The organism is Butyricimonas sp. (assembly GCF_019423355.1).
GTDB lineage: Bacteria > Bacteroidota > Bacteroidia > Bacteroidales > Marinifilaceae > Butyricimonas > Butyricimonas faecihominis.
On record NZ_JAHZBP010000006.1, the window covers coordinates 230,686 to 288,356 of the forward strand.

At 40.4% G+C, this 57,671-nt stretch carries 48 protein-coding genes; 14 read left to right on the forward strand and 34 right to left on the reverse strand.

The window, feature by feature from the left end; translation table 11 throughout:
• Nucleotides 1-208 precede the first annotated feature (208 nt).
• From QVC79_RS10300 to rbr, 17 genes are all read right to left on the reverse strand, one after another.
• Entirely contained in the window at nucleotides 209-2,329 is a 2,121-nt protein-coding gene (locus QVC79_RS10300; RefSeq protein ID WP_270592941.1) for a bi-domain-containing oxidoreductase, read from the reverse strand.
• A gap of 1 nt (nucleotide 2,330) precedes the next feature.
• Entirely contained in the window at nucleotides 2,331-3,677 is a 1,347-nt protein-coding gene (locus QVC79_RS10305; protein WP_270592940.1) for a phenylacetate--CoA ligase family protein, read from the reverse strand.
• A gap of 1 nt (nucleotide 3,678) precedes the next feature.
• A complete protein-coding gene (locus tag QVC79_RS10310) occupies nucleotides 3,679-4,716 on the reverse strand; it encodes a CapA family protein (protein WP_287642476.1) in 1,038 nt (345 codons plus the stop codon).
• 1 nt (nucleotide 4,717) lies between these two features.
• Nucleotides 4,718-5,788 carry a glycosyltransferase family protein gene (locus QVC79_RS10315; RefSeq protein ID WP_270592936.1) on the reverse strand — a complete coding sequence of 357 codons (1,071 nt, stop codon included), beginning with the start codon at nucleotides 5,786-5,788 and terminating at the stop codon, nucleotides 4,718-4,720.
• Between the two features lie 4 nt (nucleotides 5,789-5,792).
• Nucleotides 5,793-6,737, reverse strand: coding sequence for a glycosyltransferase family 2 protein (locus QVC79_RS10320; protein ID WP_270592935.1), 945 nt, complete (start codon nucleotides 6,735-6,737; stop codon nucleotides 5,793-5,795).
• The gene (locus QVC79_RS10325) at nucleotides 6,730-7,953 is read right to left on the reverse strand and encodes an O-antigen ligase family protein (protein WP_270592933.1); all 1,224 of its coding nucleotides are present in this window, start codon (nucleotides 7,951-7,953) and stop codon (nucleotides 6,730-6,732) included. The genes QVC79_RS10320 and QVC79_RS10325 overlap by 8 nt, the downstream gene beginning before the upstream one ends.
• Nucleotides 7,940-8,497 (reverse strand): acyltransferase, encoded by a 558-nt coding sequence (locus QVC79_RS10330; protein WP_287642477.1) that lies wholly within the window; start codon nucleotides 8,495-8,497, stop codon nucleotides 7,940-7,942. Before QVC79_RS10330 ends, QVC79_RS10325 begins: the two co-directional genes overlap by 14 nt.
• Before the next feature lie 7 nt (nucleotides 8,498-8,504).
• Nucleotides 8,505-9,527, reverse strand: coding sequence for a polysaccharide pyruvyl transferase family protein (locus tag QVC79_RS10335; RefSeq protein WP_270592930.1), 1,023 nt, complete (start codon nucleotides 9,525-9,527; stop codon nucleotides 8,505-8,507).
• Nucleotides 9,528-9,541: 14 nt separating this feature from the next.
• Nucleotides 9,542-11,284, reverse strand: coding sequence for a thiamine pyrophosphate-binding protein (locus QVC79_RS10340; protein ID WP_270592928.1), 1,743 nt, complete (start codon nucleotides 11,282-11,284; stop codon nucleotides 9,542-9,544).
• Nucleotides 11,262-12,374 carry an NAD-dependent epimerase/dehydratase family protein gene (locus tag QVC79_RS10345; protein ID WP_270592927.1) on the reverse strand — a complete coding sequence of 371 codons (1,113 nt, stop codon included), beginning with the start codon at nucleotides 12,372-12,374 and terminating at the stop codon, nucleotides 11,262-11,264. Before QVC79_RS10345 ends, QVC79_RS10340 begins: the two co-directional genes overlap by 23 nt.
• A 16-nt stretch (nucleotides 12,375-12,390) precedes the next feature.
• Nucleotides 12,391-13,914, reverse strand: coding sequence for a lipopolysaccharide biosynthesis protein (locus QVC79_RS10350; RefSeq protein ID WP_270592925.1), 1,524 nt, complete (start codon nucleotides 13,912-13,914; stop codon nucleotides 12,391-12,393).
• A 20-nt stretch (nucleotides 13,915-13,934) separates the two neighbouring features.
• A complete protein-coding gene (gene wecB, locus QVC79_RS10355; protein ID WP_270592923.1) occupies nucleotides 13,935-15,086 on the reverse strand; it encodes a non-hydrolyzing UDP-N-acetylglucosamine 2-epimerase in 1,152 nt (383 codons plus the stop codon).
• A 9-nt stretch (nucleotides 15,087-15,095) separates the two neighbouring features.
• Nucleotides 15,096-16,301, reverse strand: coding sequence for a UDP-N-acetyl-D-mannosamine dehydrogenase (gene wecC, locus QVC79_RS10360; RefSeq protein ID WP_270592922.1), 1,206 nt, complete (start codon nucleotides 16,299-16,301; stop codon nucleotides 15,096-15,098).
• A 3-nt stretch (nucleotides 16,302-16,304) separates the two neighbouring features.
• A complete protein-coding gene (locus QVC79_RS10365; protein WP_270592921.1) occupies nucleotides 16,305-17,003 on the reverse strand; it encodes a hypothetical protein in 699 nt (232 codons plus the stop codon).
• 14 nt (nucleotides 17,004-17,017) lie between these two features.
• Entirely contained in the window at nucleotides 17,018-17,539 is a 522-nt protein-coding gene (locus QVC79_RS10370) for a UpxY family transcription antiterminator (protein WP_270592920.1), read from the reverse strand.
• A 559-nt stretch (nucleotides 17,540-18,098) separates the two neighbouring features.
• Entirely contained in the window at nucleotides 18,099-18,320 is a 222-nt protein-coding gene (locus tag QVC79_RS10375) for a hypothetical protein (protein ID WP_124317179.1), read from the reverse strand.
• A gap of 239 nt (nucleotides 18,321-18,559) precedes the next feature.
• Nucleotides 18,560-19,138 (reverse strand): rubrerythrin, encoded by a 579-nt coding sequence (rbr, locus tag QVC79_RS10380; RefSeq protein WP_270592919.1) that lies wholly within the window; start codon nucleotides 19,136-19,138, stop codon nucleotides 18,560-18,562.
• A 229-nt stretch (nucleotides 19,139-19,367) separates the two neighbouring features.
• Here rbr and QVC79_RS10385 point away from each other — a divergent pair, with 229 nt between their 5' ends.
• The 5 genes from QVC79_RS10385 to QVC79_RS10405 all read left to right on the forward strand — a co-directional run bounded on the left by QVC79_RS10385 (nucleotide 19,368) and on the right by QVC79_RS10405 (nucleotide 24,584).
• Nucleotides 19,368-20,060 (forward strand): 4Fe-4S dicluster domain-containing protein, encoded by a 693-nt coding sequence (locus tag QVC79_RS10385; protein WP_117775459.1) that lies wholly within the window; start codon nucleotides 19,368-19,370, stop codon nucleotides 20,058-20,060.
• An 87-nt stretch (nucleotides 20,061-20,147) separates the two neighbouring features.
• Nucleotides 20,148-21,224, forward strand: a complete 1,077-nt coding sequence (locus QVC79_RS10390; RefSeq protein WP_027200984.1) for a CoB--CoM heterodisulfide reductase iron-sulfur subunit B family protein — start codon at nucleotides 20,148-20,150, stop codon at nucleotides 21,222-21,224.
• Nucleotides 21,225-21,301: 77 nt separating this feature from the next.
• The gene (locus QVC79_RS10395; protein ID WP_270592918.1) at nucleotides 21,302-22,333 is read left to right on the forward strand and encodes an FAD-dependent oxidoreductase; all 1,032 of its coding nucleotides are present in this window, start codon (nucleotides 21,302-21,304) and stop codon (nucleotides 22,331-22,333) included.
• A gap of 107 nt (nucleotides 22,334-22,440) precedes the next feature.
• Nucleotides 22,441-22,782, forward strand: a complete 342-nt coding sequence (locus QVC79_RS10400) for a 4Fe-4S dicluster domain-containing protein (RefSeq protein WP_270592917.1) — start codon at nucleotides 22,441-22,443, stop codon at nucleotides 22,780-22,782.
• An 11-nt stretch (nucleotides 22,783-22,793) separates the two neighbouring features.
• Nucleotides 22,794-24,584, forward strand: a complete 1,791-nt coding sequence (locus QVC79_RS10405; protein WP_270592916.1) for a (Fe-S)-binding protein — start codon at nucleotides 22,794-22,796, stop codon at nucleotides 24,582-24,584.
• Nucleotides 24,585-24,647: 63 nt separating this feature from the next.
• Here the strand turns inward: QVC79_RS10405 and QVC79_RS10410 are convergent, their stop codons facing one another.
• From QVC79_RS10410 to rpsO, 3 genes are all read right to left on the reverse strand, one after another.
• Nucleotides 24,648-25,748 carry a PdxA family dehydrogenase gene (locus QVC79_RS10410; RefSeq protein WP_124317183.1) on the reverse strand — a complete coding sequence of 367 codons (1,101 nt, stop codon included), beginning with the start codon at nucleotides 25,746-25,748 and terminating at the stop codon, nucleotides 24,648-24,650.
• 83 nt (nucleotides 25,749-25,831) lie between these two features.
• Nucleotides 25,832-28,078 (reverse strand): polyribonucleotide nucleotidyltransferase, encoded by a 2,247-nt coding sequence (gene pnp, locus QVC79_RS10415; RefSeq protein WP_124317184.1) that lies wholly within the window; start codon nucleotides 28,076-28,078, stop codon nucleotides 25,832-25,834.
• Nucleotides 28,079-28,197: 119 nt separating this feature from the next.
• Nucleotides 28,198-28,467, reverse strand: coding sequence for a 30S ribosomal protein S15 (rpsO, locus tag QVC79_RS10420; protein ID WP_087422516.1), 270 nt, complete (start codon nucleotides 28,465-28,467; stop codon nucleotides 28,198-28,200).
• Nucleotides 28,468-28,599: 132 nt separating this feature from the next.
• On the opposite strand from rpsO, the gene QVC79_RS10425 reads away from it, so the two are divergent.
• Both QVC79_RS10425 and QVC79_RS10430 read left to right on the forward strand, forming a co-directional pair.
• Nucleotides 28,600-29,295, forward strand: coding sequence for a DUF1573 domain-containing protein (locus tag QVC79_RS10425; protein WP_270592913.1), 696 nt, complete (start codon nucleotides 28,600-28,602; stop codon nucleotides 29,293-29,295).
• 34 nt (nucleotides 29,296-29,329) lie between these two features.
• Nucleotides 29,330-31,816, forward strand: a complete 2,487-nt coding sequence (locus QVC79_RS10430) for an endonuclease MutS2 (protein ID WP_270592911.1) — start codon at nucleotides 29,330-29,332, stop codon at nucleotides 31,814-31,816.
• Between the two features lie 468 nt (nucleotides 31,817-32,284).
• Here the strand turns inward: QVC79_RS10430 and QVC79_RS10435 are convergent, their stop codons facing one another.
• Entirely contained in the window at nucleotides 32,285-32,623 is a 339-nt protein-coding gene (locus QVC79_RS10435; protein WP_270592910.1) for a helix-turn-helix domain-containing protein, read from the reverse strand.
• A gap of 190 nt (nucleotides 32,624-32,813) precedes the next feature.
• Here QVC79_RS10435 and QVC79_RS10440 point away from each other — a divergent pair, with 190 nt between their 5' ends.
• From QVC79_RS10440 to QVC79_RS10450, 3 genes are all read left to right on the forward strand, one after another.
• Nucleotides 32,814-35,045 carry a coiled-coil domain-containing protein gene (locus tag QVC79_RS10440; protein ID WP_270592908.1) on the forward strand — a complete coding sequence of 744 codons (2,232 nt, stop codon included), beginning with the start codon at nucleotides 32,814-32,816 and terminating at the stop codon, nucleotides 35,043-35,045.
• Nucleotides 35,046-35,100: 55 nt separating this feature from the next.
• Nucleotides 35,101-35,850 carry a BT1926 family outer membrane beta-barrel protein gene (locus QVC79_RS10445; RefSeq protein ID WP_270592907.1) on the forward strand — a complete coding sequence of 250 codons (750 nt, stop codon included), beginning with the start codon at nucleotides 35,101-35,103 and terminating at the stop codon, nucleotides 35,848-35,850.
• A 470-nt stretch (nucleotides 35,851-36,320) separates the two neighbouring features.
• Complete coding sequence (locus QVC79_RS10450; RefSeq protein ID WP_124317486.1) at nucleotides 36,321-37,610, forward strand: arginine deiminase; 1,290 nt, start codon at nucleotides 36,321-36,323, stop codon at nucleotides 37,608-37,610.
• A 198-nt stretch (nucleotides 37,611-37,808) separates the two neighbouring features.
• Here the strand turns inward: QVC79_RS10450 and ubiE are convergent, their stop codons facing one another.
• From ubiE to QVC79_RS10470, 4 genes are all read right to left on the reverse strand, one after another.
• Complete coding sequence (ubiE, locus tag QVC79_RS10455) at nucleotides 37,809-38,501, reverse strand: bifunctional demethylmenaquinone methyltransferase/2-methoxy-6-polyprenyl-1,4-benzoquinol methylase UbiE (RefSeq protein ID WP_270592906.1); 693 nt, start codon at nucleotides 38,499-38,501, stop codon at nucleotides 37,809-37,811.
• Nucleotides 38,502-38,644: 143 nt separating this feature from the next.
• Complete coding sequence (locus tag QVC79_RS10460; RefSeq protein WP_270592905.1) at nucleotides 38,645-39,685, reverse strand: DUF2776 family protein; 1,041 nt, start codon at nucleotides 39,683-39,685, stop codon at nucleotides 38,645-38,647.
• Nucleotides 39,686-39,781: 96 nt separating this feature from the next.
• A complete protein-coding gene (obgE, locus tag QVC79_RS10465; RefSeq protein ID WP_270592903.1) occupies nucleotides 39,782-40,774 on the reverse strand; it encodes a GTPase ObgE in 993 nt (330 codons plus the stop codon).
• A gap of 151 nt (nucleotides 40,775-40,925) precedes the next feature.
• The gene (locus QVC79_RS10470; protein ID WP_270592902.1) at nucleotides 40,926-41,486 is read right to left on the reverse strand and encodes a phosphoribosyltransferase; all 561 of its coding nucleotides are present in this window, start codon (nucleotides 41,484-41,486) and stop codon (nucleotides 40,926-40,928) included.
• Between the two features lie 107 nt (nucleotides 41,487-41,593).
• Between QVC79_RS10470 and purE the strand changes: the two genes are divergently transcribed.
• The 3 genes from purE to QVC79_RS10485 all read left to right on the forward strand — a co-directional run bounded on the left by purE (nucleotide 41,594) and on the right by QVC79_RS10485 (nucleotide 45,925).
• Nucleotides 41,594-42,100, forward strand: a complete 507-nt coding sequence (gene purE, locus QVC79_RS10475) for a 5-(carboxyamino)imidazole ribonucleotide mutase (RefSeq protein ID WP_087422472.1) — start codon at nucleotides 41,594-41,596, stop codon at nucleotides 42,098-42,100.
• 447 nt (nucleotides 42,101-42,547) lie between these two features.
• On the forward strand, nucleotides 42,548-43,756 hold the full coding sequence (locus tag QVC79_RS10480) for an ATP-binding protein (protein ID WP_124318001.1): 1,209 nt from the start codon (nucleotides 42,548-42,550) through the stop codon (nucleotides 43,754-43,756).
• A gap of 108 nt (nucleotides 43,757-43,864) precedes the next feature.
• Nucleotides 43,865-45,925, forward strand: a complete 2,061-nt coding sequence (locus QVC79_RS10485) for a helix-hairpin-helix domain-containing protein (RefSeq protein ID WP_270592901.1) — start codon at nucleotides 43,865-43,867, stop codon at nucleotides 45,923-45,925.
• 133 nt (nucleotides 45,926-46,058) lie between these two features.
• Here the strand turns inward: QVC79_RS10485 and hisIE are convergent, their stop codons facing one another.
• The 9 genes from hisIE to QVC79_RS10530 all read right to left on the reverse strand — a co-directional run bounded on the left by hisIE (nucleotide 46,059) and on the right by QVC79_RS10530 (nucleotide 55,416).
• Nucleotides 46,059-46,670: a bifunctional phosphoribosyl-AMP cyclohydrolase/phosphoribosyl-ATP diphosphatase HisIE gene (gene hisIE / locus QVC79_RS10490; protein ID WP_270592900.1), complete on the reverse strand. Its 612-nt coding sequence runs from the start codon at nucleotides 46,668-46,670 to the stop codon at nucleotides 46,059-46,061.
• A gap of 4 nt (nucleotides 46,671-46,674) precedes the next feature.
• Nucleotides 46,675-47,439: an imidazole glycerol phosphate synthase subunit HisF gene (gene hisF, locus QVC79_RS10495; protein WP_270592899.1), complete on the reverse strand. Its 765-nt coding sequence runs from the start codon at nucleotides 47,437-47,439 to the stop codon at nucleotides 46,675-46,677.
• Nucleotides 47,440-47,525: 86 nt separating this feature from the next.
• Nucleotides 47,526-48,233: a 1-(5-phosphoribosyl)-5-[(5-phosphoribosylamino)methylideneamino]imidazole-4-carboxamide isomerase gene (locus QVC79_RS10500; RefSeq protein ID WP_270592898.1), complete on the reverse strand. Its 708-nt coding sequence runs from the start codon at nucleotides 48,231-48,233 to the stop codon at nucleotides 47,526-47,528.
• Between the two features lie 5 nt (nucleotides 48,234-48,238).
• Nucleotides 48,239-48,823 (reverse strand): imidazole glycerol phosphate synthase subunit HisH, encoded by a 585-nt coding sequence (gene hisH / locus QVC79_RS10505; RefSeq protein ID WP_270592897.1) that lies wholly within the window; start codon nucleotides 48,821-48,823, stop codon nucleotides 48,239-48,241.
• Nucleotides 48,824-49,069: 246 nt separating this feature from the next.
• Nucleotides 49,070-50,170 (reverse strand): bifunctional histidinol-phosphatase/imidazoleglycerol-phosphate dehydratase HisB, encoded by a 1,101-nt coding sequence (gene hisB, locus QVC79_RS10510; RefSeq protein WP_270592895.1) that lies wholly within the window; start codon nucleotides 50,168-50,170, stop codon nucleotides 49,070-49,072.
• Nucleotides 50,167-51,207 (reverse strand): histidinol-phosphate transaminase, encoded by a 1,041-nt coding sequence (gene hisC / locus QVC79_RS10515; RefSeq protein WP_270592893.1) that lies wholly within the window; start codon nucleotides 51,205-51,207, stop codon nucleotides 50,167-50,169. Before hisC ends, hisB begins: the two co-directional genes overlap by 4 nt.
• Nucleotides 51,208-51,215: 8 nt before the next feature.
• The gene (gene hisD, locus QVC79_RS10520; RefSeq protein WP_270592891.1) at nucleotides 51,216-52,502 is read right to left on the reverse strand and encodes a histidinol dehydrogenase; all 1,287 of its coding nucleotides are present in this window, start codon (nucleotides 52,500-52,502) and stop codon (nucleotides 51,216-51,218) included.
• Nucleotides 52,503-52,571: 69 nt separating this feature from the next.
• Nucleotides 52,572-53,429, reverse strand: coding sequence for an ATP phosphoribosyltransferase (gene hisG / locus QVC79_RS10525; RefSeq protein WP_270592889.1), 858 nt, complete (start codon nucleotides 53,427-53,429; stop codon nucleotides 52,572-52,574).
• An 838-nt stretch (nucleotides 53,430-54,267) separates the two neighbouring features.
• Nucleotides 54,268-55,416, reverse strand: a complete 1,149-nt coding sequence (locus QVC79_RS10530; RefSeq protein ID WP_270592888.1) for a DUF4925 domain-containing protein — start codon at nucleotides 55,414-55,416, stop codon at nucleotides 54,268-54,270.
• 344 nt (nucleotides 55,417-55,760) lie between these two features.
• Between QVC79_RS10530 and QVC79_RS10535 the strand changes: the two genes are divergently transcribed.
• On the forward strand, nucleotides 55,761-57,653 hold the full coding sequence (locus tag QVC79_RS10535) for a PCMD domain-containing protein (protein ID WP_270592887.1): 1,893 nt from the start codon (nucleotides 55,761-55,763) through the stop codon (nucleotides 57,651-57,653).
• Nucleotides 57,654-57,671: the final 18 nt, after the last annotated feature.

Sequence of the window (57,671 nt, forward strand, 5' to 3'; positions counted from 1 at the left end):
GTGATTTCATTCGGGATTGACGGTACAAAATTCAAAATTTGCCTATCAGGAGTTGTATCTAATGATTGCAAATTTTGTGGAAAGAATCGTTGATACCACAATTTAGCACGATAACGCCACTGAATCGGTTTTAAGTACTTAACCGTATTCCATAGTATATCAATCTTACCGAAAGTTGACATTTATTTCAAAGAACAATCCAATAAAATTATCTGATCTCAACCCAAGCCTTCTTCTTTAAACTTTCGATACAAGCAAAAGAAGCACGAGTCGTATTTACAATACTTTCAAATGGAATTAACGCCTCTCCTCCCTTCTGCACCCTCTCATTCAACAAAGCAAATTGACGTTTATGTCCTTTATCCATCGTCCCCGTCATTTTTGAGAATCCTTTCACGCCAAACCCTTCCAGTCTCCTCCAATTATCCAACACCAACACCTTTTCTTGCGAGAATACCTCAACACGCTCTTTCGCATAAGATTTCGACCCATTAGCAAAATAATTAATCACGGCATTCGTACCATTTTCATATTTCAATAAAATCGAAACGTTATCTGTATTCTCTTGTAGGTTCTCACCCAATGCATTCATACAAACAGCAATCACCTTACTATCGGCAAGGAAAGAACACAAATCAATAAAATGACAAGCTTCACCTATAATACGTCCTCCCCCGACTTCCATATCTTGCACCCACACTTCTGGCGGAATATATCCGGCATTCATCGTTGCCACGATATTTTTCGATCCACCACCAACCAATGCTTTCATTTTTACCGCAAACGGAGAAAAACGACGATTAAAACCAACGGTCAACGTTATTTTGTCGTTCGCCTTCATGTACGCATTTTCTATATTTTGTAATTCCTCCTCGTTCAAACAAAGCGGCTTTTCAACAAAAACACTCTTACCCGCCTCCAAAGTTTCCATCACCATCGAAGCATGTAAATTATGCCTTGTTGTAATAATTACCGTATTTATTTCCGGATCATTCAACATGACACGATAATCAGAAGTTGCATTCTCCGCTTTGGCTTTCTTGGCTAAAACTTTTGCTGTCAATCCCTGAGCACTGGCAATATATTTTATTGGAGCATTTACTTTTTGCAATGCGGGAATAATGGTTGCAGATGCAAAATTCCCGGCACCAATAATTCCTAACTTACCACTTCCAACCATCACACGATTCTCCCCAACAGGAACAACTCTCTCAATAGTTGAATCGACCGGAAATTTTAAGATCGAAGCTATCGATCCATGTTTACGCATATCTCCATAGATCTCCGCATAATTGACCAGCTCCACCTCTTCCGTAATCAGAGGTTGTACATCCAGAATCTTAGATGATATTGCACCAAGTATCGTTTCAAAATTTCTCTTTTCCGTCCATCGCACATAGGCTAACGGGTAATCATGTCCTTTATTTTCATACTCTTCATCATATCTTCCGGCACCGTACGAACAGGATACCTGAAAAGATAACTCTTTTTTATAAAAATCATCTCTTCTCATGTTTAACCCGATCACACCTACCAACACCACACGCCCTCTCTTGCGAGACATTAAACAAGCTTGATGAATCACCTCATCTCCTTTAGCAGAAGCTGTAATAAGTACTCCATCCGCACCAACACCACCAGTTATCTCTTCAACATATTTCACAGGATCAATCCCATTCTTAGGATTAATCGCATATATGCCTTTATTTTTTGCAATGTCCACCTTCTGTTGATCGAAATCTACTCCGATCACCTTACAGCCATTTGCCTTTAGTAATTCTGCCGCAACCAATCCAATCAATCCCAATCCAACCACTACAACACATTCCCCCAGTTGAGGATTCAACAAACGAATCCCTTGTAAACCGATAGAGCCAATCACCGTAAACGTAGCCTCTTCATCCGTCACATTATCCGGAATCTTAGCCACCAAATTCTTGGGAACACAAACATACTCCGCATGATTTCCATTGGAAGCCACCCGATCTCCAACCACAAACTCCGTTACACCTCTTCCCACAGCTACAACTTTCCCCACATTACAATATCCTAATGGCAGCGGTTGTCCCAACTTATTAAATACAGCTTCCAAAGTCGGTTGCAATCCATCCGTCTTAATCTTATCCAACACCTGTTTCACCTTATCCGGTTGCTGCCGAGCCTTATCAATCAAATTCGCTTTCCCAAACTCAACCAACATCCGCTCCGTTCCCAACGAAACTAATGTTCTTGTTGTTTGAATCAACACATAGCCACTCTTTACCTGTGGCACCGGAACTTCCTCTAAAACCGTCGCTCCAGACTTAAGATCTTGTATAATTTGTTTCATACTATATTTCAGAAATAATTAATCGAATTTTACCTGATTTCGTACGCTTTATCTCGTCTACATATTCAATCTTTACTATTACTTCTTGTGGGACTCTTGTATAAATTTCATTTAATAAAGCATTCTCTTCTTTTTCATCATACCCTTCTCCTTTCACAACCCTTACAATGATTAAATTCAATGTTTTTTGGACATATTGAGCCGCCTTTATTTTTGTCAAATATTCAAAATTGTCTAACCCTGTAATTCCTATTCTTTTACCTCCTGGTAATTTTATATATTCTGTACCACGTCCATCAATCATCAAAACCTGAATTTTACCATACTCATCATATTGAACACGAGCAATATCTCCGGTATCATATCTAATCAATGGAAAAGCAGGATTACAAAAACCAGTACCTATAATCCGACATAAATCAGGTTCATTGTCACTCAATGGGATAAACTCTACATAAGCAAAATCTTCATCAACGTGTATAACGCCATTTCGATCCTCACTAAAATTGGCAACCTCCTCCGCTAATCCATAATGTTGATGTACTTTAGCTCTCGGAAAAACTTGTTGTATTAGCACTCGATAGGAGTCCAACAAATTATCAGATCCTGTTGTTACAAATTTAACACAATCAAGAGGAGGTAACCCCTTTTCTTTTATAAGAAAAGATAATAAATAAATATTACATGCATACCCATGTAACCAAGGTAATGACCTGTTTTTTATTTCATTATAATACAATTCTATTGTATCCAAAGACAAATGTAAATAACTAAACATTATTTGTTTAGCCGCTTTATTTATTCTCCAATAAGGAGGTTTTTGTTGATTTTTCGATACCATTATTTTCCCACCAAACCAGCCACACCAAGTTCCTATTTGAATACCTAGATTTCTTCTATAACGCCACCAAACTGCCCATTGACGCACTTCCGCATCGACTGCCATTGGAAAAAATAATCCCGCACCTGTTGTACCACTTGTACCAATCTCTATAACCTCTCCTTCATATCTAGGATTAATAATCTGCTTTTGATTTTCAACTACATCATTTTTTGACAATATCGGTAACTTCTGTAACTCTTCATAAATATTTTTTCCATCAATATCAAAACCACATTTACAAAATAATTTTTCATAAAATGGAACATTCTTTGCTTCCTGCAAAAAATGTTTCAATTCATCTACAGGGATAACATTCTTATTTTCATATAATTTTAAATACTGATAAAACTTTTTATTATACCTTCTCTTATTAACCAAATACCCTTTTATACCACACATCACATTTTGTAAACACACTGGTAATTTGTAATATATCTTATTTAAGACACTTAATTTTTCAGCCATATTAGCGTTTTATAATATCAATGAATTTTTGTCGGAACAATACATATTTGTCAAAAAGACTATTTTGAATTGTTCTTCGATAATCGTAATAAATAGGCAATAGTTTTCTCTTATGGAAATGATTCGATTTATAAAACTCTAAATATTCTTCATCACTCATTAAATTTATAGGAATGTTATATGAAGAATTATACCAAGCCTCCACATCATAAACTTTCATTAACTCAAGTTTACTTCCATCCGCCTTCTGTTTATGAAGATATATTTTACATGACTCCAAATCCCCTTTATAATCTACAGAAATTCCTAATAAAGCACTATCTCGAAAAGAAACTTTTACATTACCATAATTAACTTGAGGAAAATAAAAATTGCCTAGACTATAAAAAATTGGTTTACCTCTATAAATTTCTAAAGGGTTAATAATATGTGGATGATGACCTATTATCGCATCTACACCTATATCTATCATGTGATGTGCAAACATTCTATCTGCAGGTTGAGGTAAATTCTCAAACTCGTAATTCCAATGTAGAAACAAAACAATTTTATAATTGGGATATAAATCTTGTACTTGTCTCACTAGTATCTCCACCCAAGTATATCTATAAGGATTAATCCCTTTTCCTTTAAATGATGCTGCTTTACATTTTATTGCTTCCCAACCAAAATTCAAAATAATTAATTTTTCTTCTTCATATTTCCAATAATCAACAGCTTCTTTTATTGTATTTCCGAACCCCATTGTTTCTATGCAATGTTCGTTAAAAGCCATAATAAATGACGTCGCATCAAAACTAAAATCAGTCACATGATTATTAGCCAAAGCGACACATTTTACTTTTAAAAAATGTAAAACATTCAATGAACATTTAGTCGAATACAATCCAGTCTTAAAAATTCCACGATTACCATTCAAATAATCCAATGTTGACTCATAATTTAATAATTTAGGAGTTTTTATAACATCTTCTCCTAATTGAAAAATTGAACTTTTAAAATCAACAAAAGGGTATACAAAATCACCACAAAAAATCATATTATTTTCTATTTATCAGCTCCAATACAACAGTCTCAAAATTTTCAATATCTTGCATTAACTCATGAAAAAAAAGACGTCTTCCCTTATTAAAATCCTCTCTATCAAAATTATCAATATACTCGTCTATACATTTTACCAAAGATGTCCCTTGCTCCCAAACGACTCCTAAACCATACTTTTTGACATATTTTGCCTGTATACTTTCCATATTAACAATTACAGGTTTATAATTTAATATCGCTAAATAAAATCTATTTGCCATTGCTTGCATTACTCTTGTGTGAGGTAATAATATATTAACTAAATCACACTCTTTTACAATACGATCCTCATCTGATTTCAAATAACGGCCTGAGAATATAACATTTTCTATATTATACATCTTACAATAATTTTCCAAACGAGGTGCATCAATTCCTTCTCCAGCAAAATGCATCATTATATTATCCCTATTAGCTAATTCATCTATTAATATCCGATTCCCTTCAAAATGTCTTATCTGTCCTATTGTTAATATATTTAATAATCGATGTTGAAAAAAAGGAACTGGAGTAGGCATCTCCATTTTCTCTTTCCAGCGAAAACCAATATTATGACTGATAATATAATCCGTTTTAGGCAACCATGTTTTAAACCCCCATGAAGATATTACATTACAATAGGCATTTTTCAACAAAATTGGCAATCTTAACTTCATAACTTCATACAAAGAACATTCATCACGAATATCTAAAATGTATTTTTTCTTATAATGCCGAAATAAAAAAGAAGATATAAAAACAGCTAATGTAATGGTGTGTACAACCAAATAGTCATACCGTTTCTCTCGCACGATTTTTTCAATAAACTTTTTAAATCCCCAAAAACCTTGAATTTTTTTCATATTCCCCAAAGTATCCGGACTTACTTTTTCATACATTACAAGATGTTCAAATGTCTTGGGATTATTACCAGAACGATTCCAAGCAATAATATCATATTCAATATTTTTAGCTACAAAAATATCTATATAATATTGAATATACGGAGCCTTTTCAGGTTCAGCAGGAAGTAATAAGCCAACTTTCATTTTATCAAATTTTAGCAAATGGATCTTGTCCTATATTCTCTTCATAGTATTTTCTGACAGCTTTTATCTGTACATCATTCATATTTTGATGACAATTCAAAGAAGATAATGAAAAATCTTTCAAATAAAGGATTGGAAATATCGAGAATAAATTATCAACTACTACCACTTTTTTACCATTCAAACGAAGCATTGCATTTAACCACACATCATCAGCATATTTACATAAACGTAAAGCCAATTCTATATTTGACACATCTGGATATAAAGAATGAGCTGGAAACAAGGCTCCTCCTCCAGTTCCTAAAAAGGCAACATCAGTCTGTTCCATTTCCTTTCGTACCATCGACCACGTCATATAAGGTAACAAATTCCCATTCAAATCATATTTCATTTCAAAAGCATAACGAGAAACTACACAATTAGGATTTTGTTTATACCCATTTACTAAAGAAAATATAAAATCAGAAGGATAAATAATATCATCATCTATCGTTATAAAATGATCTTCCCGATAATCCCGTAACACATAATAATACTTTTTATGTGATGCAAAATCATATTCTTCCAACCTAATAATAATCCCTCGAGATCGTAATTGTCGTAATTTAAAAGGTATACTTTCTTCCGTCGGGAATTGTTCCTTAGAAAGCCAAACAATTATCATATCTGGTTTTATTTTCTGGCGTAAAATACTTTCTAAAGTAAGCCATAAACGACCTATTCTTTTAGGAAAAGATGTCACGGTAACAATAATACGCCCTTGCTCTTTTGAAAAAGCAGATAAGCGATAGGAATTATTTTTAGCAGTTAATTGAAAGTAAAGTGGTAACACAATATTACCGCCTAAACGTACAATCACACGTAATAATGAATAAAATCGAATCCTTTTTAAGAACAAATTTTTATCCAATATAGAGGCATATACACAACACCAAAAATCAATCATGTCTAATAGAAGATATAGGTAATAAAAACGTAAATAAAGACGCACAATATATCCATAATTCAGGTATTAACAAGTAATGACTATTTATTACACCTGCAACAGGAAGGGTCAATAAAGACGTGTATATAACAAATTTACTTAACCAATCATTTGTTCTCTTACCTTTAATATATAATAAATACAAAAAAGACAAGAAAAAAACAAAAATAACAAAACCGAATTGAAACAATAACTCTGCAAACAAATTATGAAGAATTGTATAACTCGGTGATACCTTTGCCAATGATACTGAAATACTACCAATTCCTGTTCCAAGACAATACGAGTCTAGAAATAAACTAAGCCCCAACCATATTAACATACTTCTAGAGGAATCTTGCATTACTTCACTCAAAGAATCTTCCCCTATTCTGTACAATAATTGCTGGAATATCATATCAAAATTCATCCAAACCCCCAAACATACACCACCTATGACGACAACTTGTATACAACGCTTCCCTCTATAATGTTTTTTTCGATAAAATGATAAAAAAGAAATCAATGCAATTACGAAACACAACAAACCACCACGAGAAGCATTAATCACTAAAATATAAAACAATGAGATAATTATGAACCATCCCCACAATTGCTTTTTAGCACTATCAACTAACAACAAATAAGCAAAAACAAAAGGAAGGGCAAAACATATTACCGTCACGTAATAATTATAATTTCCAAAAGTCACTGCAGCATATTTCCGTGCTAAAGTTTGTCCATCAATATTCATTGCAAGATTTTCATGAAGAGTCAAATAAAGATGCTGATCATTAAAAATTTCATTGAATGCTAATGGTAAAGTACATAAAACAAATCCACTCCAACCTAATATAATTGAATATAAAGGACGTTTAGCTTTTTGAAGCCATAAAACAAACAAAAAAAACAAAGAAAAATGACAATAATAATACAACAATTCTTTCACCCCATGAATAATAGAACTCGTCCAAAAAAGAGAACATAACGAATAAATAAACCATATCAAAAAGAAATAACAAACATATCGTAATACTTTCACTAATGGAGAGGTAAAGACACTTACCCAAACCCAAGGAGAAAAAAACAATGCAACACATCTTATTGGAGAAAAAGTACCTCCAATCCCTCCAAAAACTAACAATAGGATTAAAATAATAATCCCAACATCATATTTATTATATTCACATAGTTTCACGCCGGTCACGAATCAAACGAGAAGGATTTCCCCCCACAATCGAATACTCTGGAAAGTCTTTACACAAAACACAACGAGCTGCTATAATAGACCCCTTTTTTATAACACGTCCTGGAGTCATTACAACTCCATCTCCAATCCAAACATCATCTTCTATCATCGTTTGTTTAGGCTTACAAAATCCCTGTTGAATCATAGGGATATCTATTCTTTTCGTTTCATGATTAGCCCCCAAGATATAACAATCTGGTCCCATCATCACATTAGCACCAATAATAGTATCTGCTGGAACATGGGCATTAATTCCTAAACCTGAATTGTCTCCAATACACAAAGCTCTTCCTGAAGCAAAGAAAGCTTTACGTTCAATATTTACATTTTTGCCACAATATTTAAATATATATTTACAACAGCCATAACGCATCTTTTTAGAAACTTTTTCCAATATTAATGTATTACTTGAAGGTAAATATCTACAAAAACCATAATACAATATTAAAAAGAAAATTTTCAACAAAGTCAATTCACTACCGTATAATTTCATAATTGGATCATTTCAAGTGACTAAACAAAAAACGTAACGATTCCTGTCTCAAAGAATGTAATTTTAAATGTACCGCATTATAGTCTATTGGATATAACCATGCATCTGTATTTTTAACTTCTTCTACAGAGGAATAATAACGATCAGAGATCTCTAACAAACTCAACAAAGAGATTATTCTTTCCATCAACTCTTCAACAGAAGGTAAAACTAAAAAGGGCTTTTTATTTAAAATTGCAAAAACTACTGTATGAAAAGAATCTGTCACAACAAAGGCTGAATCAACAATTGCCCCTAACCAAGCCCCAATAGAAGGATACTCATAATTTATCCCACCCATCAACGGTAAAAAAGAGATTTGTTTCTTACCATCCAACTCTTTAACCTTCAATTTTAAATGCGCCCCAATATAACTAGCAAAATCACCCCAATCAGAACGATAGGAAACTCTGTAATAAAGCAATGAATTTTGGTAACAAGTAGAAGTAATAGTAAGATGTGAATAATCAGATAATAACAACGTGGGATCTAATACACATTCTGAAGTGACATGAAAAATATTTTGACAAATATCTATTCCTGAATTTTCTCTTACAGAAATAGCATTAAATTTTTTCAAACAAATCGTAACTTGTTCTGTTAAAAAACTACAATCCCATGTTTTTGTACCAAAACTCGCCGCATAAGAAATTCGTTTAACTTTAGAAGGTAAAAACTCAAAAAAATAATCTAATGGTCGAATAGCTATATGAGGATTCCAAACTTGATCACTCCCCACTATATAAAGATCAATAAAATCTTTATATTGGTCTTTCAATACTGGTGGTAAAGAATATTTTCTAAATTTTCTAAAATTAGAACAACGGGTTAGGCTATTTAAATAATATCTCCAACCTTTTTCAGCTTTTAAATCACTTCTGACAAGAAATACCTGATGTCCTGCATCCATCAAAATTTTAGATAGAGAATAACACTGTAGCATAGCTCCATAGCTAAAAGCACGTGAAAACGTTAATAAAGCAATATTCATCTCAATTATATTTCTTATTTAAGTATCCCCTTTATCGTCTTTTTGATACTTGGACTCAATAATTGTTTCGCTGCATTTACTATTACCGATTTTGTATCCTTACTTATATTGCAGATAAGTTTTAAAGCCTCACTTTCATCCTTAGCATCTGTAAAAATTTCAAATAATATTGGCTTGGGAGTAAATGTTGAAGATAAAAAAGATTCATATACCTGTAAAAATTCATCTTTATTCCCTGCAGACAAATATTCAAACCCCAAATCTTCCGCATAGTGTTTCACTAAACTACGTGATTTATTCCCATAATGTCCTACTGCAGCTATATATTTATCTGCATCATCTCCAAAAAATGCCCCTAAATGATTATAGTTTTTAAATTCTATCCCCCCCCCGTTATTAATCAATAATAATCGAACATTATTACTAATATGTCTGTTACCCAACACATTCATATCATAAAAAAAAGCGAGATCTCCAAATACTCCAAAATAAATACGCTCTTTATTGACCAAAGAAGCACCAATCAGAGAAGAAACACCACCATCAATACCAAATCCTCCGACATTAGAATAGGCAGATACAGAAACTGGAATTTCAAAGAAATTCCAAGAACGTAAAGAATTAAGAATACCCAAATGTAACACTGAATTTTCAGGTAATTTCATTGCCATTTGTTTTGCTACCCACAAATTAGAAAAGGGAAACTCAGGAATAGCCTCATATAGACGTTGATACATGGTTTGACACCGAAGTAAGTATTCATCAGACTTTCTCGTATCTTCTTTAGAATAATGTTCAAAAAAGATTTGCTCTGGCATTTCAAAAACATATTGTAAGTGACGAAAAAAATCACGCATTTCACCATCCTCGTTCACTCGCCAAACGCTTTTTGTAGTCAATTTACGTAAACAACCATATTCTCCAGATACTTCGCCAACATGTATCAATAAATCCAAATTACTCATATCAACTTGTAAAGCATCTTGGCTGGCAATCAAGGAATATAACACCCGATATTTCCCCTTGTAACCACTTGTATGGTCACAAAACACGACTGCATTATTCACCTCACAAAAACGATCCAACATCTCCATTTGTTGCTCTCTCCATATTTTATGAGATCCAACAAAAATACCGATCTTCCCTTTAGGTAAAGGAGGGAAAATATCAGACAAACAAATTCGTTTTATGACACGTACCTGAGGTAATGTTCTTACAGAGTAATCACAACTATAGGTTGTTGTTAAATTAATATGTACAGGCCCCCCTCCATGTCGCATTAATTCTGATAAAGCTTGATTCACTTTTACCTCACATTCCCACAAATCATTATCATCCTTTATGATCGGTAAATGAATATTATAACGAGCTATATCATTCGGTAATGAACGTCTATCTAACATTTGGGCACTAAGATGTCCTATCTTTGAAATATCTTGTGAAGATGTTATTGCTAAAACTGGCAGTTTACGATAAAAGGCCTCTGTCAACCCAGGCATATAATTCCGAGAAGCAGTCGCTCCTGTACAGCTCAAAACAACAGGTTCTCTAGATTCTTCTGCCATCCCACAAGCGATATAAGCCGCAGAACGTTCATCCACAGACGAATAAACATCAAACCAACTATCTTGTTGAACACTAGCAACAAACGACAGGTTCGTTGCTCCCGGAGATGCTATTACTTTACGAATACCATATAATTTTAATAGTGCAAGTACTACTTGAATATTGCGTTCACTTGAATAATGATTTTCCATAATGAAAAATTTTTACTATGTATTTATAATATTGAGGAAAAATATATATCAACAAATAACCTATTTTATGATGAAAAGATGGTATTTCGCTCAATGGAGTGCGACATCCAGACACTCGATCATTCAACGCTTCCAAATACCAAGAGATATCATGAAATATAGGATTAGATAGAAAAGCATATAAACAATTTCGTATTCCTACTTTCGCATCATAAAAATTATCCGTTTTTACAAATTTCCTTATTTTTTGATTATCAAATATCCGATTATAATATCTATCATACAATATACTATATTGCGGTTCTCTAAATCTGAATGTAATCGATTTTTCCAACATTAGTACTTGAGGACGCTTGTGTAATTTTTCTTCCAATACATCCAAATAAACAGACAAAACTTCATTCCATGTATATACTTTACTTGCCGTTATATTAAAAATTTCACCATACGCCCTTTCATTACCAATCAATTGCACCATTGCAGTCACTACATCAAAGGCGTAAGTTAACGTTGTAAATCTCTCTCCAATATCTTTAGAAAAAACAATCGTTCGCCCATGTAATGCTCGATACAACCAATCTTCTTTCTCAAAAACACCTAATTGTAAGCGAATCTCACTAAAAGTAATATAAGGGCGAATAATTGTATAGTTTTTACAACCGAACTCAAATAATATATTTTCTTCACGTGCCTTACTTAATGGATATTCATCCGTTTGCAAAAAAGTTCCATCTTTTGAAACATCCAACAAGCGTGGAAAGTCTTCCTTAATAGGTTCTTTAGAATCCGCATATACTCGTGCAGAACTAAGGAACATATACTGTTTCGTTGATTTTAATAAAAGTTCTACACGTTCTCGAAATTCTTCTGTTGAGTAAACCATAAAATCCACAATCGTATCCCAATCCCTACTTACTAAAAGTTTCTTTAAAAAATTAACATCGCGTGCATTTCCTTTAACATACGTAACATTATTAACATTTTTCCTATCTTTACGAGATGTAACTGTTACGTGGACTCCTTTTTTTATAAGGTGTTCAATTAAATGAATACCCATCGCACCTGTACCGCCTAAAATAAGCACTTCCATCTATAAAATACCAAATTTAAATTCTTTGTCTATTTCTTTTCCAATAAGTCCATATTTGCGAACGCTCATTATGCGTCAAACCAATGAAACCAATTGTACTAATTGTTGATAAAATTGCTAAAATTGTTGTTAAACATAAACGCCAAAAACTTTCATCAAAAAAATATCTTATCACATAAGGAAGGCATACAGCTAAAAAAGATACAATACCTACAGGATATATCACATTTAATACAAACTTTCTAATAGGCAATTGTGCTAAATATCTAACGATATACAATCTAATGCCTATTGCTAATATATTAATACATATTGATATGACTAACACCATATAAGCAGAAGCCCCACACTTTAAAACAATATATGATAATGGGAAATTTAATAACAACAAAGTACCTACTACACATTGATGTAATTTCATTTTTCCTGTTGCATGTGCCAAAGTTGTCATCGGATAAATAATAGATTCTATCACAGCATTTATTAATACTAATCGTGTAAATAATATTGAATATTCGGGTGGGTTTTTCAACCATAACTTCAAAATATAAGGCATTTCTAACACCAAAGGCATTACAAAAAAATACATCAAAAAATAAGTAAACTTACTTCCTCCAAACACTAATTTCAATGCTTCATCATGTTTATTTGCAGCATAATTTTTAATAATTTGTGGACGCAAAGCTGTCGAAAAGTTTTGTGCAAAACTCATTATTGCCGAATTCACTTGCGATGCTATTGCCTGTGCAGCATTTACCAACGTTCCAAAAAAAAGATTTAAAAGAATATTTACTCCCTGATCTTTTAACACCACACAAAAACTACCAAAAAAATTCCAACCTACGTAATATCCCATTTCCTTCAATAAAGTATTATCCCATAATAAACGGAAACGACACTCATTATAATGCTTTCTACAATAGAAATGATACAATACTGTATTTATTAAGGAGACAATGAAGATCAAAAAACCATATAATATCAACTTATCATAGGATAATACTGATAGTAAAAAAACAATTAATAAATTTAAAATAACTTCAACAATACTTACATAAGCATAAACACTCATGTTCTCATGGGCTATTATTGCAGACATGTAAGGCGTTGTTATAATTTTGGCAACAAACGTTAAGATTGCAAATTGATAAATCCATAAAACAGCATTCATCCGTTCTGGAGGAATCACTAATTTATTACAGACAAACCACAAACCAATAGTTTCCGCAAGGAATATAACACATAAAGCCAATAAAACGTATATTAATAAAGTTACTGCAAATATTTTTTTTAAAACAGGTTCATTATTTCTTCCTAATTCAAAAGAAAAAAATCGTTGACTTGCTGTTGCCATCGAATTACTTAAAAAGCCTAACATAGCTACAGTTCCAGCGATTACATTATAAATGCCATAATCATTAGCACCAAGAGTATTTAATACAACCCTAATCGTGTATAAATTTACAGCAATAATAAGGAATTGCCGAAAATACAACATTAAAGTATTTTGGGCTAATCGTTTTGTATCTTTACTGAACATGTATTTCCTATAAGATAACTTTACTTAAAGCTCCCGACAATTTTTCCACATGCTAAACCATCCCCATAAGGATTTACCGCTTCGCTCATTATTCCATAATAACTTTGATCTTCTAGTAAACGAGAAACCTCCTCCATAATTCTATTAAAATCCGTTCCAACCAATTTCACGGTTCCCGCCTCCAATGCCTCCGGACGCTCCGTTGTATTCCTCATAACTAGAACAGGTTTCCCCAATCCCGGGGCTTCTTCTTGAATTCCACCACTATCAGTCAACACAATTGTTGATTTCTCCATCAAGTACACAAAACTCAAATACTCCAATGGTTCGATAAAAAACATATTCTTTAAATCAGATAAATCTTCTCCAAACACTTCATGTATCGGCTTTCTTACATTCGGATTTAAATGCATCGGATAAACAAAATCCACATCTGGATATTTTTCGACTAATGCTTTTATTGCTTTACAGATATTAATAAAACCTTCACCAAAATTCTCTCTTCTGTGTCCCGTTATCAATACCAATTTCCGACCTTCATTTAAACGGTCCACGTCATACCCAGCTTTGATCAAAGAACAATTCAATCCGAAATCTAGTGTTTTATCATTTTTTATCCGTTCAACTACCATATACAAGGCATCAATAACCGTGTTCCCTGTTACCGTAATTTTTTCATCACAAATACCTTCATCTAACAAATTTTGACGACTTAAAGGCGTCGGAGAAAAATGATAAGTTGCAATTCGTCCTGTTATCTGACGATTCATTTCCTCCGGCCAAGGGCTATAGATATCATGAGTACGTAAACCTGCCTCTATGTGACCTACCGGTATCTGTTGATAAAATGCAGCCAAAGCCGCTGCCGTTGACGTTGTTGTATCTCCATGTACTAAAACAATGTCAGGATTAGTTTCTTTTAAAACATCACGCATTCCTGTCAAAACCCGTGCCGTCACATCATATAAATCCTGTCCTTGTTTCATGATATTCAAATCATAATCAGGAGTAATCTCGAATATATGAAGTACTTGATCCAACATTTCCCGATGTTGTCCCGTCACGCAAACAATTGTTTGAAATTGTTCCGGATATTTTTGGAATTCCTTCACTAGAGGAGCCATTTTAATCGCTTCCGGACGAGTTCCAAAAACTAACATTATTTTTTTCATCAAAACAATCTATTTTTTGTAAATACCACAAAAATCAAGAATCACCTTCTGATCTGTCCATGACAAAGTCTTGAACACGTCATGAGCGACCAACATCACGACAATATCTGCCCGGTCATAAGCTTCCTTGTAATCAGTCAATTTAAACACTTTATGTTCTTGCACGTTAGGTTCAACGACAAGAATATCTGCATTACTACAGGACTGCATCACCTTGGTTGTAATATATTTTGCAGGAGACTCCCGCAAGTCATCAATATTCGGTTTGAAAGCTAAACCCATCATGGCAATGATCGGTTTACGATGATGCTTTAACTCGAATTTCAACATCTCGTTTTGTACTTTTTCCGCACACCAGAATGCCTTGTAATTATTTATTTCCCGGGCATTAGCTATAATTTTAGATTCCATCGGGAAATCCGCTGTAATAAAGTAAGGATCAACAGCTATACAATGTCCCCCTACACCACAACCGGGTTGAAGGATATTTACACGAGGATGCTTGTTTGCCAAGTTAATCAATTCCCACACGTTTATTCCCGCTTTATCACAAATCAAGGATAACTCATTTGCAAAAGCAATCTGCACATCCCGAGAAGAATTTTCTGTCAATTTACACATTTCAGCTGTACGAGCATTTGTTCTATGTAAGGTTCCTTGAACAAATTGTGAATAAAACTCAATAGCCTTATTTGTTGACTCTTCATCAATTCCCCCAATCACCCGGTCATTATGTACTAATTCATAAATCACGTTTCCTGGTAATACTCGTTCCGGGCAATAAGCTATATATATTTTATCTTTTAATTCCGGTCGTTCACCATAAATCAAATCCCTCATTTTTTCTGTCGTTCCAATGGGAGATGTGGATTCTATTACATACAAGTCTCCAGTTTTTAATAAAGGCAATACAGAGCGAGTGGCGGCCTCCACGTAAGAAATATCCGGCTCATGATTTCCTTTAAAAGGAGTGGGAACAACCATAAAATAAGCCTCACAAGCTTCCGGCTTCAGAGAGGCTTTTAAGTTCCCTGTTTTTACAACTTCTTGTAAATATGCCTCCAACCCCGGTTCCACGATATGGAGTTTCCCCTGATTTGTCAACTCGACAACACTAGGATTTATATCCACTCCGGTAACTTTAATACCGTGTTTTGCGGCAATAATGGCCGTGGGTAGACCAATATAGCCTAACCCCATGAAACAAGCTTTCATAAATTATTTTAAATTAATATATTCTTTTGTTGCTAATACATCAAAACATGAAGAAACGCACCTCAAATCCTGCTCCCCAATTTTTAGCCCAGCCAAAAGGTTATTCCCAACAAGATTCATATCTCCTAATTGCACACCCTTCCTCTTTTCCTCAATTATATTCTCATAAAATTCCTCTGCCTGAAGCCACTTCCATACATTCAATTGTTCCAAATCTTTAGAAACTTTTTTCACATAACTTTCCCATTCCATCATTATCTCCTTTGCCAACCTTGCACACTCCTCCTCCCCCGTGAAATAATAACAACTACACAACAACCGACACATCTCCGGTGTTCTACAAGGTAATACAATCTCATCACGCCCCTCCGGTGATATTATTCCATAAGCTGCATCTAAAGCTATATCCAGGAAATCCATGTCGGAATAGGTCAAATAAGTTTCCATCAAGTCGGCAATATATCCAACTCGATCTTCCAATGCAATAGATGGATCTTGTATCAGATCGGCTAATTCTCCCGCTATTTCACGAATACGTTCATGGATGTCCCATTGGCTACCATACACGTCTTCCAACCACGGATTTACTCGCACGATGGAATAGATTGAGATATACCCATGCAATAAACCGGACAACGCAGATGGAGGGAAATCTCCAATTGGGATGACCGATACTTTTTTGTACAAATCATTAAGATTCATCGCCACTATCTCTATTAAATTTTTTCTAGGAATGATCCCGGAATATAAGAGGTTGCCACAGAAACGACCCCTTCCAGGCGCACTATTACGCGTTTATGCCCCTTTATACGGAGCAATTCTCCTTCAAGCCCTATTAACGGACCTTTGATTACTCTTACCCGATCACCTCGCTTCAACTCTTCGTTAATCACCTCCACGGTGGAATCTGAAAAGTCAAGCAAGAACATGAAATCACGCATTTGCTTATCGGGAACAATCAACAAATGACGAGTTTCTAAATCTTTCAGGTAAACGACGTTTAAACCATGTTCATTCAGTAACGAGAAAGCTGTTTTCTGATCCGTTCGAATAAAAATCAAATGAGGGATCAAGATTACCCGCACGTTTTTCCTCCCGGAAGAAGTTTCACGAACTTCATCACGCATGGCTAGATAGTTTTCTATCGCCAAGTGATCTAACCGCTTTTTAATCGTTAATTCCTGATTGATTTTAGTGTACGCCGCATACCAATGCATTTTTCTCGTACCCTCTGACATATTTTATAGCTTGTAAAATCTGGAAATTCTCGTGATTGATTAATAAATTCTATATCACACGATTGATGTAGATACGCTTCGCGCACTAACCTTTAGAATCAGGCTCAACTTTTTATGCCCATGTGCCTCACGCACCATCCTTAAACAGGTACAGTACGTAAAAACTGTCTTTTGGAAGAATTATATTCATCCCCACGCAAATAATCTGATTTTACTGATTCTAGACTGTTGATCTAAAAAAACGATCGATTGATGATATTAACACATTTAATAATTTTTCATTTTGGGCAAATATGTCAACCTCCTGATGGTTAAAAAGAAAAAAAATATCTGCATTCCATTTGTAAGCATGAAAAATTAGTATATTTGCAACGCAATAATCGATCGTTTATTAACACAATAAACATTTCAATATCAATCCCTTTTTATCATCCTACTTTTCTTTGGACAAATCTTTTGTTTCCTATTGGTACACAAACTTTAACACACATAAAAAACGGATGAGAGTATCTACGATTATTCCCTCATCCGTCACAATTTCTTAATTAAATATCCAAACTCACGTTAACTGGAAATACCCCGAACCCGAAAAGCGTGTATTATCCACAGAACCAAAGAAATAAAAGAGATGAACTGGATTCTGTTCCTGTAAAGCAAGCTCTACCGTAGCATCCCCATCTCCCCTACATATAGGCAATCGGTCAAACGAAACGTCTCGTCGTTCGTCCTTATATTTCTTATGAAAACGATCCAGATGTAGAACGAGAATACAAACGTCCATTTTCTTTTGATAATCTTCCTGTAGTCACGAAATATAGTCCGATTTGTCCTACAACACCATTATGAGATTGAGCTGGTATTTTGTTTTTAAGCAACAGCGCAGAAGCCATATATATAAACGGCATAATACTTATCCCTTGTCTTAATTATTTATGACAGTAATTATTGTAATTCGAATCATATAAAAAACCTGAAAACGACAAAATTCATTTTCAGGTTCCTGTACTCATGCTACTCATCTCAATAATTCTCTACCAGCAATTCAAAGAATCCTTGCGGATGGAGACAAGCCGGACAAACTTTAGGAGCCGTGGGGCCCTCGTGGACATACCCGCATTTGCGACAATACCATTTTACCGTTTCCGGACGTTCAAAAAGGATACCATCCTGCAAGTTCGACAAGAGCTTCCGATACCTTGTTTCATGATTTCTTTCCGCCTCGATAATCATACGGTACATCACGGAAATATCCTTAAATCCCTCCTCTTCGGCCACTTTGGCAAATTCCGGATACAAGTGATGCCACTCGTCATACTCACCCTCCGCGGCCTCAACCAGATTACTGGCCGTGTCCAAAATAACCCCGGCAGGATACGCGGCAGTGATCTCCAACATTCCTCCTTCCAAACGACTGAAGAAACGTTTCGCGTGCATCTCTTCTTGCAAAGCGGTCTCGTAGAATATGCCCGCTATCTGTTCGTACCCCTCTTTTTTCGCTACTTCAGAGAAAAAAGTATACCGATTTTTTGCCTGTGATTCTCCGGCAAATGATTTTAAAAGATTGGCCTCTGTTAAAGTACCCTTTACACTTTTGTTCATAGTTTTTCCTTTTTCTTACGGGAAAAGGACGTTTTAAGTTACAAGCTATTTAGAACTAAACCTGTAACCGGTCAACCTGCAACTTGTAACTACTACTTATCAAGCAAACTTAATGGTAGTATAAATACCCCACATTTTAAGCATTTCTCTCCTTTAGTTGCAAAATATTAAGATATACTTTTGTATGCAAAAGAATTATGACGAGTAATTTTTCCATATAGAGTTAGTTATGTCAGAGATTTTAAAGAAGTTACAAAAAGATATTCATTTCATCGAAGGGCTGAATAGCTGTATGAATTGCGGGGTATGCACGGCAATTTGTCCGGCAGCCGAATTCTATAACTATGACCCGCGGGTGATCGTGGAAACCGTGCAACGGGGGAATGAAGAAGAGATCGAAGAGTTATTGAAAAGCGACACGATCTGGTACTGCGGGGAATGTATGTCTTGTAAAACCCGTTGTCCGCGCTGCAACACGCCGGGTCTCGTGATCATGGCATTAAGAAAAATATCGCAAGAACTGGGATATTTTGTCTATTCGGAAAAAGGACGTCAGCAATACGCACTAAAACACGTGATCGGAGAATCCATCCTCAAAAGAGGATATTGCGTTACTCCCGACCTAGTGAAACCGGAAATGCACCCAGAGCAAGGTCCCGTGTGGGAATGGATATACGAGCATCTGGACGACGTGTACGAACGTATGCACTCAAACTACCGTCAACCGGGAGCCGGTGCCTTACGGGAAGTGGATTCGGAAAGTATGGATGAATTGCGGAAAATTTTCGATGTTACCGGGGGAACTGAATTCTTGGAAAAAATTGACAGTTGCTCCCAGCACGTGGCCGACGAAGAGAAAGTCGATCTGGAAGAGGCTTATTTCCTGAAAACATACATGGAAAACAGCGGGAAACACCAGTAAAAAGAATTTAAAATTTAAAGTTTAGAATTTAGAATGGGAATGCGCAGGGAAATCTAAAATCTAAAATTAAAAATCTAAAATTGAAAGATGAATTTAGAGGGTAAACAACAGATATGGAAGGATTATCAGAAAGAGATAGCCGATGATCACTATTTTTACGCAAGAAGTTGTATTCGCCAGACTTTCTTCCCGGGTTCGGAATGGGCTTACTTGGATATTATGAAGAATAAACTGGCGAAAGATGTTATTGATGATCCGCGACACACGACTTGCACCGGGATCGGTTATCATTCGGACATCGTTCCGGCAGAAACAATCATGACAGTAGTCGCCCGTCATTTTGCCCTCATGACCGAGGCCGGGTACGAAAACATGACACCCTCCTGTATCACATCTTTCGGTATTTACACCGAGATATTGGAGACATGGCACCACCACCCGGAAGTCGAAGAAAAAATCAGAGAATTCCTTTGGAAAGCCACCAAACGGGAATTTAAAAAACCTAGAAATCTTGCTCACACATCAGACATAATCTATAAGTTCAGAAACGAGATCGCTGCCCAGGCAAAATACAAGCTGGTGGACGTTCACACGGGAAGACCTCTCCGGGGAGTGGATCACATCGGGTGTCATTACTCGAAAATGTTTCCCACGAAAGGAATTGGTGGAGCCGAATTTCCGGCCGTATTATCCGGTATGATTTATGCCTGGGGCGGCGATGTAATCGATTACCCAGAAAGAAGACATTGTTGCGGTTTCGGTTTTCGCCAGTATCTCGTGATGGCCAACCGGGGATATTCCGTGGCCAACTCGAAAAAGAAATTTGAATCCATGCAACCTTACGAACCCGACTTTATCGTGGCAAACTGTCCGGGGTGCGCCATGTTCATGGATAAATGGCAATACACGATCAGCGAGATGGAAGGAACCACCTACGGGCAGGACGGCTACGGTATCCCCGTGTTGACCTACGAGGAACTCACGGCACTCGTTTTGGGGTATGACCCGTGGGAAATCGGGTTGCAGATGCACCAGGTTTCCGTGGAACCCTTGCTGGACAAAATGGGCATCCCGTACGATCCGGAAGCGAAATTCAAAAACATCCGGGGAGAAGACATCGGGGCTCCCAAATGCCCCACGTACCTAAGAGTGTCAAAATTATAATGTTAAACCACAAAATTGGAAAAAGAACCATGAAGTCATTCATTTTCAACTTTCAATTTTCAATTTTCAATTAATATATGGCAAAAGTCATCATCATCGGAGGAGGTCCGGCAGGCTGCGAAGCCGCACATCAACTGGCAAGTCAAGGAATCGACGTGGAATTAGTCGAGAAAAACAACGAAACCGGCGGTAACTTGAACAATTGGTACCAATTGTTTCCTGACCGGAAATCCGCCAAGAATCTGAACGACATATTAAAACAAAACCTGAATCACCCGAAGATTCGGTTACATCTAGGCATGGAACCCCGGAAAATCGAGAAGAACAAAGAGGGTAGATTTCTTGTACCTCTCAGCGACGGCAGCTTGCTTGAAGGTGACACCCTATTGGTTTCCACTGGCTTCAAACTTTTCGATGCCCGCCGGAAAGAAGAGTACGGCTACGGGATATATGAAAACGTGATCACTTCCGTGGAACTGGAGAATATGTTCTACAACCACTCGATCAAAATGGCAAACGGGAATCCCCCCAAACGTATCGGGATCATCCATTGCGTGGGTTCCCGTGACGAAAAGGTATGCAACTACCATTGCTCCAAACTCTGTTGTATCACCGGGGTAAAGCAAGCCATTGAACTTCGGGAACTATTACCCGACACGGAAATCTTCTGTTTCTACATGGATATGCGTATGTTCGGACCGGGCTACGAGGAGATGTACCGGGACGCACAGGAAAAATACAATATCAAATTCGTACGAGGCAGATTGTCCGAGGCCGCAGAAAACATGAACAAGCAATTACAGATCAAGGTGGAAGACACGCTTGTCGGGAAACCCTTGCGTATGACACTCGATATGATGATCCTGTTGGTCGGTATGGAATCCTCGGAAGGCAGTCGCCAGATGGCAGACACACTAGGCTTGAACTTGGCTCCCAATGGTTTCATCAAATCCCAGGACCCGCACTATCGCAACAACAACACGAATGTCGAAGGTGTTTTCGTGGCCGGATGCGGAAGTGCCCCGATGAACCTAACCGACACGCTGGCCGATGCCCGTTCGGCAACCATGAACATTATAGAATACGTGAAACTTAAAAAGATTTTGTGATTGTCGATTCCATGATTCAGTGATTAAAAAGAGCGTTGGATAGAGGGGAAAAATCAATGAATCGGAAATCACTAAATCAAGAAATTAATAGGATTTAAAATTAAGAGATGATCAATTTTTGGGGTTATAGCATATCGGAAACACGGAGTATCAATTATGATACGAACGACAAATCCATGACGGAACATATCGCACATGTGGTTCCCAGTAGTAAGTTGTGTATTGGCTGTGGCGGATGCACGGCGGGATGCACGGCAGGGAATCTCACGGACTTTAACATCCGGAAGATACAGATGCTCATGAAGCGAGGCGAAAATAAAGAGGCGAAAGAGCAATTACAGAAATGTATGTTGTGCGGAAAATGCATGCTGGTCTGCCCAAGAGGCGTGGAAACCCGAAAGATGATTTTAGAAATGCTCAACTATATAAAAACAAAATTGAAAAGCTGAAACCAATTATTATGCAGCAATACGAATACACGAACAAAATATATTACGATCACTTTGTCCTGCCGTTCACGATCGGGCTGGTCGTGCTACTGGGATACTTGTGCGTGAAATACTACAAGTGGATCAAAAGCTTTCCGAAAGAAGAACGTAAAAAAATCCGCAAAGGCTTGTTCAGTTTCAAGACCATTCATTCCGGTTGGGAAATCTTCCGGGAAAGCTTGTTGCATCATAATATATTCAAGACGAACCCGATGCTGGGATACATGCACATGACCTTTGCTTTCGGATGGTTCTTGTTGATCGTTGTCGGGAAAATCGAATCCATGGTTTACCATACCAGTGCTTTCAACCCACCTTATTTTGCTATCTTTTTCCGTTATTTCCATCCGGCAAAAGAGACCTTTCCATATAGCGAATTTTTCGCGTTCTTGATGGACTTGATACTGACGTTCCTATTAATCGGAATCTTACTGGCTGTCACCAAACGTTTCTGTTCCCGCATTTTCGGTATGAAGAAAACCACGAAACAACGGACTTACGATTTGCTTATATTAACCGTACTTTGGCTTATTTTCCCGGTACGTTTCCTAGCAGAAAGTTTCACTAGCGGTCTGAACGGAGGCGGTAGTTTCCTCACGCACAACGCGGGAGACTTTTTCAGCGAATTTCTACCCTTGGAAAGCTTATCTTATCCTGCTTGGTGGCTTTACTCCTCCTTGCTTGGACTATTCTTCCTACTATTACCATTTTCCCGGTATATGCATATCCCGACTGAAATGGTCTATATCTTCCTAAAAAACTGGGGAGTAAAACAAGGTAAAGAATATAACGGATTCAGTGAAATACAGGTCAATTCCTGTTCCCGTTGCGGAATATGTATCAACACTTGTCAATTAAACACGTCCTGTAATATAAATGACACGCAACCCGTCTATTTTCTCCGTCGCCTGCGTAATCGAGAGGAATATGCCCAACAAGCGGAAGACTGCCTGATGTGCGGACGTTGCGAGAATTCATGTCCCGTGGGCATTAACCTGAATGCCATCCGACAAAGCAAAAGACCGGATATATTAAGAGTTACAAAGGAGACGTATGCCTACGTACCCAAACCGGAAGTGAAACCCGCTAAAGTCGCTTACTTTGCCGGATGTATGAGTCATCTTACCCCGGGCATTATAAAATCCATGCAACAGATTTTCGAAAAGGCAAAAGCGGACTACACGTTCATTGATGAACAAGCCGGAGTTTGTTGCGGGCGTCCGTTAGCTCTTTCCGGGAACTGGAAAGCGGCGCAAGTGGTCATGGATAAAAACCTACAAATGATTGATGCCTCACAGGCTGATATATTGGTTACCTCCTGCCCGATCTGTTACAAAACTTTCAAGGAGGATTACCTGTTGAATATAAAAGTCATGCACCACACGGAATATATCGACATGCTGATTCAGGAAGGGCAATTAAAGGTCAACGCCCTTGATCTGAAGACCGTGTTCCATAACCCGTGTGAACTGGGAAGAGGCTGCGGTGTCGTTGACGCCCCCGAAAGCGTATTGAAACAAGTAAGCCAGAAAATCTCGACAGCCTATGACGGGAAGAAATCACTCTGTTGCGGGGGTAGCTTGGCCAATACGGCCATTGATTCCACGCAAAAAACGAAAATTAGTAGTGATACCGTGAAAGCATACGCGGCGTACCAGCCGGACGTTATTGTCACGGCTTGTCCCCTATGCAAAAAAACATTGGGTAAAACCTCACCGGAAATCCCGGTAAAAGATATTGCAGAACTGGTTGCAGAAGCCTAAAATAAAAACGGGATTCACATAAAAATAGTGAATCCCGTTTTTATTTCTCGACTAAAGAAAAACTTAATCTTCAAGTTCCGCTCTTACTCCCTCAATCTGTTCCACGTTCAAATCGCTCTCATTACTATTTGTGGCAATGTCATAATGTGGAAGCGGGTTTTTCTGTAACTCGATATTTTGTTCCCGATGCACGCAAACATCCATCGCCAAATAAAGAGCATTACGAAGTCCTTGTTCATCACCCAGATTCTGACCTACAATATCATAATGAGGATCTGTTAAAGACATCGAACAAATCACGGGTAACCCGGCAATATAACAAGCGGCACTTTCTTCGTCCACGGACTTAAATGCCACAACCCCCTGATCGTAATACATGGCGAGAACAGCGTCAAATTTCTCGTACATTCTCTCCGAGAAGAAACGTTCGGCAGAGAATGGGCCAATGGCCATAATTCCCTCTTCTCTAGCTCGCTCAATCGCCGGAATAATAACATTCACTTCTTCATCTCCATTCTGACCGCAATTTACCTGTGGGTTTAGCCCCAGAACAGCAATCTTTGGTTTCAAAATAGTAAAATCCTGACGCAAAGTATCATCCAGCAAGGTTAATTTCTTGAAGATATTCTTTTGTGTAACCTGATGTGGCACATCTCGTAATTTAACCTGTTCGGTCACGAAACCCATCTTTATCTTTTCGCTCACCAAGATGGACATAATATCCGTGGTATTATAACGCTTACCCAAATATTCCACCAAAGACCCGGCCTCTTCCGTGAAGAACGCATTCGGTCCCTGAGGAGCCAGCGTCAACACATCAATCTCGTCCCGATCCAATTGATCCAAGGCATATTTCAAAGCAACCATAGTAGCCTGATCCGATTCGGGAGTCTCTTTTCCAAGATCAACCTTCACGTTATCATCCACGCAATTGATGATATTGGATCGTTTCCCGTTGGCCTCACCCGGCTCCCGAATCGTGTTTAAACTGAAGTTCTCAATATTTAATACCTTCCGGTAGTAGGCGGCCACTTTAGGCGACCCGTATAGGATAGGAACACACAACTCACAAATCCGATTCTCTGCCAACAATTTTATGATCAACTCATAAGATATTCCGTTTACATCCCCGTGCGTGATTCCTACATTTAATCTGTTTTCCATGTTTTAAACCATTTCGTTTGCACAAAGATAATGAAAAAGTCGATATTTATCGATAAAAAAAGAGGGCATTGCCCTCTTTTACTCTATTCTTGATTTTCTTTTCTTTCCGGTCTAGGACCTCTGTCGCGATGGGGACGATCTCCCCGATCTTGTCTAGGTCCGCGATCTTGACGTTCGCCTCTATCTTGACGTTCACCACGATTTTGACGATCGTTTTGCTCCATACCTTCCGGTTTAGGCAACAACACCTTACGGGAAAGTTTGAATTTTCCGGTTTTCGGATCAATATCGATCAATTTCACACGTACCCGATCTCCCTCTTTCAATACATCCTCCACTTTCTCTACCCGTTTGTGATCGATCTCGGACACGTGCAACAAACCGTCTTTACCCGGCAAGAACTCCACGAAAGCACCGAAAGCGGTGATTGTCTTTACAACTCCCTCGTAAATCTCTCCGACTTCAGGTTTGCAGGCAATAGCCTTGATGCGGGCAACGGCAATCTCGATAGATTCTGCATTGGTGGCAGCAATATCCACGATACCCTGATTACCCACTTCTTCAATAACGATAACCGCTCCGGATTTCTCCTGAATATCCTGAATAATCTTTCCTCCGGGGCCAATGATCGCTCCGATCTGATCCTTATCCACCGTAAGCGTAACCATACGCGGCGCGTGCGGTTTCAAGTCAGGACGAGGTTCAGGTAAGGTTTCCTTAATAATATTCATGATGTGTAAACGACCTCTCCGGGCTTGATCCAGAGCTTTCTCCAGAATCTCGTAAGGAAGACCGTCTACTTTAATATCCATCTGGGTGGCGGTGATACCGTCTACCGTTCCGGTTACCTTGAAGTCCATATCTCCCAAGTGATCCTCGTCACCCAAGATGTCAGACAACACGGCATATTTCTCGTTATCGGTGATCAATCCCATAGCGATACCCGTTACCGGTTTCTTGATCGGAATACCGGCATCCATCAATGCCAAAGTTCCGGCGCATACCGTTGCCATGGAAGATGAACCGTTAGATTCCAAAATATCAGAAACAACACGTACCGTGTAAGGATAGTTGTCCGGCAACATACGTTTCAACGCACGATGAGCCAAATTACCATGTCCCACTTCACGACGCCCCACACCACGACTAGCTTTCGCCTCTCCTGTTGAGAACGGCGGGAAGTTATAGTGCAACAAGAATTTTTCTTTTCCTTGTTCAGTAGCCTCATCTATAATCTTTTCATCCAGCTTGGTTCCTAAAGTTACCGTGGACAAAGACTGCGTTTCACCGCGGGTAAAGATAGAAGAACCATGAGGTCCCGGAAGAGGTCCGGCCTCACACCAAATCGGGCGAATCTGTTCGGTCGTACGTCCATCCAGACGTAACCCCTCATCCAAAATCATTCTCCGTACAGCCTCTTTCTCCACGTCATGATAATAACGGGAAACCATATTCTTCTTCGCCTCCCTCTCTTCTTCCGGAAGTGATTCCAGATACTCTTCTTTCACCTCGGTAAATAACTTTTCACGTAAATGCTTGTCGGCATTACATTGACGGGCAACGGCATACGCTTTATCGTAGCATTTAGCCCAGATGTCTTTACGCAACTCTTCATCATTCACTTCATGACAATAAGCCCGTTTTTCTTTATTCACGGCTTTTGCCAATTCCATTTGAACCAAACAATGATCTTTAATAGCTTCATGAGCAAATTTAATAGCGTCGAGCATTTCTTTCTCGGAAACCTCGTTCATCTCTCCCTCAACCATCATGATATTCTCGTAGGTTGCAGCAACCATAATATCCAAATCGGCAGTTGCCAACTCGCTCTTCGTCGGGTTTATCATCAACTCCCCGTTTACACGAGCTACACGTACCTCGGAAATAGGACCGTGGAAAGGAATATCACTCACGGCAATAGCTGCAGAGGCAGCCAATCCGGCCAAACAATCCGGCATAGACTCTTCATCAGCCGAGTACAACGTTACCTGCACGAAAGTTTCCGCATGATAATCATCCGGGAACAAAGGTCTCAGAGCCCGGTCAATCAGACGGGATACCAAAATCTCGTAATCGGAAGCTCTTCCCTCTCTACGGGTGAAACCACCGGGGAAACGTCCTACCGCTGAAAATTTTTCTTTATAATCTACCGACAAAGGCATGAAATCCACGTCCGGACCTGCCTCTTGTGCGGAACAAACCGTAGCCAACAACATCGTGTTGCCCATTTTCAGCATGACAGCACCGTCCGCTTGCTTGGCTAACTTTCCGGTTTCCAATGTTATTACCCGACCATCTTTCAGGGTAATGCTTTTTTCAATAATGTTCATAGAAATAATAAAACTGTTAAAATACTAAACATTTTAACGGAATTCTTTTTAGATAAAAGGAGGAGGAGGGGAGGATTAAAAGTAAAACGACCCGGACGACCCGGGTCGTTTTTATGTAATTATTTACGTAAATTCAATGCTTTAACGATAGCACGATATCTATCGATATCTCTCTTCTTCATGTAATCAAGCAACGCTCTACGTTTTCCAACCAATTTAATCAAAGATCTTTGAGTAGCGAAATCTTTGTGGTTTTTCTTTAAATGCTCAGTTAAATGAGCGATACGGTAGGAAAATAAAGCTACTTGTGACTCAACAGAGCCGGTATCTTTATTAGACTTCCCGTACTGTGAAAAAAGTTCTTCTTTTTTTTCTGATGTCAAATACATGATGTACAGTCTTTTAGATTTAATATTAATTTTAACGCCGCAAAGATACGTTTTATTCCGACATAAACCAATCTTTTCCAACCCTTTTTGTATTTTTGTATTCCAATTTTCCACAAACAAAAAGAAATACAGATGAAGATATTTATATATGTAATATTACTTTTCATCCCCACGCTATCATTCGCTCAACGAGCCAAGATCGCGTTTGAAAAGACCACGTTCAACATGGGACTCGTGCAGGAAAACGGGGGAAAAGTAACTCACGAATTTAAATTTACAAACAAAGGGAAAGCTCCCCTGTTGATAAAATTTATCGAAACCACGTGTGGTTGCACTACTCCCAAATGGAACAGGAAGCCCATTCCTCCCGGAGACAGTAGCGTGGTCACCGTCACGTTCAACCCGAAAGACCGCCCCGGCGTGTTCTCGAAAAAGATTATCGTGTACACGAACGCCACTCCCCCGAACATCGTATTGCGTTTAGAAGGAGAAGTCATCACGAAATCGGTTGACATCCCGACAACCTACCCCATCGTGGTGGGTAACTTACGTTTCACCACGGACACGATCCGCTTAAAACAGGCAGAGACAAAACACCAGATCATAAACATGATCAACACGGGTAAAAAGAACATATCGATCCTGTCGATTTTCAAACCCGACTACCTGGAAGTGGACTGTACCCCTCTCACGTTGGGCAAGGAAATGATGGGTAATCTCATCATTCGGTATCTCCCGAAACACGCGGACAAGATCAAGCCGGATGATTACGTCCTCATCAAAACAGATCAGGGAACGACACACAAGTTCATGATCTCGAACAAGTAATTTTCAATTTTGTACTTTCAATTTTCAATTCAATATGATTTATCCCGAAAATTTTGAATCTAAAATAAAATTCGACAAAATAAGACAACTTATCAGCAATAACTGCCTGAGTGACATGGGCCGGGAACTGGTCAGCGGCATCAAGTTCTCCACCGATGCCGGATGGATCGAAACCTCTTTGGCCGAAACCTCCGAATTCATGCGGATCTGTCAAGAGGAAGAGAATTTCCCGGTTTCCTATTACCATGATGCCCGTCCCTTCTTGTTGCGTATAAAAGTAGAGGGATTGTTTCTGGAAGTAAACGAGCTAGTTGTTTTAAAAAATTCACTGGAGTCGCTGAACGCCATCATGCGGTTCTTCAACACCAAACAAGAAGTTTACCCTCATCTGGTAGCCCGGGCCGGAGACGTACGGGTATTCCCCTATATCCTGCAACGTCTGGACTCGATCGTTTCAAAATTCGGGACAATCAAGGATACCGCCTCACCCGCTTTAGGCAACATACGTCATAGCATTGCTAAAAAGCAATCCGGAATCTCCCGACGTATGCAATCCCTGTTACAGAAAGCACAGGAGGAAGGATGGACCGACAAGGACAGCAACATTGCTATTCGGGACGGTAGAATGGTGATCCCCGTGCCTGCCGCCTTCAAACGGAAATTAAATGGTATCGTGCATGATGAATCCACCACCGGGAAAACCTCTTATATCGAACCCGCGGAAATCATCGAGACGAACAATGAAATCCGGGAACTGCAACTGGAAGAAAAACGGGAAATCACTCGTATTCTCCGGCAATTTGCCGACGACTTGCGTCCTTATATATATGACTTGATCCCGGCCTATGATTTCATGGCATTCGTGGATTTCGTGCGAGCAAAAGCACTCTTTGCCATCCGGGTGAATGCCATCGTCCCCCTTTTTGAAGACACCCCTTCCATGCTATGGTACAGGGCAAAGCATCCCCTACTCTACCTAAGCTTGAAAGCAAACGGGAAAGAGGTTGTTCCCTTGGATATTGAAATAAATGAAGATCAGCGAATCATCCTGATTTCCGGTCCTAACGCGGGTGGTAAATCCGTCTGCCTGCAAACAGCCGGTTTATTACAATATATGTTCCAATGCGGTGTACCCGTACCCGTGGAAGAATCCAGTAAATTCGGGATATTCCACAAAATACTCATTGACATGGGAGACGAACAGTCTCTTGAAAATGATTTGAGTACATACAGCTCGCATCTCGTAAACATGAAGAATTTCATCCGTTACGCCTCGCGGGATACGCTTATCCTGATCGACGAGTTCGGTACGGGAACCGAACCCATGCTAGGCGGAGCGATAGCTGAAGCCATTTTAAATGCTTTAAATAATAACCAAACGAGAGGTGTCATCACGACACACTACACCAATTTAAAACATTTTGCCTCTTCAGCTTCCGGAATTGCAAACGGGGCCATGCTCTATGACAGCCATCGGATGTTGCCGGTTTTCCAACTGGAAATCGGAAAACCGGGTTCGTCTTTTGCATTCGAAATCGCCAAGAAAATCGGGTTACCCAAAGAGATTTTGGACGATGCCGCCAGCAAGATCGGTGAAGACCGGGTAAATTTCGACAAGCATTTGAAAGAAATCTTACGGGATAAACGCTATTGGGAAGAAAAACGGAAACGCATTCATGAAAATGAAAAACGCTTGGAAGAAGTGCTAGAACGTTACAAGAAAGAACTGGACGATGCCTCCAAACTCAGGAAAACAATTATCCAAGAAGCCCAAGAGAAAGCCAAAGAACTCATCTCCGGGGCTAACAAAACGATAGAAAATACCATCCGGCAAATCAAAGAAAGTCAAGCCGAAAAGGAACAAACCCGACTGGCCCGACAAACATTTGAAGAAGAAAAACAACGATTACTGTTCAGCGAAGAAGAAGAGGAAGAACGCCTGAAGAGAAAAATCGAGAAATTGAAAAACCGGGAAAAGAAACAAAAGGAAAAAGGGAAACGCCCCCAAACCTCCACGTCGGAAGAGACCGATCAACAGCAACAGGCGCCGACTTTCAGCAAAGGAGATCTCGTGCAACTGGATAATAAAGCCGTGGGTGAAATTATCGAAATTAACGAGAAAAACGCAGTTATCGCTCTCGGCGGTCTCATGACTACCGTGAAAGTGGAACGTCTCTCGAAAATATCGAACAGTGCAGCCAAGAAAATCACGCAAAACAGGACGCCACGCCCCTCTTCCAATTATCTGGAAAACATCAGCCAGAAACGCATGGATTTCAAACCGGAGATCGACGTACGAGGACTACGGGGAGACGAGGCGCTCATGAAAGTATCGGAATTCATTGACAATGCCGTTATGCTAAACATGAAAGACCTACGCATCTTGCATGGAACAGGTACAGGAGCCCTCCGGCAAATCATACGGGATTTTTTAAAGACCAATCCGATCGTGGGATCATGCGGGGATGAACACGTACAAATGGGAGGCTCGGGAATTACCGTGGTGAAACTGGATATATAAACCACACGCGGTTATATTCCGGATAAATCCGCATCCTTGATATTCTCGAAAACGAGGGCAACCAACAAAACGAGAATTGTTCAAGAATACCCTAAATTCGTGTTTCAACACTCACGGATTTAGGGGTGTTCTACAACAACTTAATGCAAAATAATGTAAAATAACGTTACCAAAACAGGATTATCTTGTTATCATATTGTGAGCCGCTCCCACTCCGCTCCCATTCCTCCCCTATTCCGCTCCTATCAAAATAGCAATATATTAGATTACAATAGTAATTATTAACATCCGGATAAGTCTATCATAACAATTTGAAAACAGGATAATAACCCCATCAGATAGAAATTTCATTTGAATGCCCACTTTACTGGGACAAATCAATATTTCCCCGACTCCCTATGAGCGTGGAAACAATTGCTTGTATCGAATTCGTGTTAAAATAATCCGGAATTAAGAATAATTGAAGGGCTATATGTTCAATGCTTTTTGGATCATTTTTTGATACTCTTCATCATCCAATTCTATCTCCAGCATAATCTTCCGTTTGGACGATTCACTCTCTGCTTTTTGGGAATGACATGCCCCAATAATATTATTTTCTTGTCTCAACTTCTCCGAGAACAGACTAAACAAGTCCACATTCAATACCATGCAAATCTGATACAACAAATCTGTATCAATAGATTGACGCTTGAAAAGATGATATACCAACGTCCTTTCTTTGTTAATCATACGAGCGAACTGGCTGGCACTCAAACCACTTTTCTCGAACTCTTGCCTTATAATCTCTCCTATATCCAATTTCATAGTTCAAAATTACGAGAATTATCACGAGAAAAGTTTTAATAAACGTAATATATAACCACAAAAATGTTGAATATTATTTGCACATGTAAATTTTATACCATACTTTTGTCAATTGAATACAACAAGGCGTTTGTAAATGTATTAAATAAATTATTGAATTATTAAATGTTTAATTAAAAAACAAGGTGTTATGAGAAAAATAAGTTTATTATTTGTGTTGATAACTGTCGCCTTATTGTCATCCTGCGTGGATGACAAAGAATCTGCTACAGTTGAACAAATCCGTACCGCAAAAACGGAATGGCTGAAGGCACAAGCCGAAATGCTGCAAGCACAAGGAGAGGCACAAAAGATTCTCGCAGAAACAGAAAAATTAAAAGCTGAGAGTGAAGCAAAGAACGAAGCTGCTCGCATTGAAATAGAACGTTTACTTGCTGAAGCACAAGCTGCAAAAACAGAAGCCGAAGCGGATGAATTACGCGCACAAGCTGAAAAAATAAAACAAGAAGCTGAAAAAATTCGTATCGAATATGAATATCAACAAAAGTTGAATGAATTGGCATATCAAACAGCCCAAGCCAAAGAAGCTGCCAAACAACAAGAATTCATTAATCGATTAAACGAGGCCATTGTAGCCGGTAAAATCAACAAAGAACTACAAAGTTTGTATGCTGATTATGTTTCTGCTTTAAAAACTCTGCGGAACACTGAAAATCAAGTTAGTCAAAATCAAACCAGCATTACCAGTTTGAACAAACAACTTCTTGCCAGTTTTGATGACCACATCAAAACTTATCAAACTAATATAGCAAACTACCAAGTTGAATTAGCAGAGAAAGAAAATGAATTAAAGGAATTCATGACTTCTACTGAAAACCTTACTGCCGAAAAAGCTGCTGCTAAAATCAACGAACTGAAAAAAGAAAAAGAAGAAATTGCTGCCAAGATCGCTACTATTAACAAAGAACTCATTGAATTAGAGAAAGATCAACAAGACCTTATCTTAGCAACGAAAGTTGCCAATGACAATTACACGACCGCTGTAACGGCATTTAATATGGCCCAAACTGCATTCACAAAAGCTGAAAATGAATATAATACCGCATTAAACGGTAACAATAGTGCAAAAGCCACTGTTATCAACGGTTTCTCCGTTGGAGGAGTTCATTACGCATTCCCGGAATTCGAACAAGGTATCGAAACTGAAATCAACGCTGCTAAAGAAGATTTAACAGAAGCTATCACCACGGCAGAAAAAGGAATTGCAACAGCAGAGAAACAATTGACAGAAGCAAAAACGAATCTTAAAGATTTGAATGACAATAAAATTCCTACAGCAAAAGCAGCCTTAGCACCTCTTGAATCAACTAAAAAAGATTTGGAAAAACAATTGGCTGCAGCTCAAAAAGCTCAACAAACTTGTCAAGCTGACCAAGCAACTTTAAAGGACAAGAACGACAAAACGAAAGCAGAAAACGATGCGTGGGTTGCTAAAGTGAAAGAATTAGAAGCCGCACTAAAAGCAGAAACAGACCCTTCAAAAAAGGCTGATATTCAAATTCAACTCGACTTAGCTAAAGGTCATCAAGCAGAAGCAGAAAAGGCATACGATGCCGCTAAAAAAGCATACGAAGCCAACGAGGCTGAATTGAAAAAAGCAACGGAAGCTATTGCCGATCTTACAGAAGAACTTGCTGATAACGAAACGGATTATCAAGCTGCCAAAGATAAAGTAATTGAACTAGAAACTAAATATGATGAGCTAGTGAGCAAGACCTCCGAGTTGAATAACGGAGAGTACATCGTTGCCATTGCTAATGCAAAAGCAGCTCTTGAAACCGCACAAGCCAACAAAGAAGAATTCGACGAGATCATCAATAAAGCTAAAGCAACCATAGATGACTTAAAAGTTGCCATGGACGAGGCTCAAAAAATGATGGACGAGGCAGAAACAGCTCAAGAGGATGCATTACAAGCATGGAATGCTGCAAAGGAAGCTGAAAAAAATTCAGCTTACACGAAAAAAGCGGACGAAAAAGCTCCTTTTGTAGAAAGAGAAAATTATATTGACGGTACCTTAATCCCTGCATATAATAAATATATTAAAGGTGACGAGTTCAACGACTTCACTACTTATGAAACGTACAAACAAGAAACGATTGAAACTCTCAACACGAAGATCGAAGACCTCAAAATACAACTTGCTGAAGAAACAGAATTATTAAAAGAATTCCAAGCCGCCGAAACGGATCAAGAGAAAGAAGAATTGATCAATGGAGCTGGACAGGATTATATAACTAGGCAAATTGAGCAACTCGAAAGAGAAATTACCACTCTCAAAGAAGAGATCACCGAATATCAAGCTAATGTAGATCGTTTACAAGCAGCTATTGATGCTGCAGAAGATGCACTTGCTGAATAAGAAAAATTAAATCATATGGGGCTGACCTCAGCCCCATATTTTAAACCAATTATATATGCTAAAAAGAGTATTGACAATTGCTATCATCATGACAGGATCGGTACTGCTTGCCAACGCACAAACAAAAGATGATTTTACACCAAAGAAAGGGGACAAATCCGTCTCTTTAAATTTAGGCGTAGGCTCGTTTGTCGGCATGGAAGCCCCGGCCCCGGATTTGAGCACCTACAATATCTCCGCCCCTCAAACCAGCTGGTTCGATAAACAGTTGTCGCTGAATTTCGAATTCAGATGGATGTTCGCTAAAAAATGGGCACTAAAAGCGATGGGAGGATTCTCGTTCAAGCACAACCCCGAGTACAAAGCTTTACCCGGCAACAGCACTGACGAAAAATTCGAGACCGGAGACATTCCAGATTACAATTTCGTAACATCAAAAGATAAGATAAAGTATTCCATTGTCCTCGGAGCGGAAAGATTCGTGAAAACCAAATATGACAAACTATTTTTCCGTTATGGAGGGGAATTTGGATTCTCTTACGGGAAACAAGAAGCAAAAGCGGATGACGAATCCTATCTAGGAAAATCTATTGGAGAAGCTTTCGGATACCGGGTTGCCGGTGTCACCGGATTCGATTATTTCGTCTCCAAAGCACTTTTTATTTCTATCGAAATTCGACCGATTGCCTATGACTACACGGTATATAATATCCGACCACAAGTCGGGTTGAAACTCCTATCATCAGACACTCACGGATTTGATTTTCTATCTAACCCGATGTTGAAAATTGGATTTAGATTCTAAAATTAATACATAAAAAATAACCCATCATTTGCAAAATTCCGTTTGGGTTATCAAAAGCCATCCCGAGTTATCTTGGGGTGGCTTTCAATATTACAAATACAAAACAAAGCATTACACCAATACTCCCTATCAACCGACAATTATGTTGACGTTTATTTGTTATTATCAATTTTATATTATAATTTTGCAAAGAATATTTAGGTGAGATATTCCTCTATTGGAACTAATGTATACAGGCTATTTCAAAAGTGATGGAAAACGTTGAATTGTATACTCAAAATATTTAAGATGCAACCAGCTCGGAGAGGCCGGACAACTCTTCGAGATATTGAAAGGGGTACGTGACGTATCCCTTTCTCCTTTTAAATAGTGCATATTTATTTTTACCTTTTGCATAATTATAGTGGTGATTTATAAGGTTTATCAACCTTTATATCGTAATTTTGCCACGTAATCAAAAAAACACATATATGTCTAAGATTGTAGAGGTAAATGTTCAATCCGAAATCGGAAAACTGAATGGAGTGATACTCCATACACCAGGCGAGGAGGTAGAAAACATGACTCCCGAGAACGCTGAGAGGGCGCTCTATAGCGATATTCTAAATTTATCAATCGCACGAAAAGAATACAAGCAACTCAGTGAGGTTTTAGGTAAAATCACGAAAACCTACCAGGTCAAAGACCTCCTGACAAACATTTTAAAAGACGATGCCATCAAACTGGAAGTGTTGAACCGCATCGAAAAGATAGAGCCTTTTATTGCTGAAACAACCCCCAAAGGATCAATTAAAGATCAATTGTTGGATGAAAATGCCGAAGATTTGGCCCGTTTGCTGATCGAAGGGGTTGAAATGAAACGCGACACGTTGACCAAATTCTTGAATAAAGATTGGTACGACTTGCGCCCGTTACATAATTTCTTCTTCACCCGCGATGCCTCCATGAGTATGTACAACGAAGTACTTATTGGTAGGATGGCTAACGCTGTTCGTGATCGCGAGGCAATCATCATGCAATCTATTTTTGACTTCACGCCCGGATTTAACACCAAGACGTTAAGTTTGAACACAGAATCTGATCCCCTTCGTAAATTAACCATCGAAGGCGGTGACGTACAGATTGCACGGGATGATATATTGGTTATCGGTAACGGTATGCGCACGTCAACTCGCGCTATCGACGCCTTGATGTATAACTTTATCAACCGAAACGAAGACAAGGTACAACATATTCTTGTACAGGAACTACCCCATTCCCCGGAATCCTTCATTCACTTGGATATGGTGTTCACTTTCCTAGATAAGGACAAATGTATGGTTTACGAACCCTTGATCATGAGTCCGGGCAATTACCAGACGGTTCACATCAAGATTCAACACGGGAAATTAATCAGCATCCGCCGGGAAAAGACATTGTTACACGCCCTGAAAAAACTGGGTATGGACTTGGAACCCGTGTATTGCGGTGGAGAAGACGAAACTTGGAATATGGAGAGAGAACAATGGCATAGTGGTGCAAACTTCTTCTGCGTGGCCCCGGGTAAAGTGTTAGGCTACGCGCGCAACAATTATACCGTTGAAGCCATGAATAATGCCGGTTTCGAGATTATTCGTGCCAACGACGTGATCAGCAACAAAGTCGATCTGAGCAAATACGAAAAATACATGATCACCATCGAGGGATCAGAACTTCCCCGCGGAGGTGGTGGTGCAAGATGCATGACCATGCCGATCAACCGCGATGCTGTTGAATGGTAAAATAAAGAGGGGCTGTCCAAAAAGTCAATTAATTTCAAACAACTCCTCCGTCACTTCGTGCCACCTCCTCTATAAACAGAGGAGGAGCTGGTAACTCTTCCCGAAGACAGGGAGTATTTCAACTCTCCCTCTGTTTATAGAGGGAGTACCCCGAAGGGGGGAGGGAGTTTGAAAAATGACTTCTTGGACCGTCTCTTTTTATTTCTCTCCTACATACAAACTGGCAATTCCAAAAGTCAGCCGCTGTTGCGAAACATTCGAGTAACCGGCACTCCGCATGATATCCAGAAAATCCTTCCCCTGCGGAAACGCGAACACGGAGGCTGGCAAATATTCATATGCCTTCCGGTTTCCGGAAATCACTCCTCCCACAAAAGGCAGAATATGTTTAAAATAAAAATTATACAACTGTTTCATCGGGAAATGTTCAGGCGTCGAAAATTCTAGAATAACCACCTTTCCCCCGGGTTTCAGCACCCGACACATTTCTGTCAGTCCTAATTCAAGATGTTCAAAATTACGCACGCCAAAAGCAACTGTCACGGCATCAAAAGTATTCGAGTCGAAGGTGAGGTTCTCGCTATCCCCAAACTGAAAATCAAGCTGACCAGATAACCCCTTTGCTTTCGCTTTCTCCCGTGCCACGGCCAGCATATTTTCCGAAATGTCGGCCCCGACCACTCGTTTCACTCCATGTTTCAACGCCTCGATCGAAAAATCTCCCGTCCCGCAAGCAATATCCAACACCAAATCCTTTCGCCCCGCACCGACAACTTTCATTGCCTTCTTACGCCAACTCTTATCTATACCCATAGACAACAGATGATTCAACAAATCGTACTTCGGTGCGATCCCGTTAAACATCTCCTGTACCTTCTCTTTTTTAGCCATGACTTTATTCTTTTATTTCGGAGGCGAAAATAACGAATTCTACCACGTTTTAAAAGATTACAAACAAAGAATCGCGAAAACTCTCCCAAAAGAGTTCCCGCGACTCGGAAATATAAACTCAAATCAAAACCTCCAAAGGGATATTATTTACTGGAAGTCCCGCTTTCCAGAATACTGACAATCGAGAACAGGGAGAAACAAATACCTCCCAAACCGATCAGTACCCGGGCAGGCACGAAAAATGCATTATCAACCGTCGATTCTTCAAAAAGGAATGCGCCCAGAAAAAGAGCCAACAAGGCAGTCATCACGGGAATCAACGGGATACGATTCGCCAACTTGAACTCTTGACGCCACACTTTGGCTAATAACAGAATCTTACTGGAAATACTAAAACAGACAAGACCTAAACCGATCAGAATAAAACCGGTTGTATTCACGGGGACAGGTGCTGCCAACAGCTCAACAATTCCCCCCACGATGCAGATTGTCCCCATGAAAAACACCAGTCTTGGCCAATACTTCCGATCCTTCTCGCCATAATCATTCCTGATCTGACGAGATATACTTGCAACCAGCCCGATCAAACTCGTACAAATACAAGCCAATCCGGCCATCACGCTCCCGGCAACCAAATGATCACCCCCGGAGCCTGACAATAATACTATCGCCCAAACCCACGCTACCGTGGAAAACAAAACGGTTAACCCGATCAACACTGTTTCCGTCGTAGCCGAGAAACCGTTAGGATTAATTTTATCGCTTGTCCCGTGTGAATTCACCGGAATAAGTGTGAATTTAGTAGATGAAGTTGCTGCCGTTGAAATACAAGCCGCGATCAACGACACGCCACAAATCACGTGTCCCGGGACAAATAAATTCTGCGGTTCAGGAGAACTGAACAGATAAATACCCCAAATCATCGTTCCTAAAGCGAATAAATATCCCATACCGGGTAATAAATATTTCGCAACAGGGTTATACGTGTGGATCAGTTGCCGAATAATCGTGGCTGCCGTGGCAAACAACGCAATACAAAGTACGCCTAATGAAAATACGACCGGCCCCGCTACCCACCGTGCTTCATCATTCCCGAATCCAAAAATATACCCTCCAAAGCAAAAGCAAATCAACGCCATCAACAAGGGAATAAATCGAAACAATACACTAATTCCGTAATTCATAAGTCATTTATTTAAATTCTTATGAATATACGGCGATTAACATATTCGGTTACCCCGTTTACTTGAAAAAAATATAAAATAAGAAAAGGCCGTTCGCTACTCTTCGTTCAAGACCCTCCACAGCATATCTTTCAATTCCATGATTCCACTCCCCGTCACGGAAGAAATGAACACGTAGGGAATATCCGGTAAATCTTTCTCCATTTCAGCCATCAGCTCCTTATCAATAAAATCCGATTTACTGATAGCCAGAAGTCGTTTTTTATCCAATAACTCGGGATTATACTGTTTTAGCTCGTTCAACAAAATTTTATACTCCCCGTGAATATCCTCACTATCCGAGGGAACCATAAACAACAATACAGAATTTCGTTCAATATGCCGCAAGAAACGAAGTCCCAAACCTTTTCCCAGATGCGCCCCCTCAATGATTCCGGGAATATCAGCCATCACAAAAGAACGGTTATCCCTGTAATTCACAATTCCCAAATTCGGAACCAACGTGGTAAACGGATAGTTCGCAATCTCCGGTTTTGCCGCGGAAACAACGGATAACAATGTTGACTTACCCGCGTTCGGGAAACCCACCAATCCGACATCGGCAAGCACTTTTAACTCCAGAATAACATTCCGTTCCACCCGGGGTTCTCCCGGCTGCGCGTAACGAGGCGTCTGATTTGTTGCTGAACGAAAATTCCAGTTACCCAAACCACCACGCCCCCCTTTGACAGCAACACAAAGCTCTTCGTCTTTCGTGATCTCGCAAATCGTTTCCCCGGTATCCGCATCCCGAGCAACAGTTCCCAGTGGAACATCTATAATGACATCTTTCCCGTCAGCTCCCGTGCATAAATTTCCACTCCCGCTCTCCCCGTCTTCTGCATACACGTGGCGCTGGAATTTCAAGTGAATCAAGGTCCAGTAATTCCGGTTTCCCTTTAATATCACGTGTCCTCCGCGTCCACCATTACCACCATCAGGTCCTCCCTTGGCAGAACGTTTATCCCGATGAAGATGCATAGATCCCGGCCCCCCGGCTCCACTACGACAGAATATTTTCACGTAATCGACAAAGTTCGTTGATGCCATTCTTTTTATTTTAGATTTATAATTTTAAATTTTAAATTTTAAATTAAACTCCTCCGTCAGCTTCGCTGCCACCTCCTCTATAAACAGAGGAGGAGCTGGTAACTCTTCCCAAAGACAGGGAGTATTTCAAGGGGGGAGGGAGTTTGTTTTTTCATTTTCCATTTTCATTTGTTCTCTCGTCCACCACGTACAAGTCAGGATAATTACGTCCTAACCCGTCATAATCCAACCCATGCCCTACCACGAAATCATTCTCCAACGCAATACACTTGTAATCGATCGTTAGGTCGTACTTCAACGCTTTCGGTTTGTAGAACAAGGCAGCTACCTTTACTTGTTTCGGATGTTTCTCTTCCAACATTTTTTTCATATGCATAATGGACTCTCCCGAATCAATCATATCCTCCAGAATCACTACGGTTCGTCCCGTAATATCTTCCCGTAACCCGATCAGGTCCTGAACCTTTCCTGTCGAGGACAATCCGGCGTAAGAAGCAATCTTCACGAAACTGATTTCCGTCCCCTCAATCGTGATATGTTTCAACAAATCAGCCACGAACATAAACGCCCCGTTCAACACTCCCAGAAACAAAGGACGTTCTCCTGCCAGTTCCCGATTAATTTGAGTCCCCACCCTCTCTATTTCCCGGTCGATCACGTCAGCCTCAATCATCAGTCGGAAACACCGATCATGCAATTTGATTCTTTTCATCCTGTGCATATTTCTCTTTTGAATGATAGACCTATCGTCTCTCTAATCCATTTTTTTATTTAACTTTGCGCAAAAGTACAACTTTGAATTTAAAATCCGGTAAAAATATGGACCCAAAAGTAAGTATTATCATGGGTAGCACGTCAGACCTGCCCGTAATGGAAAAAGCCGCAAAAGTGTTAAACGACTTTTGCATACCTTTCGAGATCAATGCCCTCTCCGCTCACCGCACTCCGGCTGAAGTGGAGTCTTTTGCCAAAAATGCACAGAAACGGGGTATTGAAGTTATCATCGCCGGAGCCGGAATGGCCGCACACCTACCGGGTGTTATCGCTGCCATGACGCCAATTCCCGTGATCGGTGTTCCCATCAACGCCTCTCTCGACGGGATGGACGCTCTTTTAGCCATCGCCCAAATGCCTCCGGGCATCCCGGTTGCCACCACCGCCATCAACGGGGCCATGAATGCCGGTATTCTGGCTGCACAAATTCTGGCTGTTGGCGACAATGCATTAAAAGCTAAAATCGTGGACTTCAAAGAATCTTTGAAAAAGAAAATCGTCGATGCCAACAACGAACTGGCAAAAGTAAAATACGATTACAAAACGAACTGATCTCCCCCGGAAAGAATCAATATAACAAGGGGCTGTCCAAAAAGTCATTTTTCAAACTCCCTCCCGGCTTCGCCGTATTGAGCCCGGAAACCGGTCTCGAATCGGCTCTCGCTCGACAGACAACGAGTAAACTCTCTGTCTGTTCTCGCTTACTCGCCGATTTCCCTCTATAAACAGAGGGAGAGTTGAAATACTCCCGGTCTTCGGGAAGAGTCACCAGCTCCTCCTCTGTTTATAGAGGAGGTGGCACGAAGTGACGGAGGAGTTTTTGAAATAAAATAACTTTTTGGACAGCCCCATTCTTTATTTACTACCCCCAAGAAACAGTTTATCTTTCGATCAAAAACTATAAATCATAACTTACAAACAAAACAAATTCCCCATTTTTATAAGTTATAACTTATAAATTTCCTATATTTGCCGTACATATAAATCATACCATATAAAATGAAGATTATTGATCGTCCATTATACAGCAAAAGGATAAAACCTTTTATCGGAAAAGGTATCATAAAAGTACTTACCGGTCAAAGGCGTGTAGGCAAGAGTTACATCATGCTACAACTCATGGAAGAAATCAAAACCGATCACCCGGATGCTAACGTCATATATATAAATATGGAATATGAAGAATTTCGAATGATTCATAACGATCAAGATCTTTCCCAATATTTGAAGACACAAATCAACCCGGCAAAGGCCAACTATTTATTCATTGACGAGATTCAGGATATTGATCATTTCGAACATACCCTTCGTGACCTTCAAGCCAAAGACTCCTGTGATATTTTCTGCACGGGTAGCAATGCCAAAATGTTATCGGGAGAACTAGCCACCTATTTATCCGGCCGATATATAGAATTTCACATCCATAGTCTAAGCTACCCGGAATTTTTACTTTTTCACCAGCTCCCAGACGACCAGCAAAGTTTGACGAAATACCTTACTTACGGAGGATTGCCTTATCTTTCACGCTTGGAACTGAATGATGAAATGGCATTTGAATATTTGCGTAACGTGTATTCAACCATTTTATTAAAAGACGTTGTTAAGCGAGAAGGTATTCGTAATATTGATTTTCTTGAAACACTAGCCATATACACGGCCGACAATATCGGAAATCTCTTTTCCGCGAACAATATTAGTAAATACTTGAAATCGCAACGGGTAGATATTTCAACACTTCAAGTTATCAATTACCTGAAGGCTTTAAGTAACGCCTTCTTAATTCATAAAGTGGGACGAATAGAGATTAATGGCTTGAAAAAGTTTGAAATTGGAGAAAAGTATTTTTTCGAAGACATCGGGTTACGTAACAGTCAAATAGGCTTTGACCTACAACGTGATATTCATAAACTTATCGAAAATGCCATATATTTACATCTCTCAATCCTACAATATGAAATCTACGTGGGTCAACAGGATGGTCTTGAAATTGATTTCGTAGCTTTAAAACAAGGTAAGAAAATCTACGTACAAGCGACTTATCTCATTGTTGACGAGAAAACAAAAGAACGGGAATTTGGCAATCTATTAGCAATCCCCGATAATTATCCCAAATACGTGGTCAGCCTTAATCCCTTAAACACAGGAAGTAACATTGAAGGCATTCAACATCTACACTTGGCAGACTTTCTAAAAAAACAAGATTTTTAGAAAGATTATCCAAAACATTTTATACCTTTGAAACATCGGCTATTTAGGTGTGTTCACTCATATGATTAAATTCCCGTCAACACGAATTTTAATCTGAATATTTATACCATGCGACAAATTACATATGTCGTTATCTTACTTTTCATTATCCCCTACTCCGTGTACTCACAGAGCATTCCGGATATTGAAAAACTCTTGGAAACAAACGACATTGAGTCATCGGAAGATTATTACGAAGATATGATCAACTCCCTGATCCGCCTCTCCGCACAACCGATAAACCTCAATTCAGCCGGATTCGATAGCTTGAAAATGTTATTTTTCCTTTCCGATGCGCAGATAGACAATTTACTGGACTTCCGTAAAAAACACGGGCCGTTTACTCACCCGAACGAACTTCTACTCGTCACCGGAATCAGTCAACAGGATTTATCCAACATCAAACCATTTATACGCATCGGAACGTACACCCCCGAAAAGCAATCCCGTTATCACCTATCGCAAGAAATTCTCGCCCGCTTAAAAATGACCCGCCCAAAACAAGCCGGTTACAAAAAGTACAGCCGGAAAGCCTTTTTGTACGAAAAGGACTATCTCGCCAAAAAGCAAAGCCGCTTTCAAGGACCACCCGTAGGTACATTACTAAAATACAAAATATCAAACCAGCAACACTGGCAAGGGGGCCTCACGTTAGAAAACGACCCGGGAGAAAATTATTTCTCGAAAAAACAAAAAACAGGATTTGACTTTCTTTCCGTCTACGCATGCTACTTCCCGGAAAAAATCATCCACCGAATCATTGTCGGGGACTATAAATTACAATGGGGACAGGGACTACTGGCATGGAGCGGTTACTCTTCCGGGAAATCGACATCTACCCTTAGTAACGAGAAATCCGGAAATGGTATTGCTCCCTACACTTCTACCGATGAAAACCGATACTTGCGAGGCATGGCCGTCAGCCTGCACCCGACACGCACGATTACCACCGAAATCTTCGTATCTTACAAAAAAACAGACGGTAATCTCGCTGACCTCGACACCCTCTCCCCAAAAACTGTACAAACGGCCACCCTTTACGAAACAGGTTATCACCGAAACCTTTCAGAATGTGAGAAGAAACACAACCTAAAAGAATTCACCACCGGCCTGTCCACCCACCTCAATCATCGGTATTTCCGCATCGGCGTCCAATTATTACACTACAACTTTTCACCCGCCCTAACCATCGGCAAAGCCGCCTACCAACAAAACAATGAAACAGGCCACCAGCGTACACTCGTAAGCGTAGACTACAAAACCGGAGGTTACCATTTCTACCTATTCGGGGAAACAGCACGTAGTGACAACGGAACATGGGCAACCGTCAACGGGCTACGTTACAGTGGGATTCCCCGATTCGCCCTATGCGCCCTTTACCGCCACTATGACAAAGGCTATCACTCTCACTACAACAGCGGTTTTGCAGAATACTCCAACACAACAAACGAGGAAGGACTATACCTAGGTCTCGAAAGCACCCCTTTTCGCAGTCTGAAAATCAATGCCTATTATGATAGGTTCCGCTTTTTCTCTCCCCGTTATCAGGCAACCATCCCCGGTAATGGCCAAGAAATCGTGGGAGATGTCACGTTCAACCGCTCTCGCTGGGATTGTTCATTCCGTTTCAAACACGAGGAGAAACCGGAAGACGATAAAACCGGAGAAAACCTCCAATCCGTCTCCCGTGTAAAACAAGAATACAGGTTCCAATTTACCTATTCTATCTGCGAGCAATTAAAATCCCGAACCCGTACCAGCTATACACGTTACGTGAAAAAAGAAAAACACGAAGGTGGTTACCTGTTCTATCAAGACCTTATGTATTCCACCCTCCAAACCAACCTAAAAGCCCAATTCCGTTTCGCTTACTTTGACACGGACAGCTACAACACCAGAATATACGCCTACGAAAACAACGTTCTCTACGGTTACTCCTTTCCCGCCCTGTACGACCGGGGTTTTCGTTCCTACCTTAATCTTAACTGGAAACCCTTCACCCTCATCACCCTCTACCTAAAAGCCGGCCTCACCTACTATCCCGACAAATCAACCATCAGCTCCTCCCTAACCCAAGTCAACGACAACAAACTATTCGACCTCTCCTTCCAAATTCGTATAAAACTCTAGCATGACCCGATTAATTTTGTGATTTACGATTGCCGATTAAGTGATTCCTCCCCCACAACCACACTCTCTTCATTAATCACTTAATCATTAAATCAGCAATCACAGCCTCCTTTTATCTTTTAACTTTTATCTTTTAGTTTTTATCTTTCTCATGTCTTCCCTCCAGCACCCTCACCACATCCTCCAACCCGTACCCCTTCGCTATCAACAATACGATATAGTGATACATTAGATCGGCAGCCTCGTTCAAAAATAAATCCTCGTTATCATCCTTCGCCTCGATAACCAACTCCACGGCCTCTTCTCCCACCTTCTGGGCAACCTTGTTAATTCCCTTCCCGATCAGGCGAGCCGTATAAGATATTTCCGGAGACTCATCTTTTCGTTTTTCTAAATACCGTTGCAAGTAAAACAAAAAATCCTGATCCACGTTTTCTTCTCCCCAGCACGTATCTTGTCCCGTGTGGCAAGTCGGTCCCACGGGGTTCACCTTCACCAATAATGAATCCCGATCACAATCAGCCAAAATCTCCTTCACCAATAAAAAATGTCCGCTTTCCTCTCCTTTTGTCCACAAACGCTGCCGGGAGCGACTAAAAAAACACACCTTGCCGGAACGCTCCGTCTCGGCAAGAGACTCCCGGTTCATATACCCTTGCATCAACACCACCCGTGTATCTACATCCTGCACGATTGCCGGAATTAACCCGGCCGCATCAAATTTTAATTCTGCAATATTTACCATTTCATTAAATATTTTGTCGAACAACAATACCTTTTTCTTTCAAAAAACATTTCAACTCCGGAATCCGGATCTGCCCGAAATGAAAAACTCCGGCCGCCAGTACGGCATCCGCTTTTCCCCGAGTCAAAGCCTCATAGAAATCTTCCGGACAGCCTGCCCCCCCGGATGCAATAACCGGGATATTAACCAAATCCGCCACTTGTCCCGTTGCCTCGCAGGCAAATCCTTGATGTGTCCCGTCATGATCCATCGAGGTAAACAAAATCTCCCCAGCTCCCCGTCCTTCCGCCTCCTTTACCCACGCAAAAAGCTCCCGATCGGTAGCCACCCGTCCCCCATGACTGTATACTCTCCACTTCTCACCATCCCGACAAGCATCCACCGCCACAACAATACACTGTTTTCCAAATGCCGCCGCCAACCGATCTATCAAACCCGGGTCTTTCAAAACACTGGAATTTACAGACACCTTATCTGCCCCCTTCTTCAAAAGAGCCTCAACATCCCGCTCCGATGAAATTCCCCCACCCACGGTAAAAGGTATTCGCACTTGTCGGGCCACCCGTTCCACCCACTCCAACCGTGTACCCCGGTGATCGGAGCTTGCCGTGATGTCCAAAAACACCAACTCATCCGCCCCCTCATCTGAATATCGACCAGCCAACTCCACAATATCCCCAGCATCCCTCAAATTCTCAAAATTCACCCCCTTCACCGTCCTCCCCGCCTTTACATCCAAACATGGAATAATTCTTTTTGCTAAAAACATACTTATTAATTTTAGATCCTATCGATTAAGTGATTTTAATGATTTTCGATTAAGTGATTTTAATCATCCAATCATCGAATCGGCAATCACGGAATCTTTTGCATTTTAAACTTTTCATAAAAAGCCTTCCCCACGATCACGGCAGAAACACCCACCTCCTCCAGCGCCTGAATATCCACCAACGAACCTACTCCCCCGGATGCGATAAGCGTAATATCCGGATAACGAGCCACCAGCTCCCGATACAGCACCAAAGAAACTCCCCCTAACATACCATCCCGGGCAATATCCGTACACATCACATTCTTTAACCCGGGTAAATAAGTTTCTATTAACTCGTGTATCGTTGTCTTCGTCTCCACCTTCCACCCCTGAATACACACATGCCCGTCTCTTACATCTGCCCCGATAATGACCCGTTCAGTCCCATATCTTTCCAGCCACTCCCGTGTCTTTTCTCTATTTTGCTGGGCCATACTCCCGATACAGACAAACGAGGCCCCCGCATCAAACACCCGACAAATATCCTCGTCACTCTTGATCCCCCCGCTAAAATCAACCTCCAAACGAGTCGCCTCACAAATTCGTTCCAGAACCCGCCAATTAATTACCCGGGACTCCCTAGCCCCATCCAAATCAACAAGGTGTAAACGCCTCATTCCCATATCCTCGAAATGTCGGGCTGCCTCCACCGGATCATTATAATACGTTTTACACTCATCGTAATTGCCCCGGGTAAGTCTCACACATTTTCCTCCTATAACATCTATTGCCGGAATAACCGTTATCTTCATTTCTCTTACATTTTTAAAAAGTTTTCAATTATCTTTTCCCCAACCCCAGCCGACTTCTCCGGGTGGAACTGACATCCCCAGAAATTCCCTTTCCGAATCGCCGCGGAAAAAGCTACCTGATAATCACACGTAGCAATGGTATACTCTCCAACAGGCACGCAATACGAATGCACGAAATACACCATCTCCCCCTCGACGACCCCGTCAAACAACCCGGATTTCAACCCCCGAATCTCATTCCATCCCATATGAGGAACCTTACCACATCTCCCGAATTCTTCCACCCGCATCGGGAATATTCCCAAACCCTCCGTCTCTCCCTCTTCCGAATAGGCACACATCAACTGCATCCCCAAACATATCCCCAACACGGGAACCTTCAATTCCGGAATCACCCGATCCATCCCGCTTTCTTTCAATTGTCTCATGGCTGCGGCAGCTTGCCCTACTCCCGGAAAAATCACCTTATCAGCCTCCCGTACCACCCGTGGATCAGCGCTACAAACCACCTCATACCCCAACCTCTCTATCGCAACCCTCACCGAAAACAAATTTCCCGCCCCGTACTCTATAATTACTATTTTACTCATTTCAATAAAAAATATCATAATCCAATTCTTCCGGGGCTATTCCCAAAGTCATTTTTCAAACTCCCTCCCCCCTTCGGGGTACTCCCTCTATAAACAGAGGGAGAGTTGAAATACTCCCTGTCTTCGGGAAGAGTCACCAGCTCCTCCTCTGTTTATAGAGGAGGTGGCACGAAGTGACGGAGGAGTTTATTTTAATAAAATGACTTTTGGGACACCCCCTTCAATCTAAAATCACCAAATCTAAAATTAATCCATTCTCCCCTTCGTCGACGGAATCCTTCCTCCGGCCTCTTGTCGGACGGCCATCCTCAAACTACGGGCAAACGCTTTAAAAATAGCTTCTATCACGTGATGCGTGTTCTCACCTTTCGCAGCCACGTGCAAATTACATTTAGCCCCTTGACAAAACGAAGCAAAAAAATGCTTGGTCATCTCCGTGGGAAAATCTCCCACGTACTCCCGGTTAAACACGACATTCCACTCCAACCAACTCCGCCCTCCCAAATCCAGCAACACCTCTGCCCTCGCCTCATCCATCGGCAAAGCAAAACCATATCGTCCGATCCCTTTCTTACCTCCTAATGCCTCCGAGAAACATTGTCCCAACACGATAGCCGTATCTTCGATCGTGTGATGTTCATCCACCTGTAAATCCCCCTCCACGGAAACCACCAAATCCATTTCCCCGTGCCGGATAATCTGTTCCAGCATGTGATCAAAAAAAGCAATTCCCGTCTTCACCTCGCCCTGCCCCGTTCCATTCAAATCTAACGCAATCCGAACCGCCGTTTCTGCCGTTTTCCTCACTTGCACCGCCTGTCGACTTCCCTGTTTCAGAAAACGCACGACTTTTCTCCAAGAATCCGTGGTTAAAACAATAGGTAAACACTCCATCTCCTCTTTTCCCAGCAATATCCCCCGAATCCCCATATTAGCCGCCAACTGCATATCCGTCAACCGATCGCCAATCACGTAAGAGTTCTCCCGATCCAACAATTCATTCAAATACTTTTCGACCATACCGATCCCCGGTTTCCTCCGGGGAGAACCATCCCCCGGCATACTCCCATCTATCAGTATCTCGTCAAAAACAATTCCCTCGCCCGCCAACGTCTTCAACATAAATTCATGTGGTGGCAAAAAAGTATCCAACGGAAACCGTTCAGTCCCCAAACCATCCTGATTACTCACCATAACCAACCGATAATCCGTCTCCCGAACAATCTCCCGCAAGGCTCCAATAACCCCCGGAACAAACGCCAGTTTCTCCATACTATCCACTTGGTAATCAACCGGTGGTTCTTGTATAATCGTACCGTCACGATCTATAAATAATATCTTCTTCATAAATCACCGAATTTCTTTAATCGCTCGATCAACAAATCATTCTCTTCCCGTGTCCCGATAGTTATCCGTAACCCGCAACTCAACCGGGGCGGGATATGCCGTACCCGAACAATAACGCCACCTTCCACCAAATATTCATACAACTCCCGAAAACACTCACAACGAATCAACACGAAGTTGGCCTCCGAATCACAAACTACCTCCAACCAAGATAAATCCCGCAAAACCCCGATAACCCTTTTTCTTTCCCGCTTGATCGCCTCCACCTTCTCCCAAAAATCAGCCTCATTCCGCAAGACATCCAAAGCCCGCCGTTGAGTCAATGAACCAATATTATAAGGCGGTTTCACTTTGTTTAAATAAATCACCAATTCCGGGTCTGCCACACAAATTCCTACCCGTAACCCGGCAAGCCCCCAAGCCTTAGACAAAGTTTGCAACACGACAACATTCCGGCAATCCTCCTGCAAAACAACAGCCGACGGCATATCGGTAAAATCGATATACGCCTCGTCTACCACGACAATTCCATCAAAACGAGACGCTACTTCCCGAATACGTTCTAAAGGAATCACGTTCCCCACCGGATTATTCGGCGTACAAAAGAAAATCATTTTCGTCAACCGATCCACGCTATCAAACAACGTGTTCCACTCCGGCTGGAACTCCCCATTCAACTCCAAACACCTCACCTTCACGTCATTCACTCGTCCACTTACCTCGTACATCGAATAGCCCGGTGAAAAAACGAGCATATTATCCCGCCGGGGCGTACAAACCGTCCGGATCAACATATCAATCAACTCGTCACTCCCATTTCCCAGTACCAACCGGGAAACCTCCACCCCCTTCAATCTACCGATCTCTCGTTTCAATTCCCGCTGAAACGGATCTGGATAACGATTATATTCCGATGCGAACGGGTTCTCGTTCGCATCCAGCAATGTCACATTCGTCCCCTCGAATTCCGCACGAGCGCAGGAATACGCCTGTAACCCCTTTACATTCTCCCTTACTATATCTCCAAATTCCTTCATCCTAAATTCTAAATTTTAGATTCTACATTCCTAACCCTTACCGCATTCCCGTGTGCCTCCAACTTCTCGTTATCCGCCATGATCTCGATCGTTTTTCCCAAATAAGCCAAACCTTCCGGCATGATCTCTTGGAAAGTTATCTTTTTCATAAAGGCATCCATGTTCACCCCGCTATACGCACGGGCATACCCATTCGTGGGTAAAGTGTGGTTCGTCCCCGATGCATAATCTCCCGCACTTTCCGGGGAATAGTGTCCCAAGAAGACAGAACCCGCATTCCGGATTTCCGGCACCCAATCCAGATAATCCTTCACGCACAACATCAAATGCTCCGGGGCATAACAATTCACCAGCTCCACGCACTCTTCCCGGGAACGCAAAACAATATATTTAGAATTTCTCAGTGCCACCTCTGCAATTGCCTTCCGAGGAATCCGATTCAATTGTTTGTTCAACTCTTCTTCCACACGATCAATCAATGACTCATCGCAAGTCACCAGAAACACCTGACTATCCGGCCCGTGTTCCGCCTGCGACAACAAATCTGCCGCCACGAATGTCACCCGTGCCGATTCATCTGCCACCACCATCAACTCTGAAGGTCCCGCGGGCATATCTATTGCCACACCATAACGCCCGACCCATTGTTTTGCCGCCGTCACGAAACGATTTCCCGGTCCAAAAATCTTATCCACCCGCCCCACGCTCTTCGTCCCTAATGCCAATGCAGCAATCGCTTGAATCCCTCCCACTTTAAAAACACGGGTTACTCCACATAACCGGGCCGTCCACAAAATAGCCGGATTCACCCGTCCATCCCTTCCCGGCGGCGTACAGACCACCACCTCCCGGCACCCGGCCAACTTCGCCGGAACCGCCAACATCAATACGGTTGAAAACAGGGGAGCGCTCCCGCCCGGGACATACAATCCCACCCGATCTATCGCCCGACCTTCCTGCCAGCATCGGAATCCCCGTTCATTCACGTATTCACACTTCTCTGGAATCTGAATCTTATGAAACTCCTCAATATTCCCTTTTGCAACCCGTATCGCCTCCTTCAATTCCGCATTCACTTCCCTTTCTGCCTTTTGATACTCCTCCTCCGTCACCTCAAAACATTCTAGCTTTACCCGATCAAAATACCACGTGTACTTCTTCAATGCCTCGTCCCCATCCCTCTTCACCTCATCAAACACCGCTTTACACACTTTGTCCAAATCTTCTCCACAATTCTCCGGACGCTCCAATATTTTCATCCACTCTTCCTTCCTTGGATATAATATCTTATTCATAATCATAAATTAATCTATTCATAAAACCTGTAACCCGTCAACCAGTAACTTGCAACTTGCCGCAGGCAATCACTCTATCATCTTTTCAATGGGTACCACCAAAATCCCTTCCGCACCCGCCGCTTTCAACGCCCCGATAGACTCCCAAAACTTATTCTCGTTCACCACCGAATGTAGAGAAAACCATCCTTTCATTTCCAACGGCATAATTGTCGGGCTTTTCACCCCCGGAAGTATATCGCAAATCTCTTGTAATTTCTCTTCGGGAGCATTCAACAGGATATACTTGTTACACTTGGCAGCCAACACCGCCTTCATTCTGAATATCAATTGTTCCACCAACCGCATTTTCTCTTCATCCAACTTCGGGTTAGCCACCAAAACAGCCGTAGACTTAAACAACGTGTAGACCTCCGTCAACCCGTTCTTAAAAAGTGTACTCCCGGAACTCACGATGTCACAGATCGCATCAGCTAACCCGATACCGGGAGCGATCTCCACCGACCCCGTGATCACGTGCGTCTCTGCCTGAATCTTATTTTGTACCAGAAAATCATTCAACGTGTTGGGATAGGAAGTAGCAATCCGTTTTCCCTGCAACCAATCTAACCCGGTAAATTCCTCCGATTTAGGAATAGCAATAGAAACCCGGCAACCTGAAAAACCTAAATCCAACAAATTCAATACATTTGCCCTTTTCTCGATCACCGTGTTCTCCCCGATAATCGCCACGTCAACAATTCCATCCTCCACGTAATGAGGTATATCCGAATTTCGTAAATACAACACCTCCAACGGGAAATTAGAGGCTTGTGCCATTAACTGCTCTTTTCCGTTATTAATACAAATCCCACACTCTTTCAACAATTCGAGCGTGTCCTCGTTCAATCGACCTGATTTTTGAATTGCGACTTTTAATTTCACCATTTCTATCTGATTTTATCGTCGCTCTGAATCCGGGAAGGCATCTATGGTATCGAAAAAAACAAAACGAGCCCGCCTGAATTCAGGCGAGCTCGTTTATACTTTTTATTTCAAATTACAGCACAACAGCATCATCTCACCTGAATACAGTGATGGCAATGATGATGCATATGATGTAATGTACTATTCATATTTTGTCTTTTTCGTTCTGCAAATGTATAAAAGGAATTTGATTATCCAAATACTTTGTACAATTTTTACTAATACAAAGTCAACCAGTAAGTACAAAATTTGCACTTACTTAATATTACTGCAACTTAGCTAGTTTAACGTGAGTTCGCTATAAAAACAAATTTATATCTCTGAATAATAGAAACATAACATTACACGAAAGAAGAAACCGTTGCGAGGACGCACTCCAATGTTTCAATGTAGCGTGTCCTCCCCCTGTGCAAGGGGGAGTTAGAGGGGGTAGTTGGAAAGATAAAAACCAAAAGTTGAAAGATGATACATCACCTATTCCGGCACTCCCGAGACGGCGGAATCCATCTCTTCGAAATAATCACATCATCTCGTGCAAGAAACTAAAAAACACCGATATATTCCCATTTTTACTCGATCTTTTTCCTAACGGATGGGGCAAATATGCTTTATTATATCGAACTCACCTTAATTTATCACGTCTTTCCTTTTCATAAGGACAAATTCACGAAAAACTTTCCTTTTTACAAGGAAAGAATAGATAATTTCAAAGAAAGCGTATCCAAAACAAAACGAGCCCGCCAGAATCTAGGCAAGCTCGTTGATATTTTCTATTTCAAATTACAGAATAACAATATAATTATTTTGCCAATTGAAAAACTGTTTCCTCTATAACTTTAGGGAGGGCTAACGATGCCTGAGTTTCCTCATCTTCAACGAAAGAAGTTAAATTCAACCCTAACTCAACTTTACTACTTTTTGTTACCAGATTTATAATATCATTCACTAATTGTTTCAAACTTTCATTTGTAATTCCCATTGCCGCAAAATTTGGATCCAACTCCAAATCATCTATCATAGGTAACAAAAGTTCTAAGACACTCATAAAAGGAAGCATCATTTCCCGATCAACATAAGCTCTCATCTTCTCTCCATCCAACTGTACCTTCAACGGAATACCCGTTTCAAGCATTGTCATAAGCATTGATGTTGGATTGTTTTCAGTACTCCGCCCTAACAAAGATTCAATATCCACCAATATATATATTTGTCCATCCTTCACATTATATCTTACTAACCCCTCTTCAGAATCAACCAATGGAGTTGCATCTGGCTGAAATAAATCTTGAATACCCGTTATTTGATGATAGGAAGCTATTAGATTTCCATCTTCTTTCAAATTCATTTTTTTCAAAAGTCCAGGCAATATACCACCACCTAAGGTTTGTAACAATGTTGTCAATCCCAAATCTCCTTCTATTTCTGGATTTGGATTAATAGGCAATTTTCCCCATATAGGGAAAGCAATAGAATCAACATCTGTTACAATTTCCAAATGGATACAACTAGAAACCATATTATAGCTATCATCCATCTCAGGTTTTGCCAACATCCATTCTCCAACAACCTTAGAAATCACCTTAAAACTAGTATTCAGACTCAACACCCCTGATTTTACAGCCCCTTCCACCAATACAATCCGATCATCATTCTTATTTTCTCCTGCAAAGGTGTAGTCATCACCTGCCAACTCTTCAACAATTAAATTTTTCACTTCTAAAGCAGGCTCTCCGGGAATCAGTTTATTCAATGTAAGTGTTGCATTTTTCTTATTTTCCGAATTAAAAGAAACCGATGTTCCGGAAAATTCTTTTCCATTCAATTTTAATGCTAATTTATCTCCACTATAATCTGCCGAATAATTTTTAAAGGGATCCTTATCATCATCACTACAACTCGCAAAAAATGCGACACCTAAAATTAATAACAATAAAAACTTGTTTTTCATACTTCATTAAATATTAATTAAACATTGATATGTCCGTCCTCTCCTTAAAATACACACACAATAAACCTTCGTTTTTTGATAGCAGGCATAAAATCGTTTTCAGGATCAATTTGAAGGAATGGAATATAGCTAGATCGCTATAAAGTAGAAAAAAGTATGATCAATAAATATCAGATAATTAAATAGATATGGCAGCATAAATGTTAAAATTGAATTCCTGTTGTAATATTTGATTAAATTTGCACGTTTTTTGCTAATGATAAGGCTGCATGGCTCAAAAAACGAAGGTTTATTGATAGTCTAACTTGATTATAAAAAGATGTCTAATTAATATTCAATGAAGTATGAAAAACAAATTACTATTGTTATTAGCTTTAAGTATTGCATTTTTTACAGGTTGTAAAGATGATGATGATCCAGAACCACCCACGATAGACAAAATTGTCGGGCAGTATTCCGGAGAAAATTTAAAAGCCACTATTGACGGAATCTCTGCACCGGAAGGAACTTCTGTACAAATTATTCAAAAAGATGACAACACGACTTCTTTCAAGTTAATCAACATAGTTCCCGGCTATCCCGAATTCGAAATTCCCAATGTCACGTTCGAAGCTCTCAGTCGCACTTATTACAGTCAATTAAAAGGCTCCATAACCGACAATGTCAGTGGATATACCGTTCAGGCCAACGCTAATATTGAGGACGAGATCATGGAAATTAACATCTCGATCACGGAAATTGAAGGAGAACCAGCAAGTGCGGAAAGTTTCTACAACAAAACGTTTAAAGGAGAAATGGCCATCGATCTGGGACTAGCCCCCATAACCATGACTCAACGCGTGTACGTGAACAAGCCATCAGATAAAGACCCGAACAAACTCCGCTTGAGAATTGAGAACTTCTCATTCCAAGGCATCAATCTAGGGACTATACAACTAGACACCGTCTCTTTCGTAAAAAGAAGAGAAATATACGGATTCACGGCAAAAGACCGGGAACTTACAGACTTGGAAATTCCCGGTGTAACAGGGGTAAAACTAACTGCTCGCGGAGCTATCGTCGAAGATCACATCATGAAACTGAATCTCGTGGTGGATGCCTCCCCCTTGACTGTTAATGTTACTTTTACGGGAGACACGATCACGGAAAGCGCTGACACTAAAATCAACTTAACAATTGAAGGGGATGCCGTAGCCTCACAACCGGATAATTCAAAAACATCCTCTATTTACATTTTCAAAATCTGGGAAACAGCTACTGCCAGCCAACTAAAGCTAACACCTAAGATTGAACTCCCGAAAGGCGCCACATTGGATTCCATTGTCGTTCAATATTCAGACGGGACGAAATCCATACTCAAAGAAGGTGAATCCATTGATTTCTCCAAAATTGAAGGAGAAAAATACGACGTAAAATATCACATTACTCCCGAAGACGTGCGCTATCCCAGCACCAAAACTCTCCGCTTAGAGAAAATGCCGGAATTCAAATCCATCTACAAAATGAATAGCTGGATTACTCCAGAAGGGAAGGAGTATCAAGAACCGGTGAACATGGCCAGTTCCAATATGGCTGCAGATTTCTTTCCTTTATCAGGAATGATGATCGATCATCCCTTAACAGCAACACCTTATCCTGTTACACCGGACGGGGATGCAGCGAAAATCATAACAAGAGACACGTACGGTGGCTATATCCCTTTCCCGCCAGTCGTGCTACCTAAAGTTACTGCCGGGACCTTATTCAACGGAACATTCGATTTAGATCCCACCGCTCCCTTGAAAAGCACTCACTTCGGAGAAGCCTACCGGGGAACAGCAGCTCCCGTAGCCTTCAAATTCACGTACAAATACACGCCTGGAACAACGTACTTCAACACGGTAGTTAAAACAGAGGGGTCCACCACGACAGTTACCGCAGAAGAAATTCCGGACAAAATAGACGAGTGTTCTTTAATCGCCTACTTATACGAAGTCGATTCTTACAACGATCACCTAGACGGAACAAATATCAACGAATCCCAAAAAGTAATCCTAAAAGCTGCTTTCAGTGGCGGGTCCCAAGACAACTTTATAGAAAAAACGGTCAATTTCGAACCCACGGGAAATGGTTCATTTGCCCCTGCCAACAAAAAGTACAAGCTTGCCATTGTCTGCACCCCAAGTAAAGAAGGAGATTCCTACAAAGGAGCTCCTAACAGCACGTTATGGGTAAAATCTTTGGAAGTAACCTATTAATACACATTGTCCGGGTAC

Bases quoted from the DNA above. Each gene is read 5' to 3' on its own strand.
- QVC79_RS10300 (WP_270592941.1), bottom strand. From the start codon at position 2,329: ATGAAACAAATTATACAAGATCTTAAGTCTGGAGCGACGGTTTTAGAG.
- QVC79_RS10305 (WP_270592940.1), bottom strand. From the start codon at position 3,677: ATGGCTGAAAAATTAAGTGTCTTAAATAAGATATATTACAAATTACCA.
- QVC79_RS10310 (WP_287642476.1), bottom strand. From the start codon at position 4,716: ATGATTTTTTGTGGTGATTTTGTATACCCTTTTGTTGATTTTAAAAGT.
- QVC79_RS10315 (WP_270592936.1), bottom strand. From the start codon at position 5,788: ATGAAAGTTGGCTTATTACTTCCTGCTGAACCTGAAAAGGCTCCGTAT.
- QVC79_RS10320 (WP_270592935.1), bottom strand. From the start codon at position 6,737: ATGATTGATTTTTGGTGTTGTGTATATGCCTCTATATTGGATAAAAAT.
- QVC79_RS10330 (WP_287642477.1), bottom strand. From the start codon at position 8,497: ATGAAATTATACGGTAGTGAATTGACTTTGTTGAAAATTTTCTTTTTA.
- QVC79_RS10335 (WP_270592930.1), bottom strand. From the start codon at position 9,527: ATGAATATTGCTTTATTAACGTTTTCACGTGCTTTTAGCTATGGAGCT.
- QVC79_RS10340 (WP_270592928.1), bottom strand. From the start codon at position 11,284: ATGGAAAATCATTATTCAAGTGAACGCAATATTCAAGTAGTACTTGCA.
- QVC79_RS10345 (WP_270592927.1), bottom strand. From the start codon at position 12,374: ATGGAAGTGCTTATTTTAGGCGGTACAGGTGCGATGGGTATTCATTTA.
- QVC79_RS10350 (WP_270592925.1), bottom strand. From the start codon at position 13,914: ATGTTCAGTAAAGATACAAAACGATTAGCCCAAAATACTTTAATGTTG.
- wecB (WP_270592923.1), bottom strand. From the start codon at position 15,086: ATGAAAAAAATAATGTTAGTTTTTGGAACTCGTCCGGAAGCGATTAAA.
- wecC (WP_270592922.1), bottom strand. From the start codon at position 16,301: ATGAAAGCTTGTTTCATGGGGTTAGGCTATATTGGTCTACCCACGGCC.
- QVC79_RS10365 (WP_270592921.1), bottom strand. From the start codon at position 17,003: ATGAATCTTAATGATTTGTACAAAAAAGTATCGGTCATCCCAATTGGA.
- QVC79_RS10370 (WP_270592920.1), bottom strand. From the start codon at position 17,539: ATGTCAGAGGGTACGAGAAAAATGCATTGGTATGCGGCGTACACTAAA.
- QVC79_RS10375 (WP_124317179.1), bottom strand. From the start codon at position 18,320: ATGGACGTTTGTATTCTCGTTCTACATCTGGATCGTTTTCATAAGAAA.
- rbr (WP_270592919.1), bottom strand. From the start codon at position 19,138: ATGAACAAAAGTGTAAAGGGTACTTTAACAGAGGCCAATCTTTTAAAA.
- QVC79_RS10385 (WP_117775459.1), top strand. From the start codon at position 19,368: ATGTCAGAGATTTTAAAGAAGTTACAAAAAGATATTCATTTCATCGAA.
- QVC79_RS10390 (WP_027200984.1), top strand. From the start codon at position 20,148: ATGAATTTAGAGGGTAAACAACAGATATGGAAGGATTATCAGAAAGAG.
- QVC79_RS10395 (WP_270592918.1), top strand. From the start codon at position 21,302: ATGGCAAAAGTCATCATCATCGGAGGAGGTCCGGCAGGCTGCGAAGCC.
- QVC79_RS10400 (WP_270592917.1), top strand. From the start codon at position 22,441: ATGATCAATTTTTGGGGTTATAGCATATCGGAAACACGGAGTATCAAT.
- QVC79_RS10405 (WP_270592916.1), top strand. From the start codon at position 22,794: ATGCAGCAATACGAATACACGAACAAAATATATTACGATCACTTTGTC.
- QVC79_RS10410 (WP_124317183.1), bottom strand. From the start codon at position 25,748: ATGGAAAACAGATTAAATGTAGGAATCACGCACGGGGATGTAAACGGA.
- pnp (WP_124317184.1), bottom strand. From the start codon at position 28,078: ATGAACATTATTGAAAAAAGCATTACCCTGAAAGATGGTCGGGTAATA.
- rpsO (WP_087422516.1), bottom strand. From the start codon at position 28,467: ATGTATTTGACATCAGAAAAAAAAGAAGAACTTTTTTCACAGTACGGG.
- QVC79_RS10425 (WP_270592913.1), top strand. From the start codon at position 28,600: ATGAAGATATTTATATATGTAATATTACTTTTCATCCCCACGCTATCA.
- QVC79_RS10430 (WP_270592911.1), top strand. From the start codon at position 29,330: ATGATTTATCCCGAAAATTTTGAATCTAAAATAAAATTCGACAAAATA.
- QVC79_RS10435 (WP_270592910.1), bottom strand. From the start codon at position 32,623: ATGAAATTGGATATAGGAGAGATTATAAGGCAAGAGTTCGAGAAAAGT.
- QVC79_RS10440 (WP_270592908.1), top strand. From the start codon at position 32,814: ATGAGAAAAATAAGTTTATTATTTGTGTTGATAACTGTCGCCTTATTG.
- QVC79_RS10445 (WP_270592907.1), top strand. From the start codon at position 35,101: ATGCTAAAAAGAGTATTGACAATTGCTATCATCATGACAGGATCGGTA.
- QVC79_RS10450 (WP_124317486.1), top strand. From the start codon at position 36,321: ATGTCTAAGATTGTAGAGGTAAATGTTCAATCCGAAATCGGAAAACTG.
- ubiE (WP_270592906.1), bottom strand. From the start codon at position 38,501: ATGGCTAAAAAAGAGAAGGTACAGGAGATGTTTAACGGGATCGCACCG.
- QVC79_RS10460 (WP_270592905.1), bottom strand. From the start codon at position 39,685: ATGAATTACGGAATTAGTGTATTGTTTCGATTTATTCCCTTGTTGATG.
- obgE (WP_270592903.1), bottom strand. From the start codon at position 40,774: ATGGCATCAACGAACTTTGTCGATTACGTGAAAATATTCTGTCGTAGT.
- QVC79_RS10470 (WP_270592902.1), bottom strand. From the start codon at position 41,486: ATGAAAAGAATCAAATTGCATGATCGGTGTTTCCGACTGATGATTGAG.
- purE (WP_087422472.1), top strand. From the start codon at position 41,594: ATGGACCCAAAAGTAAGTATTATCATGGGTAGCACGTCAGACCTGCCC.
- QVC79_RS10480 (WP_124318001.1), top strand. From the start codon at position 42,548: ATGAAGATTATTGATCGTCCATTATACAGCAAAAGGATAAAACCTTTT.
- QVC79_RS10485 (WP_270592901.1), top strand. From the start codon at position 43,865: ATGCGACAAATTACATATGTCGTTATCTTACTTTTCATTATCCCCTAC.
- hisIE (WP_270592900.1), bottom strand. From the start codon at position 46,670: ATGGTAAATATTGCAGAATTAAAATTTGATGCGGCCGGGTTAATTCCG.
- hisF (WP_270592899.1), bottom strand. From the start codon at position 47,439: ATGTTTTTAGCAAAAAGAATTATTCCATGTTTGGATGTAAAGGCGGGG.
- QVC79_RS10500 (WP_270592898.1), bottom strand. From the start codon at position 48,233: ATGAAGATAACGGTTATTCCGGCAATAGATGTTATAGGAGGAAAATGT.
- hisH (WP_270592897.1), bottom strand. From the start codon at position 48,823: ATGAGTAAAATAGTAATTATAGAGTACGGGGCGGGAAATTTGTTTTCG.
- hisB (WP_270592895.1), bottom strand. From the start codon at position 50,170: ATGAAGAAGATATTATTTATAGATCGTGACGGTACGATTATACAAGAA.
- hisC (WP_270592893.1), bottom strand. From the start codon at position 51,207: ATGAAGGAATTTGGAGATATAGTAAGGGAGAATGTAAAGGGGTTACAG.
- hisD (WP_270592891.1), bottom strand. From the start codon at position 52,502: ATGAATAAGATATTATATCCAAGGAAGGAAGAGTGGATGAAAATATTG.
- hisG (WP_270592889.1), bottom strand. From the start codon at position 53,429: ATGGTGAAATTAAAAGTCGCAATTCAAAAATCAGGTCGATTGAACGAG.
- QVC79_RS10530 (WP_270592888.1), bottom strand. From the start codon at position 55,416: ATGAAAAACAAGTTTTTATTGTTATTAATTTTAGGTGTCGCATTTTTT.
- QVC79_RS10535 (WP_270592887.1), top strand. From the start codon at position 55,761: ATGAAAAACAAATTACTATTGTTATTAGCTTTAAGTATTGCATTTTTT.